The sequence below is a fragment of the Brachybacterium sp. UMB0905 genome, from assembly GCF_002871795.1.
Lineage (GTDB): Bacteria > Actinomycetota > Actinomycetes > Actinomycetales > Dermabacteraceae > Brachybacterium.
Genome location: NZ_PNHL01000008.1, coordinates 30266 through 87241 on the forward strand (window position 1 = coordinate 30266; position 56976 = coordinate 87241).

At 70.4% G+C, this 56976-nt stretch carries 48 protein-coding genes and 1 riboswitch (1 of these 49 running past the window's edge); of the genes, 30 read left to right on the plus strand and 18 right to left on the minus strand.

The window, feature by feature from the left end; genetic code table 11:
* Positions 1-161: 161 nt before the first annotated feature.
* Positions 162-506: a hypothetical protein gene (locus tag CJ197_RS09160; RefSeq protein WP_233190790.1), complete on the plus strand. Its 345-nt coding sequence runs from the start codon at positions 162-164 to the stop codon at positions 504-506.
* A 138-nt stretch (positions 507-644) separates the two neighbouring features.
* On the opposite strand, the gene CJ197_RS09165 is transcribed toward CJ197_RS09160, so the two are convergent.
* Entirely contained in the window at positions 645-1244 is a 600-nt protein-coding gene (locus tag CJ197_RS09165; RefSeq protein ID WP_102236446.1) for a trans-aconitate 2-methyltransferase, read from the minus strand.
* Between the two features lie 105 nt (positions 1245-1349).
* Here CJ197_RS09165 and CJ197_RS09170 point away from each other — a divergent pair, with 105 nt between their 5' ends.
* Positions 1350-2669, plus strand: coding sequence for a glycosyltransferase (locus CJ197_RS09170; protein ID WP_102236447.1), 1320 nt, complete (start codon positions 1350-1352; stop codon positions 2667-2669).
* Positions 2666-3454 (plus strand): PIG-L family deacetylase, encoded by a 789-nt coding sequence (locus tag CJ197_RS09175; protein WP_102236448.1) that lies wholly within the window; start codon positions 2666-2668, stop codon positions 3452-3454. The genes CJ197_RS09170 and CJ197_RS09175 overlap by 4 nt, the downstream gene beginning before the upstream one ends.
* Positions 3455-3463: 9 nt before the next feature.
* On the opposite strand, the gene CJ197_RS09180 is transcribed toward CJ197_RS09175, so the two are convergent.
* Positions 3464-4168 (minus strand): endonuclease/exonuclease/phosphatase family protein, encoded by a 705-nt coding sequence (locus tag CJ197_RS09180; RefSeq protein ID WP_102236449.1) that lies wholly within the window; start codon positions 4166-4168, stop codon positions 3464-3466.
* Positions 4168-5232: an ADP-ribosylglycohydrolase family protein gene (locus tag CJ197_RS09185; RefSeq protein WP_102236450.1), complete on the minus strand. Its 1065-nt coding sequence runs from the start codon at positions 5230-5232 to the stop codon at positions 4168-4170. The genes CJ197_RS09180 and CJ197_RS09185 overlap by 1 nt, the downstream gene beginning before the upstream one ends.
* Before the next feature lie 67 nt (positions 5233-5299).
* On the opposite strand from CJ197_RS09185, the gene CJ197_RS09190 reads away from it, so the two are divergent.
* The 8 genes from CJ197_RS09190 to CJ197_RS09225 all read left to right on the plus strand — a co-directional run bounded on the left by CJ197_RS09190 (position 5300) and on the right by CJ197_RS09225 (position 12705).
* Positions 5300-6094, plus strand: a complete 795-nt coding sequence (locus CJ197_RS09190; protein WP_102236451.1) for a hypothetical protein — start codon at positions 5300-5302, stop codon at positions 6092-6094.
* Between the two features lie 38 nt (positions 6095-6132).
* Entirely contained in the window at positions 6133-8148 is a 2016-nt protein-coding gene (locus CJ197_RS09195) for a M13 family metallopeptidase (RefSeq protein WP_102236452.1), read from the plus strand.
* Positions 8145-8711 (plus strand): hypothetical protein, encoded by a 567-nt coding sequence (locus tag CJ197_RS09200; protein ID WP_102236453.1) that lies wholly within the window; start codon positions 8145-8147, stop codon positions 8709-8711. Before CJ197_RS09195 ends, CJ197_RS09200 begins: the two co-directional genes overlap by 4 nt.
* A 20-nt stretch (positions 8712-8731) precedes the next feature.
* A riboswitch (TPP riboswitch) is annotated at positions 8732-8837 on the plus strand.
* A gap of 44 nt (positions 8838-8881) precedes the next feature.
* Positions 8882-9517, plus strand: coding sequence for an ECF transporter S component (locus tag CJ197_RS09205; RefSeq protein WP_102236454.1), 636 nt, complete (start codon positions 8882-8884; stop codon positions 9515-9517).
* On the plus strand, positions 9514-11634 hold the full coding sequence (locus CJ197_RS09210) for an ATP-binding cassette domain-containing protein (protein ID WP_233190792.1): 2121 nt from the start codon (positions 9514-9516) through the stop codon (positions 11632-11634). Before CJ197_RS09205 ends, CJ197_RS09210 begins: the two co-directional genes overlap by 4 nt.
* A 90-nt stretch (positions 11635-11724) precedes the next feature.
* Positions 11725-11931, plus strand: a complete 207-nt coding sequence (locus CJ197_RS09215; RefSeq protein WP_102236455.1) for an antitoxin MazE-like protein — start codon at positions 11725-11727, stop codon at positions 11929-11931.
* On the plus strand, positions 11928-12254 hold the full coding sequence (locus tag CJ197_RS09220; protein WP_102236456.1) for a type II toxin-antitoxin system PemK/MazF family toxin: 327 nt from the start codon (positions 11928-11930) through the stop codon (positions 12252-12254). Before CJ197_RS09215 ends, CJ197_RS09220 begins: the two co-directional genes overlap by 4 nt.
* A gap of 37 nt (positions 12255-12291) precedes the next feature.
* Positions 12292-12705, plus strand: coding sequence for an ankyrin repeat domain-containing protein (locus CJ197_RS09225; RefSeq protein WP_102236457.1), 414 nt, complete (start codon positions 12292-12294; stop codon positions 12703-12705).
* Here CJ197_RS09225 and CJ197_RS09230 read toward each other — a convergent pair.
* Positions 12690-13163, minus strand: coding sequence for a GNAT family N-acetyltransferase (locus CJ197_RS09230; RefSeq protein ID WP_102236458.1), 474 nt, complete (start codon positions 13161-13163; stop codon positions 12690-12692). The genes CJ197_RS09225 and CJ197_RS09230 overlap by 16 nt on opposite strands.
* A 375-nt stretch (positions 13164-13538) precedes the next feature.
* Between CJ197_RS09230 and CJ197_RS14905 the strand changes: the two genes are divergently transcribed.
* Positions 13539-16169, plus strand: a complete 2631-nt coding sequence (locus tag CJ197_RS14905; RefSeq protein WP_146007742.1) for a phosphotransferase — start codon at positions 13539-13541, stop codon at positions 16167-16169.
* A gap of 41 nt (positions 16170-16210) precedes the next feature.
* Entirely contained in the window at positions 16211-17476 is a 1266-nt protein-coding gene (locus tag CJ197_RS09235) for an MFS transporter (protein ID WP_158239422.1), read from the plus strand.
* A 13-nt stretch (positions 17477-17489) separates the two neighbouring features.
* Here the strand turns inward: CJ197_RS09235 and CJ197_RS09240 are convergent, their stop codons facing one another.
* The 3 genes from CJ197_RS09240 to CJ197_RS09250 all read right to left on the minus strand — a co-directional run bounded on the left by CJ197_RS09240 (position 17490) and on the right by CJ197_RS09250 (position 19734).
* Positions 17490-18533 carry an Fpg/Nei family DNA glycosylase gene (locus tag CJ197_RS09240; protein ID WP_102236460.1) on the minus strand — a complete coding sequence of 348 codons (1044 nt, stop codon included), beginning with the start codon at positions 18531-18533 and terminating at the stop codon, positions 17490-17492.
* On the minus strand, positions 18533-19042 hold the full coding sequence (locus tag CJ197_RS09245) for a ribose-5-phosphate isomerase (protein WP_102236461.1): 510 nt from the start codon (positions 19040-19042) through the stop codon (positions 18533-18535). Before CJ197_RS09245 ends, CJ197_RS09240 begins: the two co-directional genes overlap by 1 nt.
* A gap of 83 nt (positions 19043-19125) precedes the next feature.
* On the minus strand, positions 19126-19734 hold the full coding sequence (locus CJ197_RS09250; RefSeq protein ID WP_102236462.1) for a DsbA family protein: 609 nt from the start codon (positions 19732-19734) through the stop codon (positions 19126-19128).
* A gap of 224 nt (positions 19735-19958) precedes the next feature.
* On the opposite strand from CJ197_RS09250, the gene CJ197_RS09255 reads away from it, so the two are divergent.
* Both CJ197_RS09255 and CJ197_RS09260 read left to right on the plus strand, forming a co-directional pair.
* A complete protein-coding gene (locus CJ197_RS09255) occupies positions 19959-21632 on the plus strand; it encodes an ABC transporter ATP-binding protein (RefSeq protein ID WP_233190794.1) in 1674 nt (557 codons plus the stop codon).
* Complete coding sequence (locus CJ197_RS09260) at positions 21629-23500, plus strand: ABC transporter ATP-binding protein (RefSeq protein WP_102236464.1); 1872 nt, start codon at positions 21629-21631, stop codon at positions 23498-23500. The genes CJ197_RS09255 and CJ197_RS09260 overlap by 4 nt, the downstream gene beginning before the upstream one ends.
* 45 nt (positions 23501-23545) lie before the next feature.
* Here CJ197_RS09260 and CJ197_RS09265 read toward each other — a convergent pair whose 3' ends face one another.
* Positions 23546-24838 carry a hypothetical protein gene (locus tag CJ197_RS09265; RefSeq protein WP_102236465.1) on the minus strand — a complete coding sequence of 431 codons (1293 nt, stop codon included), beginning with the start codon at positions 24836-24838 and terminating at the stop codon, positions 23546-23548.
* Positions 24839-24848: 10 nt separating this feature from the next.
* Here CJ197_RS09265 and CJ197_RS09270 point away from each other — a divergent pair, with 10 nt between their 5' ends.
* The 5 genes from CJ197_RS09270 to CJ197_RS09290 all read left to right on the plus strand — a co-directional run bounded on the left by CJ197_RS09270 (position 24849) and on the right by CJ197_RS09290 (position 31398).
* A complete protein-coding gene (locus CJ197_RS09270; protein WP_158239423.1) occupies positions 24849-26219 on the plus strand; it encodes a serine/threonine-protein kinase in 1371 nt (456 codons plus the stop codon).
* A gap of 139 nt (positions 26220-26358) precedes the next feature.
* Positions 26359-27012: a DUF402 domain-containing protein gene (locus CJ197_RS09275; protein WP_158239424.1), complete on the plus strand. Its 654-nt coding sequence runs from the start codon at positions 26359-26361 to the stop codon at positions 27010-27012.
* A 177-nt stretch (positions 27013-27189) separates the two neighbouring features.
* A complete protein-coding gene (gene pepN / locus CJ197_RS09280; protein WP_102236468.1) occupies positions 27190-29739 on the plus strand; it encodes an aminopeptidase N in 2550 nt (849 codons plus the stop codon).
* Between the two features lie 207 nt (positions 29740-29946).
* Positions 29947-30897 carry a mechanosensitive ion channel family protein gene (locus CJ197_RS09285; RefSeq protein WP_102236469.1) on the plus strand — a complete coding sequence of 317 codons (951 nt, stop codon included), beginning with the start codon at positions 29947-29949 and terminating at the stop codon, positions 30895-30897.
* A gap of 27 nt (positions 30898-30924) precedes the next feature.
* Complete coding sequence (locus CJ197_RS09290) at positions 30925-31398, plus strand: globin (RefSeq protein WP_102236470.1); 474 nt, start codon at positions 30925-30927, stop codon at positions 31396-31398.
* 12 nt (positions 31399-31410) lie between these two features.
* Here the strand turns inward: CJ197_RS09290 and CJ197_RS09295 are convergent, their stop codons facing one another.
* Complete coding sequence (locus tag CJ197_RS09295; protein ID WP_102236569.1) at positions 31411-32025, minus strand: thioesterase family protein; 615 nt, start codon at positions 32023-32025, stop codon at positions 31411-31413.
* A 32-nt stretch (positions 32026-32057) separates the two neighbouring features.
* Between CJ197_RS09295 and CJ197_RS09300 the strand changes: the two genes are divergently transcribed.
* Entirely contained in the window at positions 32058-32999 is a 942-nt protein-coding gene (locus CJ197_RS09300) for an acyl-CoA thioesterase II (RefSeq protein WP_102236471.1), read from the plus strand.
* Positions 32996-34696: an anti-sigma factor gene (locus CJ197_RS09305; RefSeq protein ID WP_102236472.1), complete on the plus strand. Its 1701-nt coding sequence runs from the start codon at positions 32996-32998 to the stop codon at positions 34694-34696. The genes CJ197_RS09300 and CJ197_RS09305 overlap by 4 nt, the downstream gene beginning before the upstream one ends.
* Before the next feature lie 307 nt (positions 34697-35003).
* Here CJ197_RS09305 and ettA read toward each other — a convergent pair whose 3' ends face one another.
* The 3 genes from ettA to CJ197_RS09320 form a co-directional block, all read right to left on the minus strand.
* Positions 35004-36686 carry an energy-dependent translational throttle protein EttA gene (gene ettA / locus CJ197_RS09310; RefSeq protein ID WP_102236473.1) on the minus strand — a complete coding sequence of 561 codons (1683 nt, stop codon included), beginning with the start codon at positions 36684-36686 and terminating at the stop codon, positions 35004-35006.
* A gap of 347 nt (positions 36687-37033) precedes the next feature.
* Positions 37034-37738: an HAD family phosphatase gene (locus CJ197_RS09315; RefSeq protein ID WP_102236474.1), complete on the minus strand. Its 705-nt coding sequence runs from the start codon at positions 37736-37738 to the stop codon at positions 37034-37036.
* Complete coding sequence (locus CJ197_RS09320) at positions 37738-38865, minus strand: PDZ domain-containing protein (RefSeq protein WP_233190796.1); 1128 nt, start codon at positions 38863-38865, stop codon at positions 37738-37740. Before CJ197_RS09320 ends, CJ197_RS09315 begins: the two co-directional genes overlap by 1 nt.
* A 142-nt stretch (positions 38866-39007) precedes the next feature.
* Here CJ197_RS09320 and CJ197_RS09325 point away from each other — a divergent pair, with 142 nt between their 5' ends.
* From CJ197_RS09325 to CJ197_RS09335, 3 genes are all read left to right on the plus strand, one after another.
* The gene (locus tag CJ197_RS09325; RefSeq protein WP_102236476.1) at positions 39008-40603 is read left to right on the plus strand and encodes a zinc-dependent metalloprotease; all 1596 of its coding nucleotides are present in this window, start codon (positions 39008-39010) and stop codon (positions 40601-40603) included.
* The gene (locus CJ197_RS09330; RefSeq protein WP_102236477.1) at positions 40587-41216 is read left to right on the plus strand and encodes an NUDIX hydrolase; all 630 of its coding nucleotides are present in this window, start codon (positions 40587-40589) and stop codon (positions 41214-41216) included. The genes CJ197_RS09325 and CJ197_RS09330 overlap by 17 nt, the downstream gene beginning before the upstream one ends.
* Before the next feature lie 361 nt (positions 41217-41577).
* The gene (locus CJ197_RS09335; protein WP_146007744.1) at positions 41578-42063 is read left to right on the plus strand and encodes an alpha/beta fold hydrolase; all 486 of its coding nucleotides are present in this window, start codon (positions 41578-41580) and stop codon (positions 42061-42063) included.
* Here the strand turns inward: CJ197_RS09335 and CJ197_RS09340 are convergent.
* Positions 42041-42637: a M48 family metallopeptidase gene (locus CJ197_RS09340; protein ID WP_102236479.1), complete on the minus strand. Its 597-nt coding sequence runs from the start codon at positions 42635-42637 to the stop codon at positions 42041-42043. The two genes, CJ197_RS09335 and CJ197_RS09340, sit on opposite strands and share 23 nt — an antisense overlap.
* A 694-nt stretch (positions 42638-43331) precedes the next feature.
* On the opposite strand from CJ197_RS09340, the gene CJ197_RS15360 reads away from it, so the two are divergent.
* Positions 43332-43490 (plus strand): DUF5679 domain-containing protein, encoded by a 159-nt coding sequence (locus CJ197_RS15360; protein WP_102236480.1) that lies wholly within the window; start codon positions 43332-43334, stop codon positions 43488-43490.
* Between the two features lie 428 nt (positions 43491-43918).
* Here CJ197_RS15360 and CJ197_RS09350 read toward each other — a convergent pair whose 3' ends face one another.
* From CJ197_RS09350 to nudC, 3 genes are all read right to left on the minus strand, one after another.
* A complete protein-coding gene (locus tag CJ197_RS09350; protein ID WP_102236481.1) occupies positions 43919-44212 on the minus strand; it encodes a WhiB family transcriptional regulator in 294 nt (97 codons plus the stop codon).
* A gap of 394 nt (positions 44213-44606) precedes the next feature.
* Positions 44607-46730 carry an ATP-dependent DNA helicase UvrD2 gene (locus CJ197_RS09355; protein WP_102236482.1) on the minus strand — a complete coding sequence of 708 codons (2124 nt, stop codon included), beginning with the start codon at positions 46728-46730 and terminating at the stop codon, positions 44607-44609.
* Positions 46731-46930: 200 nt separating this feature from the next.
* On the minus strand, positions 46931-47848 hold the full coding sequence (gene nudC, locus CJ197_RS09360) for an NAD(+) diphosphatase (protein ID WP_102236483.1): 918 nt from the start codon (positions 47846-47848) through the stop codon (positions 46931-46933).
* A gap of 268 nt (positions 47849-48116) precedes the next feature.
* Between nudC and CJ197_RS09365 the strand changes: the two genes are divergently transcribed.
* Positions 48117-49100 (plus strand): phosphotransferase, encoded by a 984-nt coding sequence (locus CJ197_RS09365; RefSeq protein WP_102236484.1) that lies wholly within the window; start codon positions 48117-48119, stop codon positions 49098-49100.
* A gap of 50 nt (positions 49101-49150) precedes the next feature.
* On the opposite strand, the gene CJ197_RS09370 is transcribed toward CJ197_RS09365, so the two are convergent.
* Both CJ197_RS09370 and CJ197_RS09375 read right to left on the minus strand, forming a co-directional pair.
* Positions 49151-52423 (minus strand): ATP-dependent DNA helicase, encoded by a 3273-nt coding sequence (locus CJ197_RS09370; protein ID WP_102236485.1) that lies wholly within the window; start codon positions 52421-52423, stop codon positions 49151-49153.
* A complete protein-coding gene (locus tag CJ197_RS09375) occupies positions 52420-55692 on the minus strand; it encodes a PD-(D/E)XK nuclease family protein (protein WP_102236486.1) in 3273 nt (1090 codons plus the stop codon). The genes CJ197_RS09370 and CJ197_RS09375 overlap by 4 nt, the downstream gene beginning before the upstream one ends.
* 176 nt (positions 55693-55868) lie before the next feature.
* Between CJ197_RS09375 and CJ197_RS09380 the strand changes: the two genes are divergently transcribed.
* From CJ197_RS09380 to CJ197_RS09390, 3 genes are all read left to right on the plus strand, one after another.
* On the plus strand, positions 55869-56501 hold the full coding sequence (locus tag CJ197_RS09380) for a TetR/AcrR family transcriptional regulator (protein ID WP_102236487.1): 633 nt from the start codon (positions 55869-55871) through the stop codon (positions 56499-56501).
* Positions 56502-56668: 167 nt separating this feature from the next.
* Positions 56669-56890 carry a DUF3107 domain-containing protein gene (locus CJ197_RS09385; protein WP_102236488.1) on the plus strand — a complete coding sequence of 74 codons (222 nt, stop codon included), beginning with the start codon at positions 56669-56671 and terminating at the stop codon, positions 56888-56890.
* 3 nt (positions 56891-56893) lie between these two features.
* Positions 56894-56976, plus strand: the 5' portion of a protein-coding gene (locus CJ197_RS09390; protein WP_102236489.1) for a metallophosphoesterase. 1723 nt of this gene lie beyond the right edge of the window; 83 of the gene's 1806 nt are visible here — the first part of the coding sequence; the start codon lies at positions 56894-56896; the stop codon falls past the right edge of the window.

A 56976-nucleotide genomic window follows, 5' to 3' on the forward strand; every position in this document is an offset into this window, starting at 1 on the left:
ACCTTCCCCGTCGCCCCATCAGATCTGCCCCACGCTTCGCCCACGCTCCATATCCTCTGCAGTAACCGCACCCGCGAGAACGACCTCTCCCGTGAAGGAGGGGTAGGCGCTCGAGGCGCGCCTACGCTCGTCTGTCGCACCCCGCCCCTACGGTCTAAGGCATGTCCTCGCTGCGTTCCTTCCCCACGCACCTCCCCCTCCCCACGCCCTTCTCCGGGCAGGAGGCTGCCCATCAGGAGCGGGAGTCGATCCGCGCCCTGCTGCTCGAGCGTCGGCCGAGCCTCGCGCGTCGGCTCACGGTGGGACCGAGCGGTGCGCTCGTGATCCCGCTGCCCGGTGGCGGCAGCGTGGAGGTCGGCAGGATGCGCCGACGGGGCGCGGCGCGTTGGGTGGTGGTGGCGCCGACGGCGGACGCACCGGGCGGGGTGAAGGTGCGCGAGCCACACACGCTGGGCGGGATCACCCGTGCGGTGCTCGCCGCACTCGACAGCACCGACATGCGGTAGGTCAGCGCCGACGGGGGTACGCCAGCGCCGACGGGCGCTTGATCGCTCAGCGCCGACGGGCACCGGGATGCCGTCAGCCTGCTGCGGCAATACCGGAATGGGCGAGGCCAGTGCGGCGCAGGGCCGCGGGATCGCTTTTCAGCGCAGCTTTCGCGCCAGTGTCGTGATGACGTGCCAGTGCTTCTTATCGGCCAGGAAGCGGCCGTCCTCATCGCGCACCGTGCGGTCGATGATGTGGAAGTCGCGGAACATCGCGTCGATCTGCGGCAGTGGCAGGGTGGCGACATCGGGCCGTTCAGCCCACGAGTCGTTCTCCCCGAACAGGTCCACCGCCATCACACCGCCGCGCGGCAGCGCCGCCACCAGGCGGTCCCACACCCGCGGCAGGGCATCCGGGCCCAGCAGCCCCAGCGTGTACGTGGAGTAAACGATCTGCGCGGTGGGGAACTGCTGCACATCGGTGATATCGGTGTGGTGGAAGTGCACGGTGCCGCTCATGCGCTCGTTCTCCACCAGGCGCGCGGCGAGGGTGTCGTCACTGTCGTAGGCATGGACCATCCAGCCGCGGCGCGCGAACTGCAGGGCATCCGCGCCCGCTCCGGCGCCGATCTCAAGCACCACTCCGGGGGACCGTTCGCCGCCGGCCGCCGTGATCGCCTTCGTCACGAGCCGACGTGCGGGGCGGCCCGCCGCGTGGGCGTTCAGCGCCGCCCAGTCCACCTTCTCCGCCGTGTCCATGCCTGCCAGGCTCCATCAGCTGTGGTGACCTTTTCAACTTTCCGTGACCCAGACCGCCCCCGGCTTCACCGCTGGCGAACAGACACCCAGCCTAGGATGAGGCGCATGTCTCCCGATGTGCTGCGCATCGCAGCGATCTGCCTGCACACCTCCCCGCTCGACGAGCCGGGAGCAGCCGATGCAGGTGGCATGAACGTCGTGGTCCTCGAACAGTCCAGAGCTCTGGCGCGCCGCGGCCACACCGTCGAGATGTTCACCCGCCGCAGCTCCCCCGACCAGCCGGACACAGTCGAGGTCGCCGAGCGGCTGCGCCTGCACTATCTGGATGCGGGACCGGCCGAGCCGCTCGCCAAGAGCGCGATGGAACAGGCGATCACGCCGTTTCGTGAGCAGCTGCGCGCCCGATTCGCGGCGCTCACGCCCGCCACCGAAGACCCCGCGCATCCCGCCGCCCCACACTCCGCAGGCTCCACGGGAGACGCCGCGACGGACACCGCCACCGCCTCCCCCGCCACGCCGGTGGATCTGATCCACTCGCACCACTGGTTCAGCGGGGTCGCCGCGCTGCCCGTCGCCCGGGAGCTCGGCATCCCCCACCTGCAGTCCTACCATTCGGTGGCCGCACCGGAGGGCTCACGCACCCTCGATGCCGGGGAACCCGCAGAGTCGGGGGGCCGCCTGCCCGGGGAGCGCTTCGTCGCCCAGGGATCGGACCTCGTCATCGCGGTCTCCACCGCGGAGGCCCGCACCGTCGCTGAGCGCTACGACGTGCCCGAGACGCGCCTCGCGACCGCTCGGCCCGGGGTGGATGCCGCCTGCTTCCGCCCTTGCGAGGACCTGCGCGGACGCCGCGAACAGCCGCGGCTGCTGTTCACGGCGCGACTCCAGCCGCTCAAAGCCCCGGACCTCGCCCTGGAGATCCTCGCGCACCTGGATCCCGCGCTCGAGGCACGTCTGGTGCTCGCCGGCGGTGTCTCCCAGGATTTCTCCGGCTACCTCACCGAGCTGCGGGAGCGCGCGCAGGAGCTGGGTATCGCGGACCGCGTGGATTTCGTCGGCTCCCTGGATCGTGACGCCCTGGCCGACCAGATGCGCTGCGCCACCGCTCTGCTGCTGACCAGCTGGTCCGAGACCTTCGGGCTCGTGGCGCTCGAAGCACAGGCCAGCAGCACCCCGGTGATGGCCTGGCGCTGCGCCGGCGGGGTGCGCGAGGCCGTGGGCCCGGACGGGCTGATCCTCGAATCCCGCGACCCCGACGTGTGGGCAGAAGCGCTGCAGACCCTGCTCGCGGACAAAGAGCGCTACGCCCGCGCCGTCGCATCCTCCCGCGAGTTCGCGATCTCGCGGTCCTGGGACGCGACCGCCGTCGCCCTCGAGACCGCCTACCGCGCGGTCCTTCCCTCACGACCGGCAGGAGACTCATGAGCACCGACCCCTGGGATCTGCTGGATGCGGCGAGCACCGTCGTCGCCTTCCACGCCCACCCCGATGACGAGGCCCTGGCCACCGGGGCGCTGCTGACCGCGCTGACCGCCCGCGGCACCCGCGTGATCCTCGTGACCGCCACCCGCGGGGAGGAGGGCGAGATCGTGCCCGGCACCGTGGCCGACGGGGAGCAGCAGCCGCTCGAGGAGATCCGGGAGGGGGAGATCGCCGCGGCGACCGCCGCACTCGGCATCGCCGAGCGGCACTGGCTGGGCACCGCCCCGGCCCTCGCCCCCGATGCCGCTCCTCGCCGCTACCGCGACTCCGGCATGCAGTGGGTGCGGCCGGGACTGGCCGGCCCGGCGGACACCGCGGGCGAGGACAGCTTCACCCATCGACCCCTCGATGATGCCGCCGCGGATCTGGCGGCGCTGCTGCAGAGCGTCCAGCCCGATGTGCTGCTGAGCTACGACGATGAGGGCACCTACGGCCATCCCGATCATGTGCGCGCCCACCTCGTGGCCCGCGCCGCGAGCGAGCTGACCGACGTGCCGTTCGTGCAGGTCGCGAGTGACCCGCAGGCCGCCCAGGAGGTGCGGGAGCATCCGGGAACCGCGGAGGCGGTGCATCGGGCGCTGAGCGCCTACCGCACCCAGCTGACCGTCGTGGATCCGGCCCCGGCCAGCGACCCCGCACCGGAATCCATCCCGATCCGGCACGTGGGCGGGCAGGATGATGCGGTTCCTTTGGCCACCGGGCTGCGCCCGCTGGAGACCAGCGCCTGAGCTTCCGCGTCAGAGGGTGACGTCCAGCAGCGTGGGCAGGTGATCGCTCGCCGCCGCGAGCCGCTCGGCGCTGACCGTGCGGGTCTCCCGGACGGCGCGGGATTCGCGCACCCGCACCCCCTCGGTGACGAGGATCGCGTCGATCCGCCGGGTCGGGGCCTTCGCGGGAAAGGTGTGCTCGCTCTGGGCGGCGGGATCGCGCAGCAGCGGCTGCAGGAAGCTGCGGGCCGCCCCTTGCGCCGTCTCGTTGAGGTCCCCGCCGATGATGACGGGCGCCCCTGCCCCGCGCACGAGCGCGGCGATGTGCTCGGCGTGACGCATCCGGTTGTCCTCCTGCAGCGCCAGATGCGTCGAGGAGACCACGACCGCGCCACCGCCGGGCACGGACAGCCGCACCGCGGCGACGCCACGCGGGTACGTCGAGTTCAGATCGGAGAGGGTCTGGGCGACAGGGTGGGCGCCGCGGCGGATCACCTGGGCGGCCACCGCCTCCGTCGCCAGAACCGCGAGGCCCCGGCCGGAAAGACCGCCGCCGACGAGGACCCGACGGTCCACCTGGCGGGCGAAGCGCGCGAGCCGCAGACCCGGCAGCACCAGGCGCGGCGCCTCCTGCACGAGCAGCACATCGGGGTCCAGATCCTCGATCGCAGCGGTGACGGCGGGAATGTCGCCGCGCAGCTCCCACAGATTCCAGGCCATCACCCGCAGATCCATCAGCTCTCCTGCTCCTCAGGCCCCACCATCGGCGCGATCACGCGCTCGACAAGAGAGGTCAGCTCCTCCACCCCGTAGCCGGGCCAGCCGAACAGGGTGCGCCGCCACTCCGGGGGCACGGCCTTGGGTCCCAGCGCCGCCCCCAGCAGCGCCCCGGTGATGCAGGCGACGGTATCGGTGTCATACCCGGCGCCGACGGCGACCTTGAGCGCCGTGACCATGGCATCACGCTGCGCGAACTTCCCCTCCGGGAGCGGGGTGACCGCGCTGATCGCCGCCCAGGCGACCTGGAAGGCACCGACGACCCAGCCGTTGCGGCGGAAGCTCACGGGGGCGGAGATCTCCGCCTCGTCGATCCGCTCCGCCCACAGCTCACGCCGCTGCGCCTCGAGCCGCGGCAGCCCGATGCGCACATCCACCTCGCCGCTGCGCACGGCATGCCGCACCGCAAGCCCCCACAGCAGGCACGCCTCGAGAGTGTCCGGGTGCACATGTGTCAGTGCGCACACCGTCTCGATGCCGGCCGCGGCGTCGTCCTCGCTCGAGAGCAGGTACGGCAACACGGAGGCATGGGCGCGCATGAGCGAGCCGTTGCCGGCGTTGGCAGGCAGCTCGGTGTGGGCGGTGCGGGCGGCGCGCCGGAAGTCCTCGGCACGCGGGGCGTAGTGACCGCTCTCGCGCGCCGAATCGGCGGCGGTGCGCATCACGTGGGAGGTGAGGGAGCCGATGTCCGGGGTGCCCAGCGACCACGAGTACCACTCACGGGCGATGTGGTCCTGCGCGGCGGGAATCCGCAGGTCATGGTGCTCTCCGGCGGCGAGCGAGGCTTCGAGCACGACGATCGCCATGGCGGTGTCGTCGGTCCACTCCCCCGGCTGCCAGCCCAGGACGCCACCGCCGATCATGTCGATGTCCTCGGCGTCCAGCACGGGGCCCTGGAATTCGAAGGGAGCCCCGAGGGCGTCGCCGGTGGCGGCGGCAATGACCGAGCCGATGGCCCGTCGACGCTGGATGGGCGTGAGCCCGGATCCGTTCGACGTCGTCGTCGTGTCCTCGGCGCTCATCTCTCTCCTCCTTCCAGGGGCAATGTTTTCACACCAGTACCCTGGTGGGGACGTGTGAAGGAGCCTCATGACCAACACCCCGGCGGCCGCCCGGCCGCACTGTGCTGACCCACATGACCATACCGGTCACGACCATCCTCCCACCGGCGCGGAGCTGGTGCGAGACCTGGTCAAGGGGCTGTCGATCCAGGCGCTGCTGATCCCCGCCCTGGCCGTGGTGATGCTCATCGCGATTCTGCCCCTCGCGCCGACGACGCCGCTGCCGCTGCTGGTCGGTGTGGTGCTGGGCGGGGTACAGCTGGCGCTGCTGGTGGGAACGAGCGTGATCGTCTCCCGCCGGCGCGCGCAGATGGCTATGAATCCGGGCCTCGCGGCGGTGCGCAGCGTCCTCGATGAGGTGCTGCGCGTCGGGGCGGTGCTGCTCGCGGTGCTGCTGTGGCCCGCGGACATCCGCACCGAGCTGGGCGTGTGGATCGGTGCGGGCTGCGCGCTGGTGTGGCTGATCCTCGCGACGGCGCAGACGGTTGCGACCCGTCGGCGCATCTCCCGGCCCGGGGACTGGTCCAAGGAGGCGATCTCCACGCTGCTGGCTCACCGCGTGGGGGCGCGCGACACCGTGGTGATGCGCCTGCTGGATGTGGTGGGCATGATCGCCTTCCAGATCGGTGCGACGGTGCTTGTGATCCTCTCGCCGATTCTCGCCGCGGGCACCGCGGTGCTCTCGCTCGGCTCGGCGCTCGCGACGCTGGTGCTGCAGCGCCGCTCCCCCGCGGAGCGCTCCCGCAGCCCGTGGGCCTATGCCCCGCTGCTGCTGGGCCTGCTGACCCTGCTGCTCGCGGTGCTCGCGAGCGTCATCCCCTGATCCACCCCTGTTCCATCCTCTTTTTCCAGGAGACATCGATGTCCACTGAACCCCGTCCCTCCGGTATCGACCGCGACCACGTGGATTCCTCCGTGCGAGTTCAGGATGACCTGTTCGGTCACGTCAACGGCGCCTGGCTCGCGGAGCACACAATCCCCGCTGACCGGTCGAGCGATGGTGCCTTCCATGCTCTGCGCGATCTGTCCGAGGAGCGGGTGCGGGCGATCGTGGAGCAGGCCGCGGCCGATGTCGAGGCCACCCCGGGTACCGCGCCCGCTGAGCTCGATGACCACGCGAAGATCGGCCTGCTGTACAGCATGTTCATGGACACCGCGGCGATCGAGGAGAAGGGTCTTGCGAGCCTCGAGGAGCTGCTGGAGACCTTCACCGCCGCGACGGATCTGCCGGGGCTCGTGCAGGCGATGGCCGCCCCGGATTCGGGCACCTCGGCGCTCCTGGCGTACGTGTGGACCGATGACGATGACTCCTCCCGCTACCAGGTGAAGCTGCACCAGGGCGGGCTGGGTCTGCCCGATGAGTCGTACTACCGCGAGGAGCGGTACGCCCAGATCCGCGACGCCTACGTGCAGCATCTGGAGAACCTCGCGCAGCTCGCGGCGCTGCCGGGGCGCGACGGCCTGCCGGAGGGCGATGCGGCGACGCTGGCGCGCACGGTGATGGATTTCGAGACCCGCCTGGCGGCCTGCCACGTGGATGTGGTCCGGGTGCGGGACCGCGAGAAGTCGCACAACCCGATGGACGCCGCCCAGCGCACGGAGCTGGCGCCGGCCTTCCCGTGGGACGCGTTCTTCACGGGCACCGGCGCTCCCGCCGCGGCCATCGAGGTGGTCTCCGTCAGCCAGCCGGAGTACGTCACGGCCGCGGCGCAGCTGCTGGCCGATGAGCAGCTGCCGGTGCTGCGTGCCTGGCTCATGCTGCACGCCGTCTCCTCCTACGCCCCGTATCTCACCGAGGCGCTGGTGGCGGAGGATTTCGCCTTCAGCGGGAAGGTGCTCTCCGGGGCGGAGGAGCTGCGGGAGCGGTGGAAGCGGGGCGTCGCCTTCGTCGAGGGCGTGGTCGGTTTCGCCGTCGGCCAGGAGTATGTGGCCGAGCACTTCCCGCCCGCGCATAAGGAGCGGATGGACGAGCTGGTGGAGGCGCTGCTGGCCGCCTACCGCGACTCCATCTCCCACCTGGAGTGGATGACTCCGGAAACGCGCGAGAAGGCGCTCGAGAAGCTCGAGAAGTTCACGCCGAAGGTGGGCTACCCGGAGAAGTGGCGCACCTACGAAAAGCTGACGGTGGTGCCGGGGGATCTGGTGGCCACGCTGCGATCCTCCCGCCGTTTCGAGGCGGAGTTCGAGTATGCGAAGGTGCTGGGCCCGGTCGATGAGACCGAATGGCATATGACCCCGCAGACGGTCAACGCCTACTACAACCCGGGGGCGAACGAGATCGTGTTCCCCGCGGCGATCCTGCAGCCGCCGTTCTTCGACGCCGAGGCCGATGACGCCGTGAACTTCGGGGGGATCGGCGCGGTGATCGGCCACGAGGTGGGGCATGGCTTCGATGACCAGGGCTCGAAGTTCGATGGCGATGGCACCCTGCGCTCCTGGTGGACGCCGGAGGATCGCGAGGCCTTCGAAACCCTTGCGGCGCGTCTGGTGGAGCAGTACTCGCAGCTGTCCCCCCGGGAGCTCGATGACAGCCATACCGTCAACGGCGCCCTGACCATCGGCGAGAACATCGGGGACCTGGGCGGGCTGTCCATCGCGGTGAAGGCCTATCTGGCCAGCCGCAGCGAGTCGGAGGTCCGCAAGGAGCTCGATGGGCTGACGGGTCTGCAGCGCGTGTTCTGGTCCTGGGCCACGGTGTGGCGCGGGAAGAACCGTCCGCAGGAGGCGATCCGACGCCTGGCGATCGACCCGCACTCCCCCGCCGAGTTCCGCTGCAACACCGTGGCGAGCCATCTCGAGGAGTTCCACACGGCCTTCGGCATCGTCCCGGGTGATGGCATGTACTGCGCCCCCGAGGACAGGGTGAGCATCTGGTGAGGCCTGAGACCCCGTTCTATGTGGGCACCACCCGCCCCTCCTCCGTGGGGTGGACGCGCATCGGCGTGACAATGCTCGCGGGAGTGGCGGTGGCGCTGCTGATGCTGCAGCGCGGGAACGCGCCGGCGGCGGTGGCGGGCATCGTGATCTTCGCGCTGCTGGCGCTGTGGACGTGGATGACTCAGCACACCCGCTTCATCGTCGACGGCCACGGGGTCACGGTGAGTCTGGGCGGGTTCTGGCCGCAGAAGCCATGGCCGCTCGCGGATTTCCGCACCGTCCAGATGCGGGACATTCCGCAGTCCCGCACCGGTGTGAGCGTGGGCGGCTACGGCTGGCGGCGCACCACCGTGATCACCCCGGAGCTGGAGGAGCTCACCCCCGTCGGCTCCCGCAAGATCTTCACCCTGCGGGAGAACCGGGCGCGCTACCGGGCCCTCGTGACCCGGCCGGGGCTGATGGTCGAGATCATCGGGCATGAGGCTCCGCATTACCTCATCAGCCCCGAGGATCCGGTCGCGACGGCCGAGGCGGTGGACCAGGCGATCCGCGCCCGCCGCTAGAGGTAGACTGCCTGATCGTCATCCGCTGACAGGGGAGCACCATCGGGGTGCTGAGAGTGCGCATCCGCGCAGACCCTCGAACCTGATCCGGTCAACACCGGCGTAGGGAGTCGGGAATTCCGCACAGCACAGAGTGTGCCGCGCGCCCCTTCCATGAGGAAGGAGACGAGATGACTGAGACGACCGAGACCACCGGCACATCCGCCACCACGGGGGGCCGACGGGCCGGCTCCTGGCGCACGATAGACCTGCTGGTCACCGTGCTGATCGGCGCCGCCTTCGGGGTCGCATTCCTGGGCTACGGCCAGCTGTACACCCTGATCGGCCCGCTCACCTCGGCGTTCAAGCCTGCCGAGGGCCTGCTGATGGGGATCTGGTTCCTGCCCGCGATGGTCGCGATGCTCCTGGTGCGCAAGCCCGGGGCCGCGCTGCTGGCGGAGATGATCGCCGCCGTGCTGTCGATGCTGCTCGGCTCCCAATGGGGCTGGGGCACCGCGATGTCCGGCCTCGTGCAGGGCATGGGCGTGGAGCTCGCCTTCCTGCTGACCGCCTACCGCCGCTTCACCCTGCCGGTCGCGATGCTGGGCGGCGTGATCGCCGCGGCGGTGGAGTGGCTGTACGAGAAGTTCTCCTACTACCAGGACATGGCCTGGAGCGCCTCGTTCCTCATGCTCGCCATGTGCCTGATCTCCGGCGCTGTGCTGTGCGGTCTGCTGGGCTGGGCGGCGAGCCGTGCCCTGGTCGCCACCGGGGCGGTGGACACCCTCGCCGCCGGGCGGGAGCACTCGCGCACCGCCGCAGTGTGAGCAGCCCGCACCCCACCACCGGCCTCGCCCTGCGGGTGGCGGGGCTCGCCTGGCGACCGCTCACACGGCAGGAGCCCACGATCGACGGGCTCGACCTGGAGATCCCCGCCGGGCAGAAGGTGCTGCTGACGGGCGCGAGCGGCAGCGGGAAGTCCACGGTGCTGCGGGCGCTGGCGGGTCTGCTGGATCCCGAGGACGGCGAGGGCCGGGGGCTGCCTGCCCCGCCGTCCCGGCCCGGCGAGCGCGGCCTGCTGCTGCAGAATCCCGCGCATGCGCTGGTCGCCGTGTCGATCACGCGGGATGTGGCGTTCGGGCCGGAGAACGCGGCGCTGCCTCGGCCGCAGATCCACGAGCGAGCCCGCGCCGCCCTTGCGGCGGCGCGGGTTCAGCTGGATCCGCGACGCGCCCCGCTGGATGCCTCCGGTGGCCAGCAGCAGCGCATCGCCCTGGCCGGGTCGCTGGCGCTGGACCCGCAGGTGATGCTGCTGGATGAGCCGACGAGCATGCTCGATGCGGCGACGGCCCGCGAGGTGCGCGAGGCGGTGCTCGAGGCGGCCGCGGGCAGCACCCTGGTGCTCGCCGAGCACCGCTTTGTTGACTGGGTTCCGCACATGGACCGGATGATCGTGCTGGGTGCGCGGGCACGGATCCTCGCCGACGGGCCGCCCGACCAGGTGCTCGCCGAGCAGCGGGGCCTGCTCGAAGAGCTCGGCGTGCTCGTCGCTGATTCCGGCGCCTTGGATCGGACCGCCACCGCAGCATCGACAGCGCAGCCTCACGCCGAGGGCACGCCCCAGTCGACCAGCACCGAGGTGGCGGCGCTGCATCAGGTGACGGTGCCGCAGCGGGGCCTGCTCTCCCCGGTGGACCTTTCGGTTCCGGCCGGGAGCATCACAGTGCTCACCGGCCCGAGCGGTGCCGGGAAGACGACGGTGCTGCGCACCCTGCTTGGGGAGATGAGCCCAGGCAGCGGCAGCGCCCATCGGCCGCCGCGTGAGCGCATCGCCGCGGTGCCGCAGGATCCCGCGCACTCCTTCGTCGCCTCGACGGTGCGCGAGGAGCTGCTGGCCTCCCCCTGGGCGGATGATGAGCAGCTCGCGCAGCACCTGCTGGAGCGAGCCGGCCTCGCACACGTGCAGGGGGCGCAGCCGCATCGTCTCTCCGGCGGGGAGCAGCGGCGTCTCGCGATCGCCGCGGCGCTCGCCCAGCAGCCGGATCTGCTGGTGCTCGATGAGCCGACGGTGGGTCTGGACGCCGCACGCCGCGCCGAGGTCGCCGCCCTGCTGCGGGAAGCCGCGGCGGAGGGCTGCGCAGTGCTGATCGCGACGCACGATGCGGAGATCATCGAGCTCGCGGACCGCCATACCTCCCTGCCCGCCCCGGCGGCGGAGCCGCCGCTGACGCTCCCCCGCCCGATCCCCGCGGATCACCTGAATCCCCTGACGCTCAGCCTCATCGGCATTCTCGCGCTGATCGGTTCCTTCGCAGTGCAGACCTGGCAGGGCGGGCTGCTGGCCCTCGCCCCGACGGTGCTGCTCGCGCCGCTCGCGGTCCGGACCCTGCGCGGCGGCGCGCTGCGGATGCTGCCGGTGCTGCTGTCTGCCGCGGGGCTCGCCTGGACCACGGCCCTGCTGGGCGATGCGCCCTCGCTCTCGCGCGAGGCCTGGCTCGTCGGGCTCAAGGAGGCTGCGCGGATCACCGCATTCGTCGCTCCCGGGGTGCTCGCGCTCGGCAGTGTGCAGCCCACACCGCTCGGCGATGCGGTGGCGCAGCATCTGCGGGCACCGGCCCGCGTGGTCGCGGCCTCCGTGGTGGCGCTCGTGCGGGTCTCTCACCTGGGGCGCCAATGGGACATCCTCACCGCCACCCGGGTTCGACGGGGCCTCGGTACCCGCCGCTCGCCGCGGCTGCTCGCCAGCTCCACCCTCGCACTGCTCATCGACACGCTGCGCGGCGCCGAGCAGCAGGCCCTCGCCATGGACTCACGCGGCTTCGCGACCGCGCAGAGGCGCACCTGGGCTGAGCCCAGCCGCTTCACCCGGGCGGACCTCCTGGGCGGGGCGATCGCCATGCTGTTCCTGGTGTGGCCGCTGGTGGCCGAGCTGGTGGTGGGCTGAGGTGCCCTCCACCGTGAGGTGGGGAGGCTCGTGAGCTGCCGTGCAGTTTCCCGGTCGACCCACACTCGGCGTTACATGTAACATTGGGGTATGACGATCAGCCAGCGTGTGAGCGACCATCGCCGGCGCATGCGCGCCCGCGGATATCGGCCGGTCCAGATCTGGGTCCCGGATGTGCGTACCGCTGCATTCGCCGAAGAAGCGCAGCGGCAAGCTCGGCTCGTCGCGCGCGCCGACGAGCACACCGACGACCAGGACTTCACGGAGGCCATCTCGGTCAGCTGGGATGACGCGTGAAGCGCGGGGAGCTGTGGACCGTCGCCGGCGGCGTCTATGCGTCGAAACCCCGCCCGGCTCTGATCCTGCAAGATGACGTCTTCGGGGAGACATCGTCCGTCACCGTCGCACCACTGACCTCCACGCTGACCGATGCACCACTGCTGCGATATCGGGTCGAGGCGAACGACATCTCAGGCCTCGCGACGGGCAGCGACGTGATGATCGACAAAATCACGACCGTGCGGCGCACAAACGTCAGAGCGCGGGTGGGACGACTGAGCAGCCAGCAGATGATTGAGGTAGAACGCCTGATCGCGGCGTTCCTCGGACTCGCCCGCTGACTCGAAGGCCCTCCCCCGCACCCTCTAGGCTGGGGTCATGACCTCCCATGATGGGGCCGATGCGCCCGACGATGATGCGATCGATCTCGCCCACGCCCTGCTGGATGCCGCCCGCAACGGCGATGCGGCGTTCCTGCTGCCGGTGCTGGATCAGGGTGCGCCGATCGACCTGCGGGCCGCCGATGGGAACTCCCCGCTCATGCTCGCCGCGTACCACGGGCATACGGCGCTCGTGCGCGAGCTTGCCGCCCGGGGCGCGGACGTGGATCTGCTGAACGAGCGGGGGCAGTCTCCGCTCGCCGGTGCCGCATTCAAGGGCTTCCCCGAGGTGGCGCGGGTGCTGCTCGAGGCCGGCGCAGACCCCGACGTCGGCGCGCCGAGCGCCCGGGAGACCGCGCAGTACTTCCAGCGCGAGGAGATCAGCGCGCTGATCGCTCAGCGCGAGGGCTGATCCTCGGGGGCGTCGAGCACCATCGCCACATGCTCGATGCCCGCCTCCATGAACACCTCGCTCACGGTGCGAAAGCCCATGCTCGCGTACCACTGCTCGAGGTAAGCCTGCGCGTCGATGCGCACCCCGCCGTCCCCGGCGATCTCGCGGGCCCGGGCGATGCCGGCCTCCATGAGGCGCCGCCCGAGGCCGCCGCGGCGACGGTCGGCCTGCACGGCCACGCGCCCGATCCGCACCGTTCCGTCGGCCTCGCGCAGGATCCGCAGGTGCGCGATGGCCTCCCCATCCTCCTCGACCCACAGCAGCACGGTGCCCGCCTCGAGCTCGCGGCCGTCGAGGTCTGCGTCGGTCGCCCGCTGTTCGAGGGTGAACACGTCCTGCCGCAGCTTCGCCAGCTGGTAGACGGTGCGGGCGTCGAGGTCCAGCAGGTGCGCGTGGCGGACGACGAGAGATGACATGGCCGGGACGATACGGGACGGGCCGCCGGGGCCACGGTCCTTCCAAGCTCGGTCACCGCGATCGCCGTGCACCGACAAGCCGACACCCAACGCCAAATAGCGCCTGACCAGCACCGACACGTATCCAGTTCCGACCAGCACGAGAAACCCAGCACCCAGCCCTCAATAACGCTTTGATAACACATCAGAAGATGGCGGCACAGCAGTGATGCGCGCCACACACCATCGACGATCATGACACAAGGAGGTGATCAACGATGCTTGAGGCACTGCAACTGCTCTGCGAGGAGGAGCGTACAGCCGCGACCCCCGAATGGAGCACACTCTCCAATGTTCATGTGAATCCGACACAGTGATCATGAACCCATTCGGATCATGTCGATCGCCATTATGGCGACCGGCATGATCCGAATGCCTTATATTTTCCCATCCTTCATTATGCACCACGCTATACGAGACGGACGGATGCACCCTATGGGCGACTCAGACATCGACGACTACGATACTATCGAGCAGTTCCCCTGGGTGTACAAGGTGAACCGCAGCGACGAGCTCCCGGATTCAGGATGGAAGATCCACATTTCGGCACCACTGCAGGACTGCTTAGAGATTCTTGCAGAAGTTGTTCCAGTGCTGCAATCCCATCGATGCACATATAAATACGCCAAACCCATCGAGGGGTACTTAAAGATCCTTGAGAAGCGTTCGAGTCGACTTCAGTCCGGCAAATTCATTACCGCATACCCCAAGTCGACTTTCGACGCTAACGTTATAATGCGCGAACTAGCTCGGGAAACCCTCGGTCGAAAGGGTCCAAAGGTAATCACAGATCGCTTATACCGCGACTCAAAGATTATCTCTTACCGCTATGGCGCATTTGGCCCACCGCAAGCGATAAGCAAGGATGGGGAGCTTACCTCTTGGGTGCGCCACCCGAATGGCGGCATGTTTAAAGATCAACGCCTGCCTACCTTCGCCCTCCCGGACGGTATCGACGACCCATTCAAGACCTCTAACGAAATAGCACAAGACTACAGCGGGGATTACAGAATAGGATCGTATCAAATTCTAGGTGCAATACGGTTCTCGAATGCCGGTGGCATATATCGCGCAGTAGATTCTCGCGGGAACCGCTATGTTATAAAGGAAGCACGACCGGGAACGGGATTCGTCGGGTTACAGGATGCGCAGGCCAGGCTCCACCAGGAAATGCTAAACACTAGAGTTGCCTCATCGATCCTAGGAGGGACTGTTGCCCGATTAGTAGAGAAGCTCCATATCGAAGATCACATTTTTGCCGTCTTTGAAGAAGTTGACGGCATGCCTCTCTATGACTGGATTGCGAACAACAACCCCCTTGCAAGGGGAGCAATCGTATCGCAAGAGGCCTGGTCCACATATTGTCACCGAGCAAGTGATTTGCTTTCAGAGATACGCGACAGCGCAGCCCGCTTGGACGAAGCGGGATTGAGTCACGGTGATCTAAGTACAGCCAATATAATCGTAACTAGCGACGACCATATAAGGCTCATAGACTTCGAGTGTTTGACACCAAGTTCATCGTCCCCACCAGATATCCGGACGCCTGAATTTTCGCCCGTAGACGGCGCGACTTGCAGGACAGCAGGCGAAGCTCAGCAATTTGCAATCTCGTGCATTTCTCTCGCCTTGATACATCGAATCAATGCAATAGAAATGCGCAATGGGGTTGCGTTCAGTTCCCTCTCTTATGATCTAGATTCCCGTCGACTCAAGATACCCGACGAATTTATCCATGAAATAGAACGCCTTTCGGCCAACCGCGTTCAGGACAATGTACTCACGCTTTTCGCGCCGCATCAGCGAGAAGTTTCAGATACGATGCCTCGAACGGTAGCTATTGAGAAAGCAAAGAGCCTTCTAATCCCGCCACTCTTGCACCACACCAACTCGGTTTTAACCTTCGACAATGGTGCTGATCGAGCCCTGCCCTCTGGATCACCCTATCCGCGCCTGGGGTTCAAATCGGGGCTTGCAGGTATATTGTACGCTCTAAATACCTGCAAAAACCTCAGCCTTGATTCGTTGCATTTCCGCTTCAGAAGCCTGGTGTTGGATGCACTAAAATCACATTATCTTCCTGTAGGTTTTGCTGAGGGGGCCGCCGGAATCATGTATTATGCGCACATTGCTGGCGATGGTGAGCTCTCCGAGGCTTGCAGTAGGTACATTGCTGAACACTTTTCGGAAGTGAGCAACGTTGGCCTATCTACAGGACTTTCTGGAGTTTTTATTGCGGCAATTAATTCATTACAGTATGGCCTGGCAAGGCGATCCTTAAGCGAGCTCGTCAGTGCAGCTAGAAGCTTACGCTCATCATTCCATGATGGCACCTTGAGTGATGGTCTACTCGGGCTGTGTAGCGCGCTTTCTATTGCGGAGCGGTCACCTCATTTGCGAGGCAATAATTCCGTGATTATAAATGAGCTATTTTTGATCGCGAGTCAGGGTCTACGCCGGACAGATGGAGGAATCTACTCCTACACTTCTAGACGCGATAAGATAGTCTTTAAGCCTTACTTGAGAGACGGTACAATGGGCTACTGGACGGCATTCAAAGTCTGCGAGCCTTACCTGAATCGCGACTCTCTTACTCGCTACTCCAAGTTTGAGCGCGCGGCATCACTGGAGAACGCCTCTACCCCGTTCGTCATCGAGGGCGGTTTAGCCGACGGCCGATCCGGCATACTCGTTGGCCTATGTTATCTCCATGATGACGACATCTACACCCTCCCACTGAAGGATTTAGGTATAGTTGCACCACATTGTGTTCCGGAAGATATTCTGGCTCGCTATTGCGTGCCCGTAGAATCTGGGGCAGCGATCCATTCGATACGAACCGGAAATCCTGACTACGGATATGAGAGCGGATCGGCCGGACTGCTTTCCGCCCTCTCTTGGATGGAAGGTTTGAGCCCACTCATGCTTTTCGGCGGCCTTCATCTCGAGTCTGCTCATAGCAAATGACGCCGATCCCCCATAATGGCTCACCACCGGAGAAAGTTGAAATGAATCCTCCCAAAACGTCAAGCTCCACCACGCCGCTGTGGACGCGTGACTACGCGGTGTGGTTCGGCGCGGACACGTCGGGTGCCCTGGTCATGGGCATGCAGATGATCGCCGCGCCGTTGGTGCTGTTCGAGGTGACCGGCTCCACCGCCACAGCGGGGGTGATCACTGCTCTGACCGGCGTGGTCTCGCTCGTTCTCACGGTGCCGGCCGGGGTGCTGCTGGATCGCTGGCCTCGACGCCGGGTGATCGTCGTCACCGCATTGGCACAGGCGGTGATCTTCGCAGGCGGAGTCGGGCTGTATCTCACCGGGCACCTGGTGATGACGGTGCTGGCACTGATCCTCATGCTGCTGACGGCCGTGGGGACCCTCGCCGGCCCCGCCACGAATGCCGCTCTGCGGCAGGTGGTGGGTGTGGACAATCTGCCGCGCGCAATGAGTCTGAACCAGGGCCGTGATGCCTTCATCCAACTTGCCAGCGGGCCGACCGCAGGACTGCTGTTCACGCTCGCCCCCTGGTTGCCATGGCTCGTGAATACAGTCGCCTCGGTCCTGAAATCCACCTCCGCGTCGTTCCTCAGCGACCCCATGGTGCCGCCCGGCACCGCCGCCCGCACCCCGTTTTGGAAGGATCTCGGCACCGGCGCATCGTTTCTTCTGAAGAACCGGATGCTGCTGGTCCTCACGATCGCCGCGTCGCTCATCAACTTCGCCGGCACCGGCGTGATGCAGGGTCTGTTTCTGGGCTTGCAGCTCTCCGCGCAGACGGCGCACCTGGTGGGGTGGACGGCCACTGGGATCGCGATCGGGTCTCTGCTCGGTGCCTCCCTCAGCGCTGTCCTGGTCAAGCGCGTCGGCACCGGAATTCTCCTCGCCGCCGGCTTCGCGTGGGAAGCAGCGGCCATCGTGAGCATCGCTCTGGCACCGCCCGGTATCCTCACCGTGATGCTGGTCGGCGTGATCTTCGTGGCGATCCCCGCGATCAACGCGGGCAGCCTGGGGCTCATCATGGCGATCAGCCCGGCGGAGCTGCAGGGCCGGGTGGTGACCACCATCTCGATGCTGAGCATGGCGATGACTCCGTTGGCGAGCCTCGCCGCCGGCGTCGGGCTGGCGCATCTGACGCCCTCCATCCTGTACCTGGCATTCGCGGCGGTGTCCCTGCTGCCGGCCCTCATGGTGCTGGTCTCAGCGCCGCTGCGGGCGATCCCCGCCTCTGGAGCCTGGGAGGAGCACCTCTCGCACCTCACGGTGCGCACCTGAGCCCGTCCGCTCCTCAGCGCTCCGGCGCGGCGAGCGCCCACGGCGCAGCGGGATGCTCGCGGGTCCAGCGAGCGGGCCGGGTGCGGCGGGTCTGGCAGCGGGGGCACCAGAACACAGTGCGCCCGGTCATATCGGCGCTACGGATGATGGTGCCGCACAGGCGGCAGGGCAGGGTCTGGCGGTGGTAGACGTAGAAGGACTGCTCACGAGGCACCACGCCGGGGTCCTCATCGCCGTTCTGGCGGGTGCCGCGGGAACGTTCGATGATCCGTGCCTCGATCTCGCGGTGCTCCACCTGGGTGGTGACGATCCGTCCGGTGCGCGCCCCGTAGGTCATGAGGGCCACGAGGTCCTCCCACATGTCCTGAAGCAGCCCCGGGCCCAGCTCGGTGCCGGGCACGAAGGGGTCCAGGCGGGCCCGGAACAGCAGCTCGGCGCGATAGATGTTCCCGATTCCCGCGACGATCTTCTGGTTCATGAGCAGGGTGCCGATGGGGCTGCGGGAGCGGCGCACCGCCGCCGTGAACCTCGTGCGCCCTGCGTCCCCGGCGTGGTCGGCGCGCAGCGGATCTGGTCCCAGGCGCGCAAGCACCGCCGCGCGGCCGGCGGCGTCGAGGACCTCGCAGGCTGTGGGACCGGTGAGGTCCGCGAGCCCCGTCGGCCCCATGATCCGCAGCCGCACCGTCTCGCGCGGCACCAGCTGCCGCCAGTTCTCGCCTCCGGTGAGGGCATCCTCGCGCTCTCCCATCCGCACGCGTGGTGCGCCGATCGCATGGGCATCCGCGAAGCCGGGCTCCCCGGCGAAAGTCCACGAGCCGTACAACCCCAGGTGCACGTGCACCCAGCGCACCACGGGCGCGTCCAGCTCCACATCGGCCGACGGGGCGAAGGCCAGGAACAGGTGCTTGCCCGCAGCTTCGGCGGCCAGCAGCACCATGCCGTCGATGTCGGCGGCCTCGAGGAAGCGGCCCTGGGGGCTCGAGGTGCGCACGCGATGCCCGGCAAAGGCACGGCCGAGCGCCGCGGCGAGCCGGTGGACGGTATGCCCCTCCGGCATCAGTCGGTCGTGGCGCCCGCAGCGGGGGTGTTCTCCTCATGGCCACCAGCGTCCTCGTAGCCGCCGGTGCGCTCGTAGCGGGCCATGAGGTCGATGCGGCGCTGGTGCCGCTCAGCGCCGGAGAACGGCTCGGCGAGGAACACGTCGATCAGCTGCTCGAGCTCCTCCTCGCTGTGCTGGCGGGCCCCGACGGAGATGACGTTCGCGTCGTTGTGCTCACGGGCCAGGCGCGCGGTGTCCTCGTTCCACACCAGGGCGGCGCGCACCCCGGCGACCTTGTTCGCGGCGATCTGCTCGCCGTTGCCGGAGCCGCCGATCACGATGCCGAGCGCGCCGGGCTCGGCAACGACGGCCTCGCCCACCGCCGTGCAGAACGGCGGGTAGTCATCCAGCGCGTCATAGCTGTGGGCGCCGTGGTCGGTGACCTCGTGGCCCTTGTTCTGGAGGTTCTGGACGAGCCGGTTCTTGAGCTCGAAACCGGCATGATCGGTGCCGATGTGGATGCGCATGCGGGGGTGCCTTTCAGTGCGGGGGCAACAGTGCGGTGCGGGGTGAGACAGGGCAGGGATGCGCCGGGCAGGGGCGCGGCGGGTCAGTCGAAGATGGGGCCGACGGTGCGGGTGCGCTTGATCTCGAAGAACCCCTCGACGCTTGCGAGCGCCGCGAGACCATCCAGCAGAGCGCCGGCCTCCTCCCCCTTCGGGGCCGGGGAGATGACGGGCCCGAAGTAGGCGCGGCCGGTGCCGAACGAGATCACCGGAGTGCCCACCTCATCGCCCACCAGATCGATCACAGCCTGCTGGCGGCGGCGCAGCTCATCATCCAGGGAGGTGTCCTCGTACGCGGCGATGAGCTGCGCATCCAGGGAGGTCGCCGCCAGGCCCGCCTCCGCGGCGGCGCGCAGATCGCCGTGGCCGCCCACGTGGTGGTGGGTGCCGAAGGCGGTGTAGTACGCGGCGACATCTTCCTGGCTGCCCTGCTGCGCGATGGCCAGGGCCACGCGGGCGGGGCCCCACGCGGCGTCCATCGCCTCGCGGTAGCCGGGATCCAGGTCACGGCCCTCGTTCAGGGCGGACAGGGACATGATCGAGAAGGTGACATCGAGGTCGCGGACCTCGGCGGCGTTCAGCAGCCAGCGGCTGGTCATCCAGGCCCAGGGGCAGGTGGGATCGAAGAACATCTCGACGCTCTGCGTGGTCACAGGGAGCTCCTTTGCGGTGCGTGGCACCGGTAGCGGTCGGTGATGCGTTCCATCATCTCACCTCGGAAAAGACATTGCGTCTGTGCGCGCAGGTGGTGTGGGATTCTGGGGTGCCTCGCCGTGATCGCTCCCCTGTACTCGACAGTCCCTCACCACGCGCCGCCATGGCGCCGTCGGTGATGCACTCGATCATGCGCGGCCACCGTCGGCGTATCCCGGGGATCATGGTGCTGAGCATCCTGGTGGAAGCCGTGGATATGGCGATCCCCGTCGTGGTGGGGCTCATCATCGACTTAGGGATCGTGCGCGGGAACCTCGCCCTGACACTCGCCGGGGCCGCCGGCATCTTCGTGGTGCGGCTGCTGTCCACCTGGGCGTGGGCGCTGCTGTTCGAGATCTCCCAGCGGGCCCGCATGTATGAGCGGCACCGCCTGCGCGTGGCGGTGACCGGCGCGGTGCTGGATCCACGCTCGCGGCAAGTGCGTCGGCCCTCCGGGGAGGTGCTGTCGATCGCGACGTCCGATGCGGACAAAGCCAGCGATGTGATCGACATGCTGGCCTGGGCGGCCCCGGCCTCCGCCGTCGTGCTGGCCGCCTGCGGGTGGCTGGCCTGGCTGGATCCGTGGCTGGGGCTCGCGACCCTCATCGGCATCACGGTGATGATCCTCGTGATCCGGGTGATCTCCCCCGTGCTCTCGGAGCGCTATGACGCCCAGCAGTCGAAGGCCGCCGATGCTGCGGCGACCGCGACCGACCTCGTACACGGGCTGCGGGTGCTGCAGGGCCTGGGCGTGCAGTCCCGGGCCCGCGCCCAGTACCGTCGGCGCTCCCGCATCGCCCTGGACGCAGCGCTGGTCAACGCCCGCTACTCCGGGATCGCCGGGGGCCTGACCACGCTCGTGACCGCCGGGATGATGGCGGCGGTGGTGATCATCGCCGCGCAGCGCACCATCGCAGAGGCCATGACGGTGGGCACCCTCATCGCCGTGGTGGGCGTGGCCCGCAACACGATGGGCATGCTGCAGGGGCTCTCCGGCATCCCGGTGTGGTGGGCCTCGATGTCCACCTCCGGCCGACGCGTACGCGACCTGCTGGCGGACCTCGGCCGCACGATCGATGACCCGGACCTGCAGATCTCGACACTGCGCGAGGCCCATGACGACCGGGGAGAGACCCGCCGCGGGGAGCGGCGCGGCGCCGCCGGCGGACTGCACCTGCGCGGCGTAGACAGCGGGACCCTGCGTGGGCTCACCCTGCAGGTGCCCGATGGGCGCGTGGTCGCGCTCGCCTGCGCGGATGTGCGCGATGCGGAGTCCGTGATCGCCGCGGTCTCCGGCCGCGCCGAGTGCGCCGGGGTGCATGTGGGCGCCCAGGAGATCACACCGGAGAACCGCTTCACCACCCGCGCGGATCTGCTGGTGGAGCCGCACGTGGTGGATCTGTTCGACGGGACGCTGCGCGAGCAGCTCGCCACCCGCTCCCCCGCGTCCGCCGCGCCCGGCTGGGAGGAGCGCGCCCTGCATGCGGCAGGCGCGGAGGATCTGCTGCGAATCCTGCCCGAGGGTTTCGACACCCGTATCCTGGATCGCGGCGCGAACCTCTCCGGCGGGCAGCGCCAGCGCATCGCCCTGGCCCGCGCCGTCGCCGCCGACGCACCGGTGCTCGTGCTCCATGACCCCACCACCGCGGTCGATGCCGTCACCGAGGGGCATATCGCCGAGGCGCTCGTGGCCGCCCGCCGCAGCGAGGACCGCGCGACGCTGCTGGTCACCCGCGCCCCGGCGCTGCTGCGTGAGGCCGATGAGGTGGTGTTCGTGCGCGGCGGCAGGATCACCGCGCACGGCGATCACACGACGTTGATGGACCGCGATGACTACCGGGAGATGGTGCAGCGATGAGCCGAGGCAGCACGCAGGCCGCGCCGATCGCGGATCTCACAGACGTGGACTGGGATGCCTCCCCCGAGGAGCTGCTGGCCGCCGATGCCACGGCCGCACGCCAGCTGGATGAGCATGCCCAGATCCTGCCGATCGCCGATGTCCCCACCACGCTGCGGCACATGCGGGCACGGCTGTGGCGCTACCGCGGGATGGCGCTGCTGACCTTCCTGGTCGTCACCGCCGGTGCGGTTGCCGCAGCCTGGATGCCGCGTCTGATCGGCGGGGCGGTGGACCTCGTGGTCTCCGGGGCCACGAGCGCGGATCTGTGGCGCCAGGGCGGATTGATCATGCTCGCGGGCGTGCTGCAGGCGGCGCTCACGGCGCTCGGGTGGTCGCTCGTGAGCGCGCTCGGGCAGCGGGTGCTGGCGGGCATGCGCGAGGACGTGATCGACCGGGCCCTGGACCTGCCTGCGCAGACCATGGAGATCACCGGGATCGGCGATGCTCTCTCCCGCGTGGCCGATGACGTGGATGTCACCGCTCGCGCCGTGAACAACGTCGTGCCGAACCTGATCCAGATGGGCTTCTACGTCCTGGTGACGATGCTCGGCATGGTCACCCTCTCCCCGTGGCTGCTGATCCTGCTGGCCGTGGTGGTGCCGATGTATCTGGGGGCCGCCGTGTGGTACCTGCGGCGCACCGCCCCGATCTACCGGCGGGAGCGCGTGGCGATGGGGGCCCGCGCCCAGGGTCTGCTCTCGGCGATCCACGGCATCCCCACCGTGCACGCCTATGGCATCGAGCGCCGCGAGACCCGCCACGTCGCGGTGCTCTCCGAGGCGGCGGTGGTGCTCGGCATGCGGGTGATGACGATGGTCGTGCGGCTCGTGCGGTTCATGGTCTGGCCGGAGAACATCGCGATCACCCTGGTGCTGATCCTGGGCTATGTGATGGTGAACGTCTCCGGCGCCCCGGTGGGGCTTGTGACCGCGGCGGCGCTGTACCTCATCAGTCTGCTGTGGCCGATGATGAACCTCATCTTCAGCCTCGATGATGTGCAGGCGGCCGCCGCGTCCCTCACCCGCATGGTGGGGGTGATCGAGACGATCGATCCCGCAGCCTCCCCCGGCGCGGAGGTCCCCGCGGATGCGTCGATCCGTCTGCGCGGCGTCTCCCACGCCTACCTCGAGGATGAGGACGGCACCGAGCATGTGGTGCTGCAGCCGATCGACCTGGACATCGCCTCCGGGGAGACGATCGCGCTGGTCGGGGCGTCCGGGGCGGGGAAGTCCACGCTCGCCTCGATTCTCGCCGGCACTCTCGAGCCACGCCACGGCCGCGTGCTGCACGGCGGTGCGGATCTGCGCAGCGCGGACCTCGAGGCGATCCGGTCGCACGCGAGCATCGTCTCGCAGGATGTGCACGTCTTCCGCGGCACTCTCGCGGAGGATCTGCGGCTGGCCCGCCCCGAGGTGACCGAGGAGCAGCTGCTTCAGGCGCTGCGGATCGTCGACGCGGAGGCGTGGGCGCTCGAGCTGCCGCAGGGCCTGGACACCGAGGTGGGTGAGAAGGGCGAGCGGCTGACGGCCGAGCAGTCTCAGCAACTGGCGCTCGCGCGGATCGCCCTGCAGGATCCGCAGGTGCTGATCCTCGATGAGGCCACGGCCGATGAGGGCTCCTCCGGGGCGCGCGTCCTCGAGCGTGCGGCGCTCGAGGTGGCCCGCGGCCGCACCACGGTGATCGTCGCTCATCGGCTCTCACAGGCGAAGGAGGCGGACCGGATCCTCGTCATGGAGGACGGCTCCGTGGTGGAGCAGGGCACGCATGAGCAGCTGGTGGCGCTCGGCGGAGTGTACGGCAGGCTATGGGAAGCCTGGTCGGGCTGACCGGCACGGCTGCGCGGCGGCACCCCGGCCCCTGTCTCGCGGCCCTCAGCCGCGGCGCCGCAGCACGAGCACCCCACCGGTGAGCAGGACGATGCCCAGAAGCCCCAGCGCCCCGGCGCCGGCGAGCATGGCGACGCGCTGCCAGTCCAGGGTGCTGTCGTCGCGACCGAGGTCCAGCACGTCCTCGCTATCCTGCGCCTGGCCCTCGACCTCGAGGGTGAGGATCAGCCGCACCGGCTCTGAGCCCTCGGGCTTCTCGGACTCGGCGTCGACCGTGCGGGGCAGGCGGGTGATGATGACGCGCTGCTGACCGGGCAGCCAGGTGGAGGCGATCCCAGAGTCATCGGCGCCGCGATTGCCCAGCGCCAACGGGGCGGGCATGCCACCGCCGGCGATATCTCCGACTGCCCCGATCTGCCAGCTGCCGCCGCCGACGGGCACGAGTTCGCGGGCGCTGTTGTGCACGCGCAGGGACATCTGCCCGGCATCCGGCGGAGCGGCGGTGATCTCGGTGCGCCAGCGCAGACGCTGCCCGAGCTCGACGGGGATGGACAGCACCGCGCTCTGCCCGGGAGTCAGCTCGAGCAGCACCGAGCCGGGGCCCACTTCCTGCGGATCGGCAAGGGAGCGCCCGGGGATCAGGGGCTCCGCATCGGTGGGGGCGACGGGGCTCGCGCCGTCATCGTCGATCGGTTCGGTGGCCGAGGGCTCCCCGGCGGCCAGGCCCGCGGGCTGCACGGCGACCTGCACCTCCACCGGCAGCGGCTGCTCGGCGAAGACCTCGCCGCGGCGCTGCACACGCAGGAACAGGGCGCTGCCGGGGCATTCCTCCGGCCCGAGCGCCCCGGACAGCACCGTGGCGGTCACCGGCCCCGCACCGGTGTTCGGATCGCCGATGCCCTGCTCGGAATCAGCAGTGCAGGAGTCCCCGGAGGCGGTCACCACGGTGAGATCCGCGTCAAGCCGCGTGCCATAGGAGTCCTCGATCCCCTCCGCAGGAGCCGGGGCGGCGATGGTCGCGGCCGCGTGGATCCGCTCCCCCGGGTCGAGCTCCACCTTGTAGTACTTCACGGTGCCGCCCTCACCCTCGGCATCGGGCCCGGTCTCGAAGGAGTCGCGGTACTGGCCCGGCTCGATCGTGGTGGCCTGCGCGATCGAGGAGCCGCCGGCCACCTTGGTGCCGGTCGCGGTGTAGGCGCCCTCGGGGATGGAAGGCTCCTCGGCCGGGTCCGCGGCGGCGGGGATGACGCTCAGCGGAGCGAAGGTCAGCAGGAGGCACCCGATGAGCGCGGCCCCCAGGGAGCGGCGGGGTCGGCGGGCGCGCGAGTGCTCTAGCATGTGCCCCATCATGGCCGATGTCATCGCCGGTCGCATCGCACTGATCGACCCTCTCGCCCGCGGCGCCTCCGGGTCGCTGTGGCGCGCCGTGGACCGCAGGTACGAGGCGGTGTGCGCCGCGAAGGTGATGCTCCAGCGCGATGGCGCGGAAGTGCTGCGCTTCGTGCGTGAGCAGACCGTCGGCGGCGCACAGGATCTGGGGTCCCATCCGCATCTGTTGCCCCCGTACACGTGGGTTGCTGAGGATGACACGATCGTGCTGGTCATGCCGCTGATCCACGGCGGGACGGTGGCCGATGCGCTGCGTGAGCAGGGGGCGCTCAGCCCGGCGCTGGTGGCGCATCTGCTGCGGCAGCTGCTGGATGGCCTCGCGGCCCTGCATGCGGCCGGCTGGGTGCACCGCGATGTGAAGCCCGCGAATCTCCTGCTGCAGCCCACCGGGGAGGCGGTCCCGCATCTGCTGCTGGCAGATTTCGGAATCGCCCTGCACGAGCAGGACATCCGCCTAACAGACACCGGGATGGTGGCCGGCACCCCCGGGTTCATCGCTCCCGAAGTGCGGATCGGGGAGGGGTCCGGCGGTTCGCAGGATGTGTGGGCCGCCGCGGCCTGTGCGCTCGAGGCGCTCGAGCCGGTGCGGCCGGCGGATCTGCCCGAACAGGAGCAGAAGGATCCGGCGCTGCGGGCCCGCCGTGTTCTCGCACCGAGCAGTGACCCGGCCGCGCGTTCGCTCATGTGGGTGCTGCTGCGGATGCTGGATCCTGATCCGCTCATGCGCCCAAGCGCCGCCGAGGCCCGGGATCTGCTGCCACCCGCGAATCCGTCCATGTCGGCGTCGTGGTCGCGGCGCGCCGACGGCGAGCTCTTCGTCGTGCGTGATCGGATTCCCGCGCCGCCGCCGGGGTCGGTGCCCGCAGCGGAGGTGGGGGCCGATGGCCCCGGCAGCATCACCCCGGCGGCTCCGGGTCTGCATGAACGCATCACCGCGCAGAGCGATCCCACGCGCGTATCCACCTCAGCGCCCAGGCAGTCACCATCGGGCGCTGCGCGTTCTGCGTCTGCACCATCCCCGGTGGCCACGACCCCGCAGACCCCGCAGTCCGCGGCGCCGGCCCCAGAGCAGGCCCCAGCACGTGGGGCCTCCCCTGCCGGCGTGGCCGCCCCCGTCGGGGCCGCCGGATCGGTCGCCTACTCCCCCACCCCCGTCTCCCCGTTCCTGCCGCTCGAGCCGGGTTCCCTAGGGCCGGCCACGGATCCGACCGTGCCGCGCGAGGTGGCGCGGCGCCGAGCCGTCCGCACCGCGCTGGGCAGTCTGATGCTGCTGGGTTCGGCCGTGTGCCTGGTGGGGGCGGGAACGCTTGCGGTGCTCGCGCTGGGCTGACGGCGCGCCGCCGCGGGGGGATCTGCCGACGCGGTAGGGTCGAGCCATACGCCTACCCCTTCTCGGGCAGAGCAGCCCCGGCCCGGTGGCCGGACGGTACGGGGCGTCCGCGGAGGCCGAGCCGGCCAGGAACCCCACCATGTCTTCGACCCCGCGCTGGTCGCCCGGCGACCAGGTGACCTGGACCTACTACACCCCGCAGCACCCCACCCGCACCGTCCGCCCGGGCACCGTCGTGCTCGATGACGACCGCGGGGTGGTGGTGTGGATCGCCCCCGGCACCGAGGTGCTGCTGCCCGTCCTCGAATCCGGGGCGGCGCTGCGCCGTGCCGGCGATGAGGGCATGTTCACCGCCCGTCGGGTGCAGTCCAAGCAGCTGTGGACCGGCAACGGCATCCTCATGATCGGCCTGCCGGACAAGCCCTATTCGATCTGGCTGTTCTACAAGGACGACGGGTCGCTGGGCTGCTACTACGTGAACCTCGAGACACCGTATGAGCGCACCTCCGAGGGAGTGCGGACCCGTGACCTGGTGCTGGACCTGGTGGTGCTGCCGCGCCGCGACTGGCACTACAAGGACGAGGACGAGCTGGAAGGCGCCGAGCGCACCGGCTACTTCAGCCCCGAGGAAGTGGCGGGCATCCGCGAGGCCGGACGCGAGGCGGAGCAGCACATCGCCGAGTGGACCTATCCCTTCGCCGCGGGTTTCGAGTACTTCTTCCCGGACCCGAACTGGGAGATTCCACGCCTGCCCGAGCACTACAGCTGGGAGCTGGACCTCACGCGGCGCTGACCTGCTCCGCAAACAGCTGCGCGTGATGCCGAAAAGCATCGTTTTCGACTCGAAAGTGAGTCGGAACCGTTGCTTCATCGGGAATCACTTCGCGCAGCGACGCACCTGCCCGCCACGCCCCGCACCCGAGGACCTGTTCGCCTGCGGGTCCCGCGGCCGGGTGGCAGGATGGTGCCCATGTCATCCGAGAACCTCACCCGGGACGAGGCGCGCCGTCGCGCCTCCTTCCTCAGCACTGATACCTACGCCATCCGCCTGGACCTGACCACGGATCCGCGGACCTTCCTCACCGAGACCACGCTGCGTTTCTCCTCCACGGAGGCAACCGAGACGTTCGTGGACTTCATCGGCGAATCCGTGCAGGAGATCGAGCTCAACGGCGAGCTGCTGGCCGATCCCGCCTCCCACTTCGACGGGGCCCGCGTGAAGCTGCCCGCCCTGGTCGAGGGCGAGAACACGCTGCGGATCCTCGCCACCGGCCGCTACATGAACACCGGCGAGGGCCTGCACCGCTTCGTGGACCCCGTGGACGATGAGGTGTACCTGTACACCCAGTTCGAGGTCTCCGACGCTCGGCGCATGTTCGCCTGCTTCGAGCAGCCCGACCTCAAGGCCACCTACCAGCTGACCGTCACCGCCCCCGACCACTGGCGGGTCATCTCCAACGCCCCCACCCCGGAGCCCACCGCGGCCGACGAGAACACCGCGACCTGGGCTTTCGAGCCCACCGAGCGGATCTCCACCTACCTGGTGGCGCTCATCGCCGGGAACTACCAGGGCGGGGAGGGCTCCTGGACCACGCGCGACGGCCGCACTATCCCGATGGGCGTGTACGCACGCGCGTCGCTGGCCGAGCATGTGGATGCCCAGAACGTCATCGACGTCACCGGTGCCGGCATCGACTTCTACGAAGAGGCCTTCGACCAGGACTTCCCGTTCCGCAAGTACGACCAGGTGTTCGTGCCCGAATACAACATGGGCGCGATGGAGAACCCCGGGGCGATCACGTACGTGGAGTCCTACGTGTTCCGCTCCGACGTCTCCGACGCCATCCGTGAGCGGCGCGACCTCACCATCCTCCACGAGCTCGCACACATGTGGTTCGGGGACCTGGTGACCATGCGCTGGTGGGACGACCTGTGGCTGAACGAGTCCTTCGCTGAGTACGCCTCCACGCTCGCCTCCGCCGAGGTCACGCGGTGGACCGACGCCTGGACCACCTTCGCCCTGTCGGAGAAGGGCTGGGCCTACCAGCAGGACCAGCTGCCCTCCACCCACCCGATCGTCGCCGACATGGTGGACTTCGACGCGGTCGAGACGAACTTCGACGGCATCACCTACGCCAAGGGCGCCTCGGTGCTGCGCCAGCTCGTGGCCTACGTGGGCCGCGAGGAGTTCTTCGCCGGGGTGCGCACCTACTTCGCCAAGCACGCCTGGGGCAACACGGAGCTGACCGATCTGCTCGTCGAGTTGGAGAAGACCAGCGGCCGCGACCTCACCACGTGGGCGCAGCTGTGGCTGCAGCAGGCCGGCGTGAACACTCTCACCCCGGAGATCGAGAAGGACGAGGGCGGAGCCGTCACCCGCTTCGAGATCGTCCAGACCGCGCCCGAGGAGCACCGCACCCTGCGCCCGCACCGCCTGCGCATCGGCGGCTTCACCGTGCAGGATGGCGCCCTGGTGCGCACCACGTCGGTGGAGACCGACGTGGACGGTGAGCGCACCGAGATCCCCGAGCTCGCCGGGCAGACGGCCGATCTGTGGCTGATCAACGACGGCGATCTCGCCTACACCAAGGTGCGCCTGGATGCGGACTCCCTGGCCGTGGCCATGGAGCATCTGCGCGAGCTCGAGGATCCGCTGGCCCGCACACTGCTGTGGTCGGCCGCCTGGGACATGGTGCGCGATGCCGAGCTCCCCAGCCGCCGCTACCAAGAGCTGCTGCTGACGAACCTGTCCGGGGAGACCTCCTCCTCGGTGGTGCGGACCCTGCTCCAGCAGCTGGAGACCGTCAGCGGCCCCTACGCCACCCCCGAGCAGCGGGGCGTGCGCACCGCAGAAGCCGCGGACGCCGTGTGGGAGCTGGCCCGGGCCGCCGAGGCCGGTTCGGATACGCAGCTGCAGCTGGTGGAGACGTTCACGCGTCTGGCCCGCACCGAGGAGCACCGCCACACCCTGGAGGGGCTGCTGGGCGGGCAGGTCACGCTGCCGGGCCGCGAGATCGACACCGATCTGCGCTGGAAGATCGTGATCGCCCTGGCGATGCTGGGCGGGATCGACTCCGCGGGCATCGACGAGCAGCTCGCGGCCGATGACACCCAGTCCGGCCGCAAGCAGGCCCTGACCGCCATGGCGGCGCTGCCCACCGAGGTGGCCAAGGCCAAGGCGTGGAAGCGCACCGTCGAGAAGGACGAGCTGGCCAACGAGTCGATCACCGCGGTGGTGCAGGGCTTCCGTCGCGTAGCCGACGAGTCGCTGCTGGCCCCCTACCGACAGCGCTACTTCGATGTGATCCAGAAGGTGTGGGATACCCGCTCCAATGAGATCGCGACCCGTCTGGTGGCCGGCTACTTCCCGCACGCCTTCGGCGGCCAGCAGGTGCTGGATGCGGCCGATGCGTGGCTGGCCGAGCATGAGGATGCGCCCTTCGGGCTGCGCCGCATCATCGTGGAGGGCCGTGACACCGTGGCCCGCCAGCAGCGGGTGCGCGCCGCCGATATCGTCTGACGCCCCACGCGCCCCGTCGGCCCCCTGTGCGCCATGCCGTGTGTGCAGGGGGCCGCATGGCGTGTGCGCAGGGGCCGATGGGCACGGGGCCCGTCGGATGCGGTGACCGTCGGACGCTGGGACGAACCGAGCACGTGGGTGCCCGGGGTGAGGGACCTCGCCCCGGGCACCCGGCGTCTGCGGCGCAGCGGGCGTTAGGGTCGGAGCATGCCTGATCTGCTTCTCTCCCCCGGCTCGCTGCTGGCCACCCCGTCCCCCGGTGAGGCCCTCACCCTCGCGGACCAGGCGGTGAGCTGGCTGTTGACCCGCGGTCTGAAGATCGTCGTGATCCTCGTGGTCGCTGCCGTGGTCAGCTGGCTGGTCTCCTGGCTGCTGCGGCGCTTCTTCACCACGATGGTGGACTCTTCCTCGAAGCTGTCGTCGGTCACCGGCTCGGTGATCCGCCGCGATCCGCGCTCGCAGAAGGCCGCGCAGGCCCGCCGGGAGCAGCGCGCCGACACCCTCTCGAGCGTCTCCCGCAACATCGCGCGCATGGTGGTGTGGGCCGTCGCGACCGTGATGATCCTCTCGGAGATCGGGGTGAACGTCGCCCCCGTGATCGCCTCCCTCGGCGTGGTGGGGCTCGCGGCCGGCATCGGCGCGCAGACCATCATCAAGGACGTCATCGCCGGGGTGGTGATGCTGTTCGAGGACATCGTCGCCGTCGGTGACTGGGTGGACCTGGAGTACGCCGAGGGCACGGTGGAGTCGGTGAACCTTCGCGCCACGCAGGTGCGTGGCCTGGACGGGGTGCTGTGGACGGTGCGCAACGGCGAGATCATCCGGGTGGGCAACTATGCGCGCGGCTTCTCCACCGCAGTGGTGGTGCTGGACATCGACGCCGGCGCCGACGATGCGACCGTCACCCACGTGGTGCAGGACGTCCTGGACACCTTTGCCGCCGATGAGGAATGGGGCGAGCTGCAGCTGACGCCGGCCGAGCTCAGCGGCATCCTCGATGTGGACGGCAACCGGTATCAGCGTCGCGTCACCGTCCGCACCCCGCCCGGCGAGCAGTGGGGAGTGGAGCGCGAGCTGCGCGCCCGCATCCGCGCCGGTTTCGCCGCGAGCGACATCGCCTTCGCCATGCCCCGCTTCGTCGAGGCCCACCGCGCCTGAGGCGCCCCACCGGGAAGGACCCACCCCATGACGATCCCCCTGCAGCCGGCCGGACCGCCCCGCGGCGACGATGGCGAACAGATCAGCTTCTACGAAGCCGTCGGCGGCGCGGCGACGTTCACGGCGCTCGTGGACCGCTTCTACGAGGGAGTGGCCGATGATGAGCTGCTGCGCCCCATGTACCCCGAGGAGGACCTGAGCGGCGCGAAGCATCGCCTGGCCACGTTCCTCATGCAGTTCTGGGGCGGCCCCAAGACCTACGGCGCTGAGCGCGGCCACCCGCGGCTGCGCATGCGCCACGCCCCCTTCCCCGTCTCCCCTGCGGCCCGCGATGCGTGGCTGCGGCATATGCGCACCGCGGTGGACTCCCTCGAGCTGCCGCCGCTGCACGAGCAGACGCTGTGGGACTACCTCGAGCGGGCGGCGCACTCGCTCGTGAACACCTACGACGGCGGCCCCGCCCCCGCGGCCGGACAGGATGTGCCGGACCGGCTGAACTGAGGCAGGACTGGCTCAGTCGCGGAAGGTGAGCGCCGGGGCCTGGAACCGCTGCAGACGCGCCCGGGAGTCCTCATCGATCCGCACGGGCTTACCGGTGGACGCATCCACGAGCACCACGACGGTGCGGGCGCGCGCATACGGCGCTGCCGCCTGCGGGTCATCGCGCGTGATGACCTGGTAGTCCACATCCAGGCTCGCCCCGCCGATCCGCGGGATCCACAGCCGCACGAGCACCCCGTCCCGTCGGTACCCCAGCTGCCGGGCGTATTCGATGCGCTGGGAGGCGATCACCGTATGCACCGTCGAGCCCGCCCCGGAGGTGGGCAGGGCGATGCGCGGGGTGGGAGCGCCGAGCGCGACCTGCTCCTCGGGCGCCGGCCAGAACGCCGCGATCCGTGCCTCCTCCAGCAGGCGCAGCATCGCGGCATTGTTCACATGCCCGTAGGCGTCCAGATCCGTCCAGCGCACATCGACCGGGATGTCCAGGAACGCGGACGCGTCAGCATCGGTGGGGGCCGACGGGGCCCGTGAGGCGGGGGCGCTGTCCGGACGGGCGGCATCCGAGGCCGTCTGAGTGACAGCGTCCGCAGCGGAATCCGGGGCGGGGGCAGTGGAGTCTGAAGTCATGTCTGCCATGCTAGGCCGCTACGATCGAGCCCATGACCTCGCGCTCTCCGGACCCCGCCCAGGTGGCCTCCAGCCTCGTGGACCTGCTGAACCTCGAGCCGGTGCCGCTCGAGGAACACCTGGCCGCCCCTACCACGGTCGCCGCCTTCCGCGGGGACTCCAGCCCCCAGCCCGGCGGGCACGTGTTCGGTGGCCAGGTCATGGGGCAGGCGGTCACCGCCGTCGGCCGCACCGTCCCCGAGGGGCGGCGCATCCACTCGATGTACTCCTATTTCCTGGCGCCCGGCGATCCGGAGCATCCCATCCGCTTCCAGGTCGATGCGCTGCGCGACGGCGGCTCCTTCTCCGTACGCCGCGTGCTGGCCACCCAGCCCGGTCGCGACGGCGGGGACGAGCGCACCATCCTCGCGATGACCGCGTCGTTCCAGGAGCAGCAGGAGGGGCTCGAGCATTTCGAACGCGCCCCCGAGGCGCCGGACCCCGAGGGTCTGCCCACCACCGCGGAGGTCCTCGCCGACATCGACCACCCGGTCGCGCAGTACTGGGCTACGCAGCGCCCCATCGACATCCGGCACGTCACCGACCCGATCTACCTGCGCCCCGACCCGGCCAGCGACATGGCCGATGCACAGATGGTGTGGATGCGCACCCTCGCCCCCGTCAACGCCCCGGCGCTCACACACGATGCGATCCTCGCCTTCGCAAGCGACTACACGCCGTTTGAGCCGATCCTGCGTCGGCAGGGCCTGAGCTGGATCACCCCGGGGCTGCGGCTCGCCACCGTGAATCACGCGATCTGGTGGCACCAGCACGTGGATGCCAATGACTGGCTGCTGTACGTGCAGCGCTCCCCCTCCGCCGCGGGCGGGCGGGGCCTCGCCCAAGGGCATATGTTCGACCGCTCCGGGGCGCTTGTGGCGACCGTGACCCAGGAAGGCATGATCCGGGTCAAGCCGCAGCAGGGACCCGCATGAGCGAGATCCGCGGCACCGGGGAAATCCCGGCGGTCCTCGAGGACACGATCGACCTCAGCGACCGCCTCGACCCGGTGCGCTCGCTGCTGCGCCGGGCGGCGCTCGGCGACCAGCAGGCGGCAGCATCCCTCGTCGGCACCCTAGCGCCGCGCATCCACGGACTCGCCGTGCATGTCACCGGCTCCACGGCGAAGGCAGAGAAGGCGACCATCTCCGTGCTGCGCTCGGTGCTGCGCGATGCCGCGGCCCTGGCTGCGAGCGGCCTGCCCGGGGAGGCGGCTGTCCTGGACCGGGCCCGTCGGGCCGTGGTCACCGCGCGGGCCGATGGTGATGTGCGCTCCCTGGTGGGCCCGGAGTCCCCGCTGGATCGCACCCGGGACCGTCGGGAGGCGGAGGTGCTGCGGGTGCTGCTGGATCTCGCGCCGCACGAGCGCGTGATCGTGGAATCCGCCGCGCAGGGTCGCTTCACGATGACCGGCCCAGAGCGTCAGCGCGCCGCGGTGCTGTTCTCCACAGTGCTGGATCGGCTGGTGTCACTGGGCGGGACCGATGATGTGGAGACCCGCGCGCTCGCAGCGCTGGATGCCCTGGCTCTGGCCGATGCGGGTGAGCAGCAGCGACTGCGCGAGCTCACCGCCACCGCGGAGACCGCGATCGTGCACCGGCATGCGATCGAGGGCGCGGCGCGCCTGACCGTACTGACCGCGGTGCCGCCCTCGCACGATCTGCGGATCCCGGTGCTGGAGGGCTTCGGCGCAGCGCCTGCGGGCGGCGCTGCGCAGGTGACCGATCAGCCGCTGCCGGGGGTGGGGCCGCCGCCCGGGGCGGCAGGGTCGATCGCGCCGTCAGGTGCCGGTGCCGCGGGCAGCACCGTGCCGGGCAGATCCCCGTCGGGTACCACCCCCGCCCCCACGGGACCGCTCGCACCGGCGCCGGGGCCTGAGACCGCCTATCGCGGCGACTACGCGACCCCGGTGCTCGGCACCGATACGCAGCGCCGGATGGTGGGGCCGCCCGCCATGGCCGGGGGGATACGCTCGGGCACCTCCGCGTCCTCCGCCGCGACACCCCTGCCGCCGGATGCGGAACCGGCCCCGATGCACCCGGGTGAGAGCGCTGACGCGGATGCGTCGGCCCCCTCCTTCGCGTTCCGTCCGGCCGATGAGGCCTCGCGGTCCCGTCGAACCCGCCGGCAGCAGCGGCGCCGTGAGCGCGAGCAGCGGTGGAAGCCCCGCCGTGCCCCCTGGCTCTCCCGCAGCGTGGCGGTGATCGCCCTGGTGGCCGCACTCGTACTGGGAGGGCTGCTGTGGGATGTGCGGCGTGATCTGGCTGCCTCGCAGGACTTCACCCACGCCTGGGCCGAGGCCACCATGGCTGATGGCGCGCAGATCGTGCGCGGGGCCAGCGACAACGGGACGTGGCTGGCGGTGATCACGGCCGACACCGTGGTGCTGCGCGCCGAGGGCGTGCAGGAGTACGAGGGCGAGGTCCTGCAGCTGTGGGGCCACCACGAGGGCGTGGATCGGGACCTCGGGGTGCTGGAGGTCGGGGCCGATGGCGTCATCGAGGTCAGCGCCGAGGCGGAGGTCGACAAGCTGTTCATCACCCGCGAGATGAAGCCCGGTCAGCAGTCCGGCAGCCCCTCCCCGCGCGTCGTCGCGAGCCTGGACCCGGCGCTGAACACCATCGGAGGCTGACGCACCGCCGCAGGGCGCTCCCCGCACACGCTGCCCGCACCCCACGCGCCCATGCTCGCCTGTACCCCACTCGCGGCCTGCGCCCCGTGCCCATGCTCGCCTGCACCCCACGCACCGCCCGCGTCCGCCGCGTCCCTGAGTGCGCAAATGTGGGCTTGGGTGTCATGTTCGGCAGGAACATGCCACCCAAGCCCACATTTGCGGGTGGGCCGACGCGGGCACGCGAGGCGGGGCCGACGCGGGCACGCGAGGCGGGGCCGACGCAGGCGCCGCGCAGACGCGCCCGGCATCGCCCCCGCGCCCGGCGTCAGTCGCGGGTGAGGCGGCGGTAGGTGACGCGGTGCGGGCGCGCTGCCTCCTCGCCCAGGCGATCCACCTTGTTCTTCTGATACGCCTCGAAGTTGCCCTCGAACCAGTACCAGTTCGCGGGGTTCTCCTCGGTACCCTCGTAGGCCAGGATGTGCGTGGCCACACGGTCCAGGAACCAGCGGTCGTGCGTGACGACCACGGCGCAGCCCGGGAACTCCAGCAGTGCGTTCTCGAGCGAGCTCAGGGTCTCGACGTCCAGGTCGTTGGTGGGCTCATCGAGCAGCAGCACGTTGCCGCCCTGCTTGAGGGTCAGGGCCAGGTTCAGCCGGTTGCGCTCACCACCGGAGAGCACGCCGGCCTTCTTCTGCTGGTCCGGACCCTTGAAGCCGAACTTGGAGACATAGGCGCGCGAGGGGATCTCCACCTTGCCCACCTGAATGAAGTCCAGCCCGTCGGAGACGACCTCCCACAGGGTCTTCTCCGGGTCGATGTTCTCGCGGTTCTGGTCCACGTAGCTGAGCTTCACGCTCTGGCCGATCGTCAACTCGCCGCCATCCAGCGGCTCGAGGCCCACGATGGTCTTGAACAGCGTGGTCTTGCCCACGCCGTTGGGGCCGATGACGCCGACGATGCCGTTCGGCGGCAGCGAGAAGGACAGGTCGTCGATGAGCACGCGGTCGCCGAAGCCCTTGCGGATGTTCTTGGCGTCGATGACCTGGTTGCCCAGCCGCGGCCCCGGCGGGATCTGAATGTCCTCGAAGTCGATCTTGCGGGTGCGCTCGGCCTCAGCAGCCATCTCCTCGTAGCGGGCCAGACGCGCCTTGGACTTGGCCTGTCGGCCCTTGGCGTTGGAGCGCACCCACTCCAGCTCCTCCTTGAGGCGCTTGGCGAGCTTGGCGTCCTTCTTGCCCTGGACCTCGAGGCGCTTCTCCTTGGTCTCGAGATAGGTGGAGTAGTTGCCCTCGTAGGGGTAGAGGTGCCCGCGGTCCACCTCGGCGATCCACTCGGCCACGTGGTCGAGGAAGTAGCGGTCGTGGGTAACGGCGATGACGGCGCCCTCGTACTGCTGCAGGTGCTGCTCGAGCCACAGCACGGATTCGGCGTCGAGGTGGTTGGTGGGCTCATCCAGCAGCAGCAGGTCCGGCTTCTCCAGCAGCAGCTTGCACAGGGCCACGCGGCGGCGCTCACCACCGGAGAGATGGGTGACGGGCTCATCGCCGGGCGGACAGCGCAGCGCGTCCATAGCCTGCTCGAGCTGGGAGTCGAGGTCCCAGCCGTTCGCGGCGTCGATCTCGGTCTGGAGCTTGCCCATCTCCTCCATCAGCGCGTCGAAGTCAGCATCGGGCTGACCCATCTCTTCGCCGATCTCGTTGAAGCGCTGGACTTTGCGGTACAGGTCCCCCATCCCCTCCTGGACGTTCTCCAGCACGGTCTTGGATTCATCCAGCGGCGGCTCCTGCAGGAGGATGCCCACGCTGTAGCCGGGGCTGAGGCGCGCCTCGCCGTTGGAGGGCTGGTCCAGGCCCGCCATGATCTTCAGGATGGTGGACTTCCCGGCGCCGTTGGGGCCCACCATGCCGATCTTCGCGCCCGGATAGAAGCTCATGGTGACGTCATCGAGGATGACCTTGTCACCGACGGCCTTACGGGCCTTGTACATCGTGTAGATGAACTCTGCCACAGTGTTCTCCCTGGTGGTTCAAACGTTTCGCGGCCTCGCGCAGGGGGCGGGCCTCCGGGCAACGATACCGGGTGAGCGGCGGGATCACCCCGCGTGCACTCCGGCGTCGGCCCGACGAGGGGCCGCGGCGTCCCCGCGGTGCATCAGCTCACTCGCCGGGGCCGCCGACGGCAGCCTCGCGGGCCCCAGCGTTGTCCTGCTGCATCTACGGGGCGACGAGCGCGCGGACAGAACGCGGCGGTGGCCTGAGCAGCGATGGCCTGACCGGCAGTGGCCTGATCAATCGGTGGCCTGATCGTCGGCGCTCCGTCGCTCGAGCGCCGGTCCCGTCGGCCCCGTCGGGACGGTCAGTCCAGGGCCACGCCCCGCTCGGCGAGGACCCGCCGGGCGATCTTGGCCCCATGCTCGCCGCTGTCCGCTGCCCCCTCGCTCTCGCCCTGTTCGCCGTTGCGGGGCCACAGGTGTGCGTCGATCCCGAGCTCTCGAGCGGCGTCGACGTTCGCCTCGCGGTCGTCGAAGAAGATCACGGCGGAGGGGTTGCTCACCCCGCCGGTCTCGTGGGAGAGCACTTCGAGCAGGATCCGGTAGATCTCCGGATCGGGCTTGAGCATGCCTTCTTCCCCAGAGATGATCGCGAAGGAGAAGGCTTCGAACCAGTCGGCCTGCCGCACCGCTTCCCCGAAGCCGCGCGAGGCATTGGACAGCAGCACCAGGCGCACCTGGTTGCGCGCCAGGTCATGCAGGAGGGCACGCGAAGCCGGGTCCAGGCGCAGGAAGTAGCGGTTGTCCGCGTCCTGCAGTTCGGCGACCTCCGGCTCACTGAGGTTCTCCACTCCCACCGCGGCGGCGACCGCACCCCAATAGTCGGCGGCGCTGATCTGGCCAGCGTCGTAGGCGGCGCGCTCGCGCCACAGCGCCTCCTGAAGCGCCGCCGCATCTCCGCCCAGCAGCTCGTGCAGATCCGGCACCGGGTCGTGCCCGGCAGAGAGCACCCCGCCGAAGTCGAACACGACGGTGGGGGCCGGGGCGGTGCGTCGGGTGCGTCTGCTCATCAGGAACTCACGTCCTCACAGGTGGGCAGGCCCTCCACCGTGCCGGTGGCGGCGATGGTCTCGGTGGCCTGCAGGGCGTCGTCGAAGGTGGAGACGGCCACGACCTCGAGGCCCTCGGGTTCAAAGCCGATGACCTCCTCGCAGTTCGCGGCGGGGGCGAGGAAGAACTCCGCATCGGAGGCCTGGGCGCCCACCATCTTCTGGCGGATCCCGCCGATCGCACCGACCGCGCCGTCCTCCTCGATGGTGCCGGTCCCGGCGATGCGGTGGCCGCCCGTGAGCGCCCCCGGGGTCAGCTCGTCGTACACCGACAGGGAGAACATCATCCCGGCGCTGGGGCCGCCGATCGCGCCGACACCGATGTTCACGTCGAAGGGGAAGTCGTGGCCGCGGCCCAGGAGGATGCCCATCTGGCGCGCGCCGTCCACGACGTGGGTGGGGACCTTAACGTCCAGCTCCTCGCCGTCGCGGAGAATCCGCAGCGGGATCTTCTCCCCCGCGACGTCGCCGATGAGCGTCTGGGCGGAGGCCACATCGGTCGGTTCCGTGCCGTCCACGGCGAGGATCACGTCCCCGGCCTGCAGGGTCCCATCGGCCGGGGCGCCCTCCTGTACCCCTGCCACCAGGACCGTGTCCTCGTAGTCGATATCCAGCTCATCGAGCGCGACGGCGACCGCTCCCTGCTGGGAGGAGCCCATCGCGACGGTGTTCTGCAGCGTGGTCTCCTCGCGGGTCTGCCCCTTGGGGAACAGCAGCTCGCGCGGCATCACCATGCGGGAGCGGTCGGACCAGGCGACCACCACCTCGACAGGGGTGACGGTGTACCCGGGGCCGCCGTCCACGGAGACGGTCGTCATCATGAGCGTGCCATCGGTCGGGTAGGTCTGAACGCCCTCGATGGTGAGGATCTCCTCGTCCTCGTACTCGCCGAGCACGTCGATCGCCGGGCCGGGGCTCTCGATCACATACGGCACCGGCATCAGCATCCCGCCCAGCAGCAGGGCGCACAGCACCAGCAGCGAGCCGATCGCCAGGCGCGGACGGAACAGCTGGGCGTCGTCGACCGCGCGACCGGCGAGGGCGCGCAGACGGGAGCCGCGCGAGGGCGCGGGAGCAGGAGGGGTCACGCGGCCATTGTGCCCCACCAGGTGTACGGAGCCCGCTGCGCCCCGGGCTCGCTGCGCCCAGAGCGAAGCGGACCGCAGGATGGAGGCTGGATCCAGCAGGCCGTGGGTACGCTGGGTGACCAACGCGACGCTGGAGGTGGCCATGAATGACCAGCCGAACCCGGGCGGCCCCGGGGGTATGGACGAGGAGGCCCTGAAGCGCTTCCTCGAGGAGACGTTCGGGCAGGCCCTGCCCGAGGGAGCGCTCGATGGGATGGATCTGTCGGCGCTCGCGCAGCAGGCCAACCTGCCGCAGGATCCCGCGGTGCTGCGGGCTGCCGCCGCGCAGATGCAGCAGATGTTCACCGGCGGCAACGAGGGCGTGAACTGGCAGCTCGCCGAGGATGTGGCGCGCCGCACCGCCGCCGGGCAGGAGGGCATCCCGGGGGCGCCCGATCCCTCCGGCACCCCCGGCGACCCGGGGCCGAGCGACGAACAGGTGGCGCAGCTGCGGCAGGCAGCGCAGGTGGCGCGACTGTGGCTGGATCCGGTGCTCGCGATCGATGTGCCCTCCACGGAGCTGGAGGTCTACAGCCGCGGGACGTGGCTGGCGCGCACCCTGCCGCGCTGGAAGCCGATCGTGGAGCCAGTGGCCATGTACATGGCTGGCGCGATCGGCGAGGCGATCTCCGCGCAGCTGGGGCAGATGGGCGGAGCCGAGGGAATCCCGGGGATGCCGGGCATTCCGGGCATGCCGGGGATGGCCGGGATGGATCCGGCGGCGATGATGGAGCGCATCGGCGCCACGATGTTCGGGGTGCAGTTCGGTCACGCGATCGGCGCTCTCGCCCGGGAGACTGCGGGGACGACGGATCTGGGGCTGCCGCTCGGGCGCGAGGGCGAGCCTGCGCTCGTGGCCGCGAACGTCGAGGACCTCATGGCGGCGCATTCCCTGGACCCGGGGGCGGCGCGGATTTTCCTGGCCGCCCGCGAGATCGCGCACACCGCCCTGTTCGATGCCGCGCCGTGGCTGGGCAAGGCCCTGTTCTCGGCGATCGAGGACTACGCGCGCGGCATCACCCTGGATCTGGATGCGCTCGATGAGATGGTGCGCGGCATGGATCTCTCGGATCCGCAGGCGCTGCAGGCGCGCAAACCCGAGGAGATGTTCACCTTCACCCGCCGTGCCTCCCAGGAACGAGCGCTCGAGGAGCTCGCCACGACGCTCGCGCTCATCGAGGCGTGGGCGGATCACGTGACCACGCAGGCGCTCAGCGGGAAGCTGCCGGATCTGGAGGCGATGCGGGAGGTGCTGCGGCGCCGCCGCGCCGCCGGTGGTCCGGCGGAGCAGATGCTGTCCTCCACGATCGGCATCGAGCTGCGACCGCGCCGGGTGCGGGAGGCCCTGGCCTGGTGGGAGAGCGTGCTGGCGACCGAAGGGGCCGAGGGCCGCGAAGCCAAGTGGGATCATCCGGATCTGCTGCCGAGCGCCGAGGTGCTCTCCGGGCGCCCGCAGGCCCCAGCCGAGGGGGCTGGGGCGCAGGAGGCCGAGGAGCTCGCCGACGTGTCCCTCCCCGAGGACTTCGATGCGGAGCTCGCGAAGCTGCTGGCCGGGGACGGCGCGGAGGATGCGCCGCGGGAGAACGACCGCGGCGGGATCGCCGACCCTGAAGGTCCCGCGAGTGATGAGTCCGGGGCCGGTGGGTCCGGTGCCGACGATGCAGATGAGTCCGGCGACGGTGATGGCACCGCACGCTGAGGGCACCCCGGAGCCTGCTGTCCCGAATCTGGGCCTCGTGCGCGCGCAGCTCGCCGCGGCAGCGAGCTCCGTCTCCGGGCCGCAGCGGGCGAAGGAGTACCTGGATCTGCTCGAGCGCTCCCCGCGGGCGCTGTACCGCGATGGCGGTCCCGTGCATCTCACGGCCAGTGCGATCGTCGTGGATGCGCCCGGTGAGCAGGTGGCCCTCGTGTGGCACCGCAAGGGCGAGTTCTGGGTGCAGCCGGGCGGGCACCTCGAGCCCGGGGAGATCGATCTGGAGCTCGCGGCCCGACGCGAGGTCGCCGAGGAGACGGGGCTTGAGGAGCTCGAGCGCGTCGGGGACGGCCCGGCGATGCTGCACCAGCATGATCTCTCCGCGGCCTTCGGTCGCTGCCGAGCGCACTGGGATGTGCAGTACCTGCTGCGCGCACCGGCCCCGGCCAGCGCGGTGCCGTTGCGGGCGAGCGATGAGTCGCCCAAGGTGCGCTGGGTGCCGTGGCCGCGGCGGCCCGGCCGTGCCGGGCGCGATCTGTCGGCCCTGCCCGCGGGCACGGTGGCGGACCTGCCGGAAACACTGGCGGCGCTCGCGCGCCTGGTCGATGCACAGCGCTGAGCGAAGGCAGGCCGGTCGGGAAACCATCCGACGTCGCCTCTATCCGAAAGTCGCCGTGGGGCAGGTGGGACTCGCACCTATGACTCTTCCATAGCACACCAGGATGAGCGCCCGAGAGCTAAGCCCGTGCAGCTCAGCGGGCAGCAGTGGCAGAAGCAGGCGGCGCGTCTGCGACGACGGCACGCTGCACGGACGCTTCCCCGCCCGACGGCGGCCGGGAGCCGTTTCCCCCTGACCTACACGCGCACCGGACCGTTCCCTGACTCTCATCCGATCCTCGCGGTTCCCGGCGGCCCCGGGCTCAGCATCTCGATGATGTACGCCTCTGTGCGGCACTGGGCGCGCAATGGAGTTCGACCTCGTGGGCACGATTGCGTTCCGCGAGCTGAACTACGCGCCGGAGCCCGACGGGCTGCCCTTCGACCCCGGTGTCGCCTTTGCGGAGTTGGCGGAACGCTTCCCGGCGTTCGCGGGCGAGCCCTATGACCTCGCGGCAGCGGCGCAGCAGGCACCGATGCCGCTCATCGCGCTGTCCGGGGAACGGGATCTGCGCACTCCCCGCACCATAGCCGAGTGGATCGTCTCGCTGGCACCGCGGGGGCATCTCCTCGAGCTGCCCAGCAGTGGGCACAGCCTGCTGGATGTGAAGCAGAAGGTGGCGCGCGAGGTGCTGGGGGCCGCCAGTCTGGGCGGAGCGGATGCTGTGCTCACAAGAGCCGATGAGATCTCTGCGCTCGCCGCCGCGAGCACAGGCAACGGGCCCGGGATCTATGTGCGTGCGGTGATGCGCCTCTCAGAGCTCATGCCTCATCGGCTCTCGGGGCTCATGCCTCATCGGCATCGCTGAGCGGTCCGGGCCCGCCAGGCTGGTGGGTGGCCCAGGTGACGCCGTCTAGAAAGGCGTTCGCCCGCTCGGCATCGGGGTAGTTCGCCATGAGGGCCCGGAACTCAGGGCCATGGTCGGGGACCAGCAGGTGCACCAGTTCGTGCATCATCACCGCGCGCACCACATAGTCGGGCATGCCCTGCAGACGGTGGGACAGGCGGATGGTCGCATCAGCGGAGGTGCATGAGCCCCAGCGGCGGTTCTGCCGCGTGGACCAGGTGACCGATGCGGGGCGCGCCCGGCCGCCGAGGTAGGTGTCGCTGACCTCTCGCGCGAGCGCGAGCAGATCCGCGTCGGAGCGGCGGGGCGGGGCATTGCGCTGCTCCTTGTCGCGCAGCTGCTGGACCATCTGCTCCACCCAGCGCCGTTCCTCCCGTCGGCTCATGGACGCGGGGATGGACACGACCAAGTTGCCGTCGCTGCGGGCGATGGAGACGGTGCGGCGCCGACGAGCGGAGCGGCGCACGAGCACACGCTCCCCGCGGGGCCCGGTGACGTGGTCGTGCGCGGTGAGTTCGGAGGTGCGAGCAGGCATGGAGGCAGACTGCCACGAACAGGTCACGAAGTTTTTTCGTCCACAACGGTGCACACTGAAACCTCAGGTCAGAGCTTTGTGGACGGCCCGGATGCAACGTCCTCCACAATGCGTTCCTCATCGTGAACACGTCATCCACAGTCCGGGCCGAGTTGTCCACAGAGCGTCCCCGAACGCGCTTTGACCCGCTCGGCGGGGAGGCGTTAGGTTTCCCTCCACGTGGAACCCCTGGATAACTAGCAGGACGCACACGGGGAAGGTGCGCGTGGTGCTGAGCGCCCCGGGGGTTCCACGGCCCTCCGCCCCCTGCGGCGCACGGGGCCTACGACGTCGGCTCGTCGTGCGCACTTCCTCGGCTCCTACGAGCCTGCTTGATCCCGAAGCGCACGACGAGCCGCCCCCGTCGGGCGGTGTCCTAGCCATCGGCCCGCGTCCTCTCCCGCCGGGCAGCTTTATCTCCGGCCGGGCAACGTCATTTCCCACCAAGCTGTACCTTTTCTCGTCGAGCCGCTCTCTCCCCGTCGGACTGTGTCCTCTGCCCGGTCCCGCGGTCATGGGCAGTGACACTGTCCACAGCGGACTTCTGATTCGTAGCGGCGGGCGGAGCGCCGCTATGGTGGATCGGTCCCGGCTCGGGCGGCGCAGTGTCGCCGGGTGCGGGAGGACACTGTTCACCCCGTGATGAGGAGCGGATATGGCCGACGAGACCTACGCCGGAGAGTTCTACTGCGTCAAGTGCCGCGAGAAGCGTGAGGCTGAGGGCAACGTGGTCGTCTCCAACGGCCGCCGCATGGCCAAGGCCGTGTGTCCCGAGTGCAGCACCAAGCTCAACCGCATCTTGGGCAAGGCCTGATCGACGTACTGCGAGCCCGCGAGCGGTAGGAGAACAGGCAGTCAACACCGCCTGATCGACGTACTGCGAGCTCGCGAGAGCCCCCGGTCACCCATGAGGTGGCCGGGGGCTCTGCTGTGCGGCTCGGCGCGGTCCGGACAGCCCGACCATGCCTCGCCCGGTCCCGGTCGACGCCGACACACCGTGCCCGATACGCCGAGTACACCGAAACGTGCCAGAAATGCCACGTATCGGTGCACTCGACAGGCAAAATCCGGCGTGGCGCTGGTGGTGCTCCTCGGCACTCGACAGGCAAGCCTCAGCGTGGCGCGCGTTAGGGGCCGGGCGGGCAAGCCCGGCGTGGCGCCCGTGGCGCGACTCGAGCACTCGGTAGGCAGCCCCGGCGTGGCGCGGCAGCCCACCGGTCCGGTCACCAGCACCTACTCGGCTCAGGCGGCGTCGGCGACGGGGTGCTTGCGGGGCCGACCACGGCCGCGCTTGACGGCGATGATCTGGCCGGATTCGAAGATGGCGCCGCCCCACACGCCCCAGGGCTCGGCGCGCTCGAGGGCACCGGCGCGGCACTGCTCCATGAGGGGGCAGCGGGCGCACAGCTCCTTGGCGCGTTCGAGGTCCGCAGGCCGTTCGGCGAAGAACAGGTCCGCCGCATCGGCGTCGTGGCAGGGCAGGGCGGCCGCACCGGCAGGTGCGGTCAGAGAGAAAGTAGTCAGAGAAGTAGTCATCGTCTCGCTGCTTCGAGGTCCGTGGGTGGGGACTGCCCCGTGGGCGGGGCGGGGGCGCGGCGGCGGTGCCGCGCCGGCAGCGAGGGGATCCTCGTCAGCTCAGGCTGGGCACCGCGGGGGCCTTGCCCCGTTCGCGCGGCTGGAGGGAGGGCGCGCCAAGGGGCTGCCCGGTCACTCCGGCGAGATTCCTGATGTTGATCATGTGGGCCACCCCCTTTCTGTGCGCGCTCCCCGGTTCCCCGGGTCACGTCTGCGGACGTTTGACGCCGTTGAGCCTACACGCCCTTCTCCCGGGCGCGAAACTATTTTTTGACCTGCAGTGATGTCGACGTGGGGCAACCGGCCACCAGAGCGCCACCACGCTCACGAGGGCATCCGACGCCGGCCCCGCGTCTCAGCCTCCGCCCAGCAGCTCCAGCAGCTCATCCCCGAACTGCTCCATCTTCGCCGGGCCGATGCCGGGAATCGCGAGCAGCTCCTCACGGCTGCGGGGAGCACGTTCAGCCGCGGCCTCGAGCGCGGCGTCGGTGAGGATCGCGTAGGCGGGCACGCCCCGGGAGGCGGACTTGCTGCGGCGCCAGCTGCGCAGCTCACGCAGCAGCTCGGCACCGGCCGTGGGAGCACAGCCTGCGTGGCGTCCGCGGCGCTGATCGGCGGCGCTGACGAGCCCCTGCTCGCACACCCGGCAGTGGGTGTGCATGGTCGCGCTGCGGCGCCCGGTGCGGCGAGGCGTCGCCGCGCGAGCGGTGCGGGGCGCATCGGGGTGCTCGAGCACTCCCTCGAGGAAGCGGGAGGCCTTGCGGGAGCCGCGCGCCCCGGGCGTACGGGCCGCTGCCCAGGAGACGGTCAGCAGGTCCTTCGCTCGGGTGAGCGCGACGTAGAACAACCTCCGCTCCTCCTCGACCTCGGCGGGGGTGGTGGCCATGGAGATCGGCAGCAGCCCGTCGCTCGCCCCGACCACGAACACCACCGGCCATTCGAGGCCCTTGGCCGCGTGAATGGAGGCGAGCGTGACGCCGTCCACGACGGGGGCGGCCTGCGCCTCGGCACGCTCCTCGAGCTCGCGCACCAGATCGCTCATCGTCGCGCCGGGCCGGGCGATGATCGTGTCGGCGAGCCCCACCAGCGCGTTCAGCGATTCCCACCGGTCGCGCACCGAGCCGGTGGTCTCGGGCGCGGTCTCGGACCAGCCCTGCTGCCCCAGCACATCGCGGACGGCGCGAGCGGGGTCCAGCTGTTCCACGCGTGCGGCGGCGCGCAGAGACACCATGGCCCGCCGCACCTCCTGGCGCTCGAAAAAGCGGTCGCCGCCGCGCACCAGGTAGCCGATGCCGCGGGCAGTCAGCGCCTGCTCGAAGGCCTCGGACTGGCTGTTGGTGCGAAACAGGATCGCCATCTCCGCGGCAGGACGGCCCGCGGCGATCAGCTCCCCGATGCGCTCAGCGATTCCGTCGGCCTCCGCGGGGTCATCGGGGAAGGTCTCCACCACGGGCGGCTCCCCCGCCGCACGCTGGGAGGTGAGGGTCAGGCGAGTTTCGCGAGTGCGGCCCTGAGCGCCGTCGAGCACCGCATTGGCCATCCGCACGATCTGCGGGGTGGAGCGATAGTTGCGCTCGAGCCGGATGGTGTGCGCGCGGGGGAACTCCTTGCGGAAATCCAGCAGGTAGGAGGCGCGGGCCCCGGCGAAGGTGTAGATGGTCTGGGCAGCATCCCCCACCACGCACAGGTCATCGCTCGTCCCCAGCCACAGCCGCAGCAGGGCGTGCTGCAACGTGGAGACGTCCTGGTACTCGTCGACGACGAAGTGCTTGTACTGGCCGCGGATCTCGCGGGCCACGTCGGCGCGTTCGGTGAGGAACCCGACCATGTGCAACAGCACGTCCTCGAAGTCGATGACGTCGTTCTCCTTCTTCACCTCCTCGTACTGGGTGAGGATGCGGGAGATGGTGCGAGCATCGAAGCCGTCCACGCCGGGCCGACGGGTCTGTTCGGCGATCTCGGGGTAGGACTCGGGGGTGAGCATGGACACGCGTGACCATTCCACTTCGGCGACGATGTCCCGCAGGGCTGCGCGGTCCACGTCCAGGTGCAGGCGTCGGCAGGCCGCTCCGACGCCCGCGACCTTGCTGGGCATGATCTCGGGCATCCGTCCGCCGACCACGCGGGGCCAGAAGTGTCGCAGCTGCCGCAGGGCGGCGGCGTGGAAGGTGCGGGCCTGCACGGCGGGCACTCCGAGGTCGCGCAGGCGCGAGCGCATCTCCGCGGCGGCCTTGGCGGTGAACGTGACAGCGAGGACGTGGCGGGGGTTCAGCTGTCCGGTCGTCACTCCGTAGGCGATGCGGTGGGTGATGGCGCGGGTTTTGCCGGTGCCGGCGCCGGCGAGCACGCACAGCGGCTGCCCGAAGCTCGCGGCAACCTCGCGCTGCTCCGGGTCCAGGGCCTCCAGCAGTGCCTCGGGGCTCGCAGGCGGCGCCTCCGGACGTGCGGCGGCGGTGTCAGCAGCGGGGGTGTCAGTCATCACCGATCATCCTGCCAGGCGGGGCTGACACTCCGCCGGGCCACCCCGGGCATTGTGGATGAACCGCCGATGGGGAGGACGTTGCGTCGCGTGCCATTGCGTCGCGTGCGATCGAGCCGTGCCATCGCGCCACGTACCGTCGCGCCGCGTGCCATCCAGTCACCGGACCCGCTGTGCTCGCGTCCCCGCCCCAACCTCGCTCACGCGTCGGCGGAGCGGCCATACCAGTCGTCGATCAGCGCCCGGCCCATCGAGGCCGGGCCCGGCAGCTCGATGGTCCCGGCGGCGAGCTCCTCCGCGAGCTCCTCGCGTGTGTACCAGTGGGCTTCGGCGATCTCGTCCTCCTGCAACGTCAGCTCCCCGCCCTCCGGGGCCCAGGCACGGTAGCCGAGCATGAGGGAGCGCGGGAAAGGCCACGGCTGGCTGCCCACGTACTGAACCTCCGTGACCCGCACCCCGACCTCTTCGGCGACCTCGCGCTCGACGGCGTTCTCGAGGCTCTCCCCCGGTTCCACGAATCCGGCGAGCACCGAATGGAAGGCCCCGCGGAAGTGGGCGTTTCGGGCCAGCAGCAGGCGATCCTGCCCGTCGCGCACGGCCATGATCACGGCCGGGTCGGTGCGGGGGAACTGCTCGGTGCCATCCTCGCGGCAGCGCAGCACCCAACCGGCCTGCTCGGGTTCGAGCGCCCCGCCGCACAGGGGGCAGCAACGCATGGAGCGGTGCCAGGCGCCCATCGCGGTCGCGGCGGCGGCGAGATCCGCATCGTCCTCGGCCAGGTGTTCGGCCACGCGCCGCAGGTCGCGCAGGTCGCGCCCCGGGTCATCGAGCTCGGCCGACGGGGCGGGCAGCTCGACGGCGAGGATCCGCAGCCCGTCACGGCGGCCCAGCAGCACGAGGGGCTGCATCGTGCCCTCGCGCGGGTCCTCGCTCTCGAGCTCCACCCGCAGCGTCCCCTGCTCGTCCTCCCGCACCGCGACCGCACCGGCCCGGGTGACGAGGTAGCGGGCATCCTCACCAGGGTCGAGGATCCCCACCTTCCCGCGCTCGAGGGCGTCGCGGTCGGAGGTGTGCGGGGTCAGTGGTGTGCGCAGGTGGGTGCCGCGAAGAATGGCCATGCTGCGAGCCTAGCCACCGCTCGCGTCCGGCCTCAGCGCCCAACCTCTGCGCTCGCTCCGCCTGCCTCCTGCCCGCGGCGTCCGGTGCCGCGACACGCAGGCCCGCGCCGCCGAGTGCACCGATCTGTGCCGTTTCTGCCACGAATCGGTGTACTCGGCGGAGTAGTACGGCGGGTCGCCAGGGCAGCGCGGCGCGGCTCTCCTCACGCCCGCGGACTCCCCCGTGCCCTTCCCGAAGCGGGGCCGGTGTGCCGGGTACGGTGGATCCGTGCATCGCAACTCCTACTCCTTGGCCGCTCTCGCTGCGGCGGCGGTCCCCGGCCTGGTGCCGGTGCGGACCACGCCCGTTCCCGTCCCTGTGGAGGACCTCGATGTGGCCGGGGTGGTGAGCGAGGATGGCCGACGGGTGATGGTCTTCTCGCCGTCCACGACGGCGGCCGGGGTGCGGCTGGAGCGGGATCTGAAGGTGGCCGATGCGCTCTCCGGCACGCCGCTGCGCGCGGTGATCCCGCCGGTGCTGGGTTTCGTGAAGCTCGCCGAGGGTGGGCGCTGCGCGGTGACCGAGTCGCCCGTCGGCGCCCCGCTGATGCTGGATGACCTTCAGCGCTCTTCGGATCTGGCGCGGTCGCTCGGGCAGGTGCTCGCGCGCATCCACGCGGTGCCGCGCTATGCGGCGGAGGCAGCCGGAGTGGAGTCCTTCACCGCGGAGGTGCTGCATGATCAGCAGTCCCAGCGGGTGCGCCAGGTCCGGGAGGGCGGGTATCTGCCGGCGGCGGTGGCGCAGCGCTGGGAGGCTCTGCTGGAGGATGCGGAGCTGTGGGATTTCACTCCGCAGTTCGTCCACGGCGACCTCTCGGAGGAGTCGCTGTTCTCCAGTGGGCATCGGATCAGCGCGGTGCGGGACTGGTCCTCTGCGCAGGTGGCGGATCCGGCGAGCGATCTGGCGTGGCTGGTGAGCACCCTGGAGCCGGAGCGGTTCGATGAGCTGCATGCCGCCTACCGCGAGGAGCTGCCGATCGAGCCGCATCCGCGGCTGATGGAGCGCGCGCAGGCGCTGGGCGAGTTCGCGGTGGCCGAGTGGCTGCTGCATGGTCTGCAGGTCGAGGACGAGGACATCGTCGCCGATGCGCAGGGCATGATCGCGGATCTGGATGCGGATCTGGCGCAGCTGGGCCGGGAAGAGGCCGAGCGCACCTACGCCGAGCTCAGCTCCCGCGACGGCGCCGACGACGGCCCCACCCAGGACGACTGAGCCGGCCCCGCACGACGCCTGAGCCGCCGCCACCCAGACCGATCGCGCTCTCAGCCGCCAGCGACCTGCCCGGTGAGCATCTGCTCGATCCGTTGCCGGGAGGGGTGGCGGCGCACTTCATGGGTGTGCTGATCAGGCACGAAGAAGAACGCGGTGCGGATTCTCGACAGCGGCAGTCCGGTCGCCTCATGCCAGGCCAGGCGGTAGATCGACAGCTGCAGCGAGCGCTCGCGCAGGCTGCGGGCATCGGGGGTGCGGCCGGTCTTCCAGTCCACGATGATCACGCCCTCGCTGCCGTCGCTCCCCTCGGGGTCGGCGAAGACGGCGTCGATGATGCCGCGCACCGTCACGTCCCCGAGCCGGGTGTGGACAGGATGCTCCACCACCAGGGGGGTCCGCGCCGCCCAGGGCGAGGCCTGAAACGTCTCGCGAAGGCTCGCCGCATCGAGGGCACTCTGCTCATCCTCGATATCGGTGAGCTCGGCGAGGTCCTCGAGGTCCAGCAGCGCGGAGCCGGTGAAACGGTCCTCGAGCCAGGCGTGGAAGGCGGTGCCGCGAGCGGCCGCGGCGGAGGGGCGGCGCGGCACGGGCCGCAGCAGATCCAGGGCGGCGCCCGCGGGGTCCTGGGCCTGGCGCACCACCTGTGAGGCGGATAGTCGCGGCGGGGAGTGCACGGCCGGGGGTGCGGCCTGCTGGGCGAGGTCCGCGATGGCGCGGCGCACCAGCTCAGCCAGCTGCTCATCCTGCGGCTCCTCTCCGCTGCTGTGCGCGGTCTCGAGCAGCTGGGCGGCGCGGGCGCGGGCCTGCTCGGCCGGGCCCGGGGCGGGTGGGAATGTCGCGGTGGGGCGCTCGGCCTCGAGGGGATTGTCCGCCGGGACGTCGGCGACGGTGCGGAACGCCTCGGGCACGAGGTCACCGAGCTCGGCGAGGTATCGCGAACGCGGGCGGGGCCTGGTGAGTCCCTGCCGCCAGGCGGCGGAGGTCAGCAGCAGGCGGCGGCGGGCCCGGGTGACGGCCACGTACATGAGCCGACGGTCCTCCCGTAGCGATTCCTCTCCCTCGGCCAGGCGGTACTGCTCGAGCAGCGCCTCGGCATCAACCTGCGTATCGGCGGCGTCCCAGGCGAGCTCCGGCAGGGTTTCGGCATCGCCGCGCAGGGCGGTGGGGACGCTCGCGGTCCGCAGCGGACCCAGCCACCCGTCGGCCGGGATCCGCACCCGGCCGTGCTCATCGGTCTTCGCGCGCCGCAGGTCATAGGAGGGGACGGTGCCTTCGGTGAGTCCCGCGACCGCGACGAGATCCCATTCCAGACCCTTGGCGGAGTGCATGGTCACGATGGTCACGGCCGATGGGTCGGTGCTCTCCTCTCCGGCGGCGGCGACCGCGAGACCCGCCTCCTCGTCTTCGCTGATCTCGAGCAGGTCGAGGTAGGCACCGAGGTCACCGCGGCGGGCCGTCGCCTCGAATCCGGCGGCATGCTCGCGCAGCGCCTCGAGGTCGGCGAGAGCCCGGGAGCTGCCGTCACGCTCAAGCAGGGTGAGGTCGAGATCGAGGGCGCGCACCGCGGCGGTGAGGAGGTCCGGCAGCGGCAGGGGCAACAGGCGGCGCATCCGGCGCAGGAGGTCCTGAAGCTGCAGCAGACGCTCACGGCCGGTGGCACTGAGGGCACGCCCGGCGGGGTCGGTCCATTCGCGCGGCGGCAGGTCGTCCACGGCATCCAGCAGGGTGACGTCCTCGGCGTCGTCGTGGGCGGTGGGGTCGCGGTCGCTGCGGCGTCGCGACGCCAGATGCGATTGCCAGCGACCCAAGACGGCGAGGTCGCGCACGCCCAGGCGGAAGCGGGGGCCGGTGAGCAGGCGCATGAGGGCATCGCCGCGGGCGGGGTCGTGGGCGGCGGTGAGCAGGGCCCGCACATCGGCGACTTCGGGGCGGTGCAGCAGCCCGCCGAGTCCCACCACATGCACCGCCAGTCCCCGGGAGGTGAGGCCGTCGACGAGCGGGGGGATCTGGCGGCGGGCCCGGACGAGGACCGCGGCGGTGGAGGGCTGGGCGGGGTCGGGGTCTTCGGCGCGGCGCGCCAGCACCCAGTCGGCAATCGCGTGCGCCTCGGCGATCTCATCGGCCGTCTCGATGATCTCGCAGGCCCCCTCCCCTGCACCGGGCCGCGGCTGCAGCTCGGGAATGGTTACGCCGCCGCCGGCGCTGCGCAGTGGGCCGGCGAGGCGGTTCGCGACGGCGAGGACCGCCTGGTCGTTGCGCCAGGAGGTGGACAGGCTGCGCTGCAGCACGGGCTGCTCAGGGCTCGCGAAGGCGGTTGCGAAGGAGGCGAGGGAGGCGGCGGAGGCGCCGCGCCAGCCGTAGATCGCCTGCTGCGGATCTCCGACGGCGCAGGCGGCATGGCCGGGGCCGAAGAGGTCGGCGAGCATGCGCAGCTGCGCGATCGAGGTGTCCTGGAACTCATCGAGCAGCACCACGCGGTGCAGGCGGCGGGCGGTCTGGGCGGCTGCGGGGACCTCCCGGGCGACGCGCGCGGCGAGCGCCACCTGGTCGGCGAAATCGAGGGCGCTCGTGGTGGTGCGCACGTCGGCGACGCGCTCCAGCAGGGGGATGAGATCCAGCCGCCCTTCGAGGGCGCGCAGCGCGGAGGCGACGGTCCGCGGGGTGGTGCGGCGCCGCCCTTCGGCCTGCAGGGGGATGGAGCTGAGGTGGTGGTGGATCTGCTGCAGGTGCTCGCGCAGCTGGGCAGGAGTGACGAGGTGGTCGGCGAGGGAGGAGGTGAGCGAGATGAGGGCCGCGGTGAGAGTGGCCGGGGAGGCGTCCAGTTCGAGGGAGTCATCCCAGCTTTCGACGATGCTGTGGGCCAGCTGCCAGGAGGCGGAGGTGGACATCATGGTCAGCTCGGGGTCGATGCCGACGGCGAGGGCGTGCTCACGCACCAGGTCCAGGGCGAAGCCGTTGTAGGTGTGGACCACGGGGCGCTGGCCGATGAGGTCATCGCTGCCGCGTTCGAGCCCGGGCGGCAGCGTGAGCCCTTCTGCCTGCATCGCCTGGGTGAGGGTGGCAAGGCGCCGGGAGATCCGTTCGGCGAGCTCGTGGGCGGCTTTGCGGGTGAAGGTCAGGCCCAGCACCTGGCGGGGTTCGACGATGCCGTTGGCGATCATCCACACCACGCGGGAGGCCATGGTCTCGGTTTTGCCGGAGCCGGCTCCGGCGACCACGAGCATCGGGGCGAGCGGCGCTTCGATGACGGCGGTCTGCTCTGCGGTGGGCGGGGGCATCTCGAGCAGGGCGGCGAGCTGTGCAGCGCTGTGGCGGGGGGTCATAGCTGCTCCCCTTCGTCCTGGAGCGGGCAGGAGCTGCGGACGGCGCAGCGGCTGCAGTGCGGATTCCGTCGCGCCGTCACCGTCGGCCCGGAGACTTCGCGGGCCACTTCGGTGACGACGGTGTCAAACCAGGTGGGGTCCTCGGCGCGGGTGAGGGCGCCCTGGGTGCGCACGGCGGCGCGGCGGGTTCCGGTGCCGACGTACACCAGCTGCGCCCCGTTGAGTCTCTCCCCGGCGCCTGCTCCGAGCTGCTCGTCCAGGGCGCCGTCGCGCACGGCCGCCTGGTAGGCCGCAAGCTGCAGGTCCTCTTCGGCTTGGGCGGCGGTCTTGGGGCTGCGGCCGGTCTTGAGGTCCACCACGCGCAGGCCCGTCTCATCACCCTCAATGCGGTCGATCGTGCCGCGCAGGTGCACTGGCCCGAGCTCGAGAGTGAAGGGGGCTTCGATCGCGCGGGGCTGTCCGGCGCCGCGCAGATGTTCGGCCAGCAGCAGGGCGGCGTCCTCGGCGTGGCGGATCCGGCGCCGCCCGGACCACGTGGCGGAGCCGGGGACGGCGCGCAGCAAGCTGTGCAGCTCGCCGAGCAGATCGGTGCGCGCCTGCTCGGTGTCCGGCACCCCGGCGGGGTGTCGCTGGGCCAGCAGGTGCAGGGCGGTGCCGATCAGCGGGGCGGGGCTGCCGGTCCGGGTGCCGCCGGAGCGTTCGAACAGCCAGGCGCGCGGGCAGGCGGCGGCGCGTTCCAGGGCTGACGGGGACAGGGTCGGTGCGGTTCCCGCGTCCTGCAGCGGCTCGACGGAGCTGGGGGGCTGGTGGTACCACTGGGCGGGGTCGGTGCCGGGGGCGCCGGAGCGCCCGAGCTGGGCGAGAGCGCGGGCGGCATCAGCGGCCGCATCGGGGTCATCTCCATGCAGGCGGGTGCGCAGCGCGGCGACGAGGCGGCGCACATCGGGGGCGGGCCCGGGGTCTGCGCGCAGGTCGTCTTCACCCACCCAGGGCGGCGCCGCCGCGGGGTCCGCGGCGATGCGTTCGAGCACCTCCACGAGGGCGGAGGGCTCGCCGTGCTCGTCCTCGACCGCGGTGATCAGCACGCGGCAGCGGGCGCGGGAGAGGGCGCTGAGGACCAGCCGCAGCTCATCGGCCAGCACCTGCTGGCGCTGCAGGGCCCGCAGCGCCTCGATGTTCTCGGGCACCTCCTGTTCGCCGCGCACTCCGGCTATCAGCGACAGCTCCGTGGCGCCGAAGAGGGTGGAGCGCAGTCGCAGATCCGGCCACGCGCCCTCCTGGACGCGGGCGAGCACCACGGTGTCGCGATGCTCGTCGGCGAGCTGGGCGGGGGTGAGCACAGCGACGCGACCGCGGGCGGGGGTGGCGGCGGCGAGGGTGTCCTCGACCACGGCCTGGGCGCGGATCTGTTCGATGAGCTCCCCGGCCCCGGCGCCGGGCCGACGGTCGGTGAGGCGCTCGGCCGCGGCGAACAGCTCCAGCAGCGCATCCAGCCGCCCGGCGGCCAGGCGTGCCCGGGCCCCGTCGGTATCGGCGGCATCGCCCAGTGCGGCATGCCGCCAGCCGGTGGCGAGCCGTGCCGCGTCCCAGGTGTGCCACAGCACCTGTTCGGCGGGCTCGTCGCGATGCTCGCGGGCGGCGCGGAGCATGGCGCGTACGCGGTGCACGGGGGCCGCGGCGCGGTCGCGCTCGGCGGGGTCGGGCAGGCCCGGCACCTCGTCGTCGACCAGCGCACGAGCCAGCAGCTCCTCGCTGCGGGGGCCGTTCTCTGGCCCGTCGCCCGGTGCGGGGTCCGCCGCCGCGGCGCGGTCGCGGTGGGCGCTCAGCAGCAGGCGCCGGATGCGGCGCAGGCGCAGCGCGTCGGCGTCCCCGAAGGGGCCGCGCAGCAGCGCAGTGGCGGTCGCGGGATCGGGGCGGGCCCCCTCCTCTGCTTGGCCGAGTTCGAGGATGGTCAGCAGGTCGGCGATCACCGGCACGTCGCGCAGCGGCTGTGGCCGATGGGGCACATGGACGCGCAGCCCGGTGCGGGCCAGCAGCTCGGCGACATCCGCGACGGCGGCCCCGGAGCGGCACACCACCGCCATGTCATCGAGCGGGACGCCCTGGCCGTGGTGCAGGTCGCGCAGCACGGAGCCGATCAATCGCGCCTCATCGAGCGCATCCCGGGCGCGCAGGACCGCCAGGCCCCCGGGCGCGCCCGTGCGGGGCCGACGGGAGCGTGCCGGGGCACCGGCGAGCGGGAGACGCCCGCGCAGTGCATCGACCACCGCCGCGGGCCCGTCCTGCTGTGCGCGGGAGCTCTCGAGCAGCACCTCCTGCGGGCCACCCTGCTGGCCCCCCGGCGAGCCGGTGAGACGTTCACGCAGGCGCGCCGCCGCATCGGGCAGGGCGCCACGGAAGGTGTCCACGGCGGTATCAGGACTGGAGAGGACGAGCAGGCGGGCTCCGGCATCGGCGAGCGCGAGCAGCAGTTCGACGCCGGCCGCGGTGAGGTCCTGGGCGTCGTCGATGATCACGGCGCGGGCGGGCGGGGGGCTGAGCGGGTCCGCGGCCAGGTGGCCGACGGCGCGGCGCAGCAGCGCTCCGGAGTCCAGGCGCTCTCCCGCGTCCAGGGCTGAGGCGGCCTCGAGGTCGAGCACGCCGAGGTAGTCGCGCTGGATCGCGGCGGCGTCGACCCAGGCGGGGCGCCCCCGGTCGCGGCCCAGCTGCTCGAGGTCAGCGGGGGTGAGCCCCAGCTCCGCGGCGCGAGTGAGGAGGTCCCGCAGTTCGGTGCGGAAGCCGGGGAGGGCGCGGGCGGCCGGATCGGTGCTGAGGTACCAGTCCTCCCGCAGCGCGATCAGCTCCCCCAGCAGCGCATCCTGCTCGGCCCCGGTGACCAGGGTGGGCTCGGGGGCGCCGCGGCGCCGCGCGGCGGTGCGGCAGATCGAGAACCCGAGGGCCGACGGGGTCATCACCGACACGCCGCCTTCCCCGGCCGCGCCCAGCGCATCACGCAGGATCCCGGCGTTGCGGCGGCGCGGCGCCAGCAGCAGCGTGTCCTCCCCGCGGGCGCGCGCCTGCGTGGCAGCGCACAGCGCCAGGGCCGTGCGGCCCGCGCCGGGGGCGGCGTGGACGATCATGCTGCGTCCGGCCAGGAACGTCTCGAGCGCGGTGGCCTGCGCGGCATCGAGCTGCGCGGCATCGAGCACGGGCGGCAGGGCGCCCAGATCAGGGCCCAGCAGCCTGATCTGCTCACCGTCGGCCCGCTGGCCGTCTCGTCTTGCGCGCATGCCCCCATTGCACCGCATGGTCCTGACAACGCTGCACACCGCTGGTCGGCCAGGCAACTCGCTGGTCGGCTCGGGGCCATGTGAACGAATCGGCGGACACGCGGCGGTACAGTAGCGGAGCCCTACGTTCTCCATGCCGCTGCGGCGGCGTGCTCCCCGAAGTCCCGGAGGCCCTCGTGTCGACTCCCCCCACGGTCCGACTGCCGCGCGCCGAGCGTCGTGCCCAGCTGCTCGAGGTCGCCACCGAGGTGTTCACGGCTAACGGCTACCAGGCCACCTCGATGGATGACATCGCCAAGGCCGCCGGCGTCACCAAACCTGTGCTCTACCAGCATTTCGACACCAAGGAGACGCTGTTCGTCGAGGTCCTGGGGATCGTCGGCGAGCGCATGCTGGCCGAGGTGCGGGCGCTGGAGGCGCCGGACATGCGGCCGCGCGAGCGGATCCGGCACGGCCTGCTGCGCTTCTACCGCTTCATCTCCCTGGAGAACTCGCTGCGGCTGTTCACCGGCCAGGAGGCGGTCTCCGATGCGGTGCGCGCACGGATGACCGAGGTGCTCGATGAGATGGCGCTCGAGCTGGGCCGGGTGCTCATGACCATCCGACACCTGTCCACCGAGGAGGCCCGCGTGCTGGGCCGTGGCCTGATCTCCTACACCCAGCTGGCCGGGCAGCTGCTGCACGAGGCGTCCGATGACGCCGCACGGGAGGAGATCCTGGAGACGATGGTCACGATCATCTTCAGCGGCGTCTCCGGGTTCCGGATGCGTGATGGCGTGCTGGACGACGAGGGCCGCACCACGCGCTGACCCCCGTCGCGAGCAGCGCGGCCTCATCGGGTGCATCGCGCCCACCTGCCATCGGACTGTGGCATCTCATGCCTGCTCGGACGCACAGCCCGAGAACGTGCGCGACGCGTAGACTCCCCGCTGACCACCACAGCGACCCGCCCGCGGGCGGAGGAGAGGACAGCCCCATGGAGATCCGCATCGGCATCCAGCACTCGCCCCGCGAGATCGTCGTCGAGTCCACCGAGGAGGCCGACGCTGTGCTCGAGCGTCTGAGCGCCGCGGTGTCCGACGGCGCCCCCGTCACCCTCACGGACGACAAGGGCCGCACCGTCCTGATCCCCGGGGCGAAGGTCGCCTACGCGGAGGTGTCCACGGAAGAGCCCCGCCGCGTCGGCTTCCTCGGCTGACCGATGACCGTGCCGGAGGAGGAAGCGGCGAACACCCCGGGTCCCCCGTCCACAACACCGGACGGCTCGGCGCCCGCCCAGCAGTC

Excerpts from the sequence above, each read along its gene's own strand:
- CJ197_RS09160 (WP_233190790.1), top strand. The coding sequence starts at position 162 with ATGTCCTCGCTGCGTTCCTTCCCCACGCACCTCCCCCTCCCCACGCCC.
- CJ197_RS09165 (WP_102236446.1), bottom strand. The coding sequence starts at position 1,244 with ATGGACACGGCGGAGAAGGTGGACTGGGCGGCGCTGAACGCCCACGCG.
- CJ197_RS09170 (WP_102236447.1), top strand. The coding sequence starts at position 1,350 with ATGTCTCCCGATGTGCTGCGCATCGCAGCGATCTGCCTGCACACCTCC.
- CJ197_RS09175 (WP_102236448.1), top strand. The coding sequence starts at position 2,666 with ATGAGCACCGACCCCTGGGATCTGCTGGATGCGGCGAGCACCGTCGTC.
- CJ197_RS09180 (WP_102236449.1), bottom strand. The coding sequence starts at position 4,168 with ATGGATCTGCGGGTGATGGCCTGGAATCTGTGGGAGCTGCGCGGCGAC.
- CJ197_RS09185 (WP_102236450.1), bottom strand. The coding sequence starts at position 5,232 with ATGAGCGCCGAGGACACGACGACGACGTCGAACGGATCCGGGCTCACG.
- CJ197_RS09190 (WP_102236451.1), top strand. The coding sequence starts at position 5,300 with ATGACCAACACCCCGGCGGCCGCCCGGCCGCACTGTGCTGACCCACAT.
- CJ197_RS09195 (WP_102236452.1), top strand. The coding sequence starts at position 6,133 with ATGTCCACTGAACCCCGTCCCTCCGGTATCGACCGCGACCACGTGGAT.
- CJ197_RS09205 (WP_102236454.1), top strand. The coding sequence starts at position 8,882 with ATGACTGAGACGACCGAGACCACCGGCACATCCGCCACCACGGGGGGC.
- CJ197_RS09215 (WP_102236455.1), top strand. The coding sequence starts at position 11,725 with ATGACGATCAGCCAGCGTGTGAGCGACCATCGCCGGCGCATGCGCGCC.
- CJ197_RS09225 (WP_102236457.1), top strand. The coding sequence starts at position 12,292 with ATGACCTCCCATGATGGGGCCGATGCGCCCGACGATGATGCGATCGAT.
- CJ197_RS09230 (WP_102236458.1), bottom strand. The coding sequence starts at position 13,163 with ATGTCATCTCTCGTCGTCCGCCACGCGCACCTGCTGGACCTCGACGCC.
- CJ197_RS14905 (WP_146007742.1), top strand. The coding sequence starts at position 13,539 with ATGTCGATCGCCATTATGGCGACCGGCATGATCCGAATGCCTTATATT.
- CJ197_RS09235 (WP_158239422.1), top strand. The coding sequence starts at position 16,211 with ATGAATCCTCCCAAAACGTCAAGCTCCACCACGCCGCTGTGGACGCGT.
- CJ197_RS09240 (WP_102236460.1), bottom strand. The coding sequence starts at position 18,533 with ATGCCGGAGGGGCATACCGTCCACCGGCTCGCCGCGGCGCTCGGCCGT.
- CJ197_RS09245 (WP_102236461.1), bottom strand. The coding sequence starts at position 19,042 with ATGCGCATCCACATCGGCACCGATCATGCCGGTTTCGAGCTCAAGAAC.
- CJ197_RS09255 (WP_233190794.1), top strand. The coding sequence starts at position 19,959 with ATGGTGCTGAGCATCCTGGTGGAAGCCGTGGATATGGCGATCCCCGTC.
- CJ197_RS09260 (WP_102236464.1), top strand. The coding sequence starts at position 21,629 with ATGAGCCGAGGCAGCACGCAGGCCGCGCCGATCGCGGATCTCACAGAC.
- CJ197_RS09265 (WP_102236465.1), bottom strand. The coding sequence starts at position 24,838 with ATGCTAGAGCACTCGCGCGCCCGCCGACCCCGCCGCTCCCTGGGGGCC.
- CJ197_RS09270 (WP_158239423.1), top strand. The coding sequence starts at position 24,849 with ATGGCCGATGTCATCGCCGGTCGCATCGCACTGATCGACCCTCTCGCC.
- CJ197_RS09275 (WP_158239424.1), top strand. The coding sequence starts at position 26,359 with ATGTCTTCGACCCCGCGCTGGTCGCCCGGCGACCAGGTGACCTGGACC.
- pepN (WP_102236468.1), top strand. The coding sequence starts at position 27,190 with ATGTCATCCGAGAACCTCACCCGGGACGAGGCGCGCCGTCGCGCCTCC.
- CJ197_RS09285 (WP_102236469.1), top strand. The coding sequence starts at position 29,947 with ATGCCTGATCTGCTTCTCTCCCCCGGCTCGCTGCTGGCCACCCCGTCC.
- CJ197_RS09290 (WP_102236470.1), top strand. The coding sequence starts at position 30,925 with ATGACGATCCCCCTGCAGCCGGCCGGACCGCCCCGCGGCGACGATGGC.
- CJ197_RS09295 (WP_102236569.1), bottom strand. The coding sequence starts at position 32,025 with ATGACTTCAGACTCCACTGCCCCCGCCCCGGATTCCGCTGCGGACGCT.
- CJ197_RS09300 (WP_102236471.1), top strand. The coding sequence starts at position 32,058 with ATGACCTCGCGCTCTCCGGACCCCGCCCAGGTGGCCTCCAGCCTCGTG.
- CJ197_RS09305 (WP_102236472.1), top strand. The coding sequence starts at position 32,996 with ATGAGCGAGATCCGCGGCACCGGGGAAATCCCGGCGGTCCTCGAGGAC.
- CJ197_RS09315 (WP_102236474.1), bottom strand. The coding sequence starts at position 37,738 with ATGAGCAGACGCACCCGACGCACCGCCCCGGCCCCCACCGTCGTGTTC.
- CJ197_RS09325 (WP_102236476.1), top strand. The coding sequence starts at position 39,008 with ATGAATGACCAGCCGAACCCGGGCGGCCCCGGGGGTATGGACGAGGAG.
- CJ197_RS09330 (WP_102236477.1), top strand. The coding sequence starts at position 40,587 with ATGGCACCGCACGCTGAGGGCACCCCGGAGCCTGCTGTCCCGAATCTG.
- CJ197_RS09340 (WP_102236479.1), bottom strand. The coding sequence starts at position 42,637 with ATGCCTGCTCGCACCTCCGAACTCACCGCGCACGACCACGTCACCGGG.
- CJ197_RS15360 (WP_102236480.1), top strand. The coding sequence starts at position 43,332 with ATGGCCGACGAGACCTACGCCGGAGAGTTCTACTGCGTCAAGTGCCGC.
- CJ197_RS09350 (WP_102236481.1), bottom strand. The coding sequence starts at position 44,212 with ATGACTACTTCTCTGACTACTTTCTCTCTGACCGCACCTGCCGGTGCG.
- CJ197_RS09355 (WP_102236482.1), bottom strand. The coding sequence starts at position 46,730 with ATGACTGACACCCCCGCTGCTGACACCGCCGCCGCACGTCCGGAGGCG.
- nudC (WP_102236483.1), bottom strand. The coding sequence starts at position 47,848 with ATGGCCATTCTTCGCGGCACCCACCTGCGCACACCACTGACCCCGCAC.
- CJ197_RS09370 (WP_102236485.1), bottom strand. The coding sequence starts at position 52,423 with ATGACCCCCCGCCACAGCGCTGCACAGCTCGCCGCCCTGCTCGAGATG.
- CJ197_RS09375 (WP_102236486.1), bottom strand. The coding sequence starts at position 55,692 with ATGCGCGCAAGACGAGACGGCCAGCGGGCCGACGGTGAGCAGATCAGG.
- CJ197_RS09385 (WP_102236488.1), top strand. The coding sequence starts at position 56,669 with ATGGAGATCCGCATCGGCATCCAGCACTCGCCCCGCGAGATCGTCGTC.